The organism is Pseudomonas sp. CH235, assembly GCF_004368175.1.
Taxonomy (GTDB): Bacteria; Pseudomonadota; Gammaproteobacteria; order Pseudomonadales; family Pseudomonadaceae; genus Aquipseudomonas; species Aquipseudomonas paraglycinae.
Map to the genome: position 1 here is coordinate 56152 of NZ_RRZJ01000020.1, position 49911 is coordinate 106062.

The window sequence follows — 49911 nt, forward strand, 5'->3', positions numbered from 1 at the left end:
CGTGGCGGCGTGGCGCGCAGCCATATCGTCAGTTATGCCGAGGATGGTGCGCTGCTGACTGAACTGTTCACCCGTGACGGTGGCGGTACGCTGGTGGCCCAAGAGCAATTCGAACTGGTGCGCGAGGCGGCGATCGAAGACGTCGGCGGTTTGCTCGATCTGATCAGCCCGCTGGAAGAGCAGGGCATTCTGGTGCGTCGCTCGCGCGAAGTGCTGGAACGCGAAATCGAGCAGTTCAGCGTGGTCGAGCGTGAAGGGATGATCATCGCCTGTGCGGCGCTGTATCAGATTGCCGATTCGGATGCCGGCGAGCTGGCGTGCCTGGCGGTGAATCCCGAGTATCGCCATGGCGGTCGCGGCGACGAATTGCTCGAACGCATCGAGACCCGTGCCCGGGCGCAGGGTTTGAAGACTCTGTTCGTCCTCACCACCCGCACTGCCCACTGGTTCCGCGAGCGCGGTTTCGAACCGAGCAGCGTCGAGCGCCTGCCGGCAGCTCGGGCTTCTCTTTATAACTATCAGCGCAATTCGAAGATCTTCGAAAAGTCTCTGTGATGTGACGCCCTCATCGCGAGCAGGGCCGCTCCCACAAAGGTTCACTGAGCCTGTGAGGGAGCGAGCTTGCTCGCGATAGCGTTTATTCGGCTACAAACTTCGCACTGACATACGGCGAGTAGTCAGGCAGAACACTTTCGACCTTGCCCTGTTCCTTCAAGAATTTCGCCGTCTCACCAATCGCCCTCGCCGTGCCGCCGTCCAGCAGCGCCGTGGTCTGTTGTGCCTTGGCGTCCGGGAATGCCGAACCCGCGAGCAATTCCGGAACGTCGGCAGCATTGGCACCGGTCAGTTTGGCGATTTTCTGTACAGGTACGGAATCGGCCGTCCAGCTGTCTTTATGGGCGGCGTAATCGGCGAACGAGTCCAGAGTCACCTTGGCGAACTTGGCCACGACCTCAGGATGCTTCTCGGCAAAGTCCTTGCGCGCGACCCAGACTTCGAAGGTCGGCGCGCCCCACTGGCCGACCTGCGCGGCATCCGTCAGGGTCTTGCCGGTCTTGCGGATTTCACCCAGCGCCGGCGACCAGACAAAGGCACCGTCGATGTCGCCACGCTTCCAGGCCGCCGCGATTTCTGCGGGTTGCAGGTTCACCACTTTGACTTTCGAGGTGTCCAGGCCCCAGTGCTTGAGCGCACCGAGCAGGCTGTAGTGGGAGGTGGAAACGAACGGGGTGGCGATGGTCTTGCCGATCAGGTCTTCGGGCTTGTTGATACCGCTGCCGTTACGCACCACCAGTGCTTCGGCGGCATTGATCTGCGCCGAGACGATAAAGGCCACGATCGGCAGATTGCGCGAAGCAGCGGCCGCCAGCGGGCTGGAGCCGAGGTTGCCGATCTGCACATCGCCGGAGGCGATGGCTGTCACAACTTCCGGGCCGCTGTTGAACCGACGCCAGTCGATTTTCTCGCCGATGGCCTTCTCGTACACGCCGTCGGCCTGGGGGACTTTGCTCGGGTCAATACCGGTCTGGTAGCCGACGGTGAGGTTGGCGGCATGGGCTGAAAAAGAAATCAGCGCCGACACACAAACTGTAACAAATTGACTAGATAGTGCGCGTTTGGCCATCATGGCGTCGCCTTTTCGATAGGGTTTGACGAATCGGGGTCGCGTCAAAGCTAATCGATCTAAAAAAAGGCTAACAAATACCATTTAGTAATGAGCTTAGTCGCCGATACGCTGTATCCGGTAAGGATGGCAAATGGCTGGCCATATAGCTGAAAGGTATCAAAAAGAATTAATAAATTCTTTTTGGGTTTATCAGGAAGTCTTTACCCTGCAGGGACCAAATCACTGCGATTAGACCTTGGTCGTAGACATACAAGGTTACGATTGACTTGTCAGTCACGGTCTGGCGCTAATCGCGCATCTTAGGATCCAGGGGCATCAGACCCCGGACCAGGAACACAAGAATTAGAAACGAGAGGAGCGAAACATGAACAAGTCCACCTTGGCCCTGGCCGTGGCCGTAGGGGTTTTGGCGCAGCAGGCAGGCGCCGCCGGTTTCATCGAAGACAGCAAGGCCACCTTGGGGCTGCGTAACTTCTACATCAACACTGACAACCGTAGCGGCACTGCCGAACCAAGCCGCAACGAAGAGTGGGGCCAAGGCTTCGATCTGCGTTTCATCTCCGGCTACACCCAAGGCACCGTAGGCTTCGGTATCGACGCCATCGGCCTGCTGGGCGTACGTCTGGATTCGGGCGGCGGCACCAACGGCAACGTTGCTGCTAACGGTAATCCTGGCACCGCTTACGGCGGCACTGTTTTCCCAAGCGAATCCAATGGTCAAGCGGTTGATAACTTCTCCAGCCTGGGCCTGACTGCCAAAGCCAAGATTTCCCAGACTGAACTGAAGCTGGGTACCCTGCAGCCGAAGAACCCGGTCATCGTGACCAACGACGGTCGCTTGCTGCCACAAACCTGGCAGGGTGGCCAGATCACTTCCGGCGAAATCAAGGACCTGACCCTGGTCGGTGGTCAGATCGAGCACGCGAAGGGTCGTAACTCCAGCAACAATGAGCAGCTGTCTATCAACGGCGCGGCACCGCGTACCGTTAACAGCAACAAGTTCATTTACGCCGGTGGTGACTACAAGATCACCAAAGACCTGACTGCCCAGTACTACTACGGCAACCTGGAAGATTTCTACAAGCAACACTTCCTGGGTCTGGTCCACAACTGGGCAATCGGCCCGGGCGTATTGAAGTCTGACTTCCGTTACTTCAACAGCTCTGACGACGGCCGCAACGGCAACACGCCTGCTTACTTCAGCAGCGGTAACTACTCCGGTGTTGCCAGCGGTCGCGGTAAAGTCGACAACAACCTCTACAGCGGTCTGTTCCTGTACACCGTTGAAGGTCACACTTTCGGTGGCGGCTACCAGGTTTCCAACGGCAGCAGCGACTTCCCTTGGCTGAACCAGGGCGACGGTTCGTCTAACTACACCATCACCGACATGCAGATCCAGAAGTTCGGCCGTGCCGGCGAACGTACCTGGCAAGCTCGCTACTCGTATGACTTCGCCAAGGTTGGCGTACCGGGCCTGACCGCCGGTATGGTTTACCTGCGTGGCGATAACATCGACACCGTAACTTCCACCGGTCGTGAAAACGGCAATGGCGACACCGAGTGGGAACGCGACCTGACCATCGGTTACGTCGTGCCGGAAGGCCCGCTGAAGAACGTCGGCTTCATGTGGAAAAACGCTACCTGGCGTACCAACATCGCCGGTGTTCGCGACCAGGACGAAAACCGCCTGATCCTCAGCTACTCGATCCCGCTGCTGTAATAACGCGCTCAGGTAACTGACGAAAAAAAGCCCCGTCCGGCATCGCGCCGGACGGGGCTTTTGCGTTTTCGGGTCCGGCTCACCCCCGTAAGCCTTTCCCGATGTTTCCCTCTTTACAGCAACTCAAGGCCTTCTCGAACCTTGAGGGCGATGTTCGTCGCGATGCTGCGGGACGTCCAGTGAACAGATGTTTAATATTCAATAAAGATATAAATATCTAGTTATTTATTCTTTTTAAGAAGATCGAATCCCGAGCTACAGTTGAGGTCTCCAACCACTCATCAGGAGCCGCACCATGAGCCTCAGACTTGGCGATATCGCCCCCGATTTCGAACAGGATTCCAGCGCCGGCAAGATTCGTTTCCACGAATGGCTGGGCGATAGCTGGGGCGTGCTGTTTTCCCACCCGGCGGACTTCACCCCGGTCTGCACCACCGAGCTGGGCTTCACTGCCAAGCTCAAGGACGAGTTCAGCAAGCGCGGCGTGAAAGCCATTGCCCTGTCGGTCGACCCGGTGGACTCGCACCACAAGTGGATCGAGGACATCAACGAAACCCAGAACACCATCGTCAACTTCCCGATCCTGGCCGATGCCGATCGCAAGGTGTCCGATCTGTACGATCTGATCCACCCGAACGCCAACGACACCCTGACCGTGCGTTCGCTGTTCGTGATCGATCCGAACAAGAAGATCCGCCTGACCATCACCTACCCGGCGAGCACCGGGCGCAACTTCCACGAGATCCTGCGGGTGATCGATTCGCTGCAGCTCACCGACAACTACAAGGTGGCCACCCCGGCCAACTGGCAGGACGGTGAAGAAGTGGTGATCGTGCCGTCGCTCAAGGACGAAGACGAAATCAAGCAGCGCTTTCCGAAGGGCTATCGCGCGGTGAAACCGTACCTGCGCCTCACACCACAGCCGAACAAGTGATCTGACCGGGCGCATCTCGTTGCAGATCGTTCCCACGCTCCGCGTGGGAATGCCGCCCGTGACGCTCTGCGTCACAGTGGCCGCGGAGCGTCCATGGATTCATTCCCACGCAGACGGTTCGACGCCTCGACGTGGGAACGATCATCAGTGTCGGAGAGCGATCAGTACCAACCACGATGCAGGGTTTCAGGCCGCTTTGACGGCCTGTTTTTTTGCCGCAAGAAAATGAAATGCATATCTCCATAAAGAATAACCAAATGAATAAATATGATTTATGGATATATGAATCAACTGGTAAGGTCACTGACATCGAAGCGAGATCGCAACCCGCGAATCGCCTGTAACGCGCAAGGAATCGTCTGAATGCTGGTCGTCTCACTCGGTGGCAGTCCCAGTCAACGTTCCCGCTCCGGGGTGTTGCTGGAGCGCTCGCAACGCTGGTTGCAGCAGCAAGGGGTGGAAGTGGTGAGTTATCAGGTGCGGGACTTCCCGGCCGAAGACCTGCTCCACGCCCGCTTCGACAGCCCGAAGGTGCTCGACCTGCTGCAACAGATTGAAAACGCCGATGGCCTGCTGATCGCCACGCCGGTGTACAAGGCGTCGTTTTCCGGCGCCCTGAAGACCGTGCTGGATCTGCTGCCCGAGCGTGCGCTGAACCACAAGATCGTTTTGCCGATGGCCACCGGCGGCAGCATCGCCCACATGCTGGTGGTCGATTACGCCCTCAAGCCTGTGCTGTCGGCGTTGAAGGCCCAGGAAATGCTGCAAGGAATTTTTGCCGAGGACAGCCAGATCGCCTACGGCGAAGGCAGTGCCCAGGCGCAGTTGGCGCCGGCGCTGGAGCAGCGGTTGCATGAAGCGCTGGACCAGTTTGTCAGCGCCATGGCCCGCCGGCCGAAGCCGCTGGAGCCGGGGCTGTTGAATGAACGTTTGTTGAGTGCTCGCTGGAGCATTTGAAGCTTCACCCGCATTTGAAGTACTCACCTTACTCAGCCGCCAACGGCCAAGCAGGTGCAGCCAAAACCCAACAGCAAAAAGGAGAGCGCTATGCGCACTGTATTTTTGCGTCGTGGTCTGGTCGCTCTGTTTGCTGCGGCTGTGTTCTTCGGCGCCATCACTCAAGCTCAAGCCGAAACCCTGCGTATCGGTTATCAGAAGTACGGCACACTGGTGCTGCTCAAAGCCAAAGGCACGCTGGAAAAACGCCTCGCCGCCCAAGGCGTCGACGTGCAATGGACTGAATTCCCCGGCGGCCCGCAACTGCTCGAAGGCCTGAACGTCGGCTCGATCGACTTCGGTGTCACCGGCGAAACCCCGCCGGTCTTCGCCCAGGCGGCCGGTGCGGATCTGCTCTACGTGGCCTACGAGCCGCCAGCGCCGAACAGCGAAGCGATCCTCGTGCCGAAAGATTCGCCGATCAAATCGGTGGCGGATCTCAAGGGCAAGAAAGTCGCCCTGAACAAAGGCTCCAACGTCCACTACCTGCTGGTGCGTGCGCTGGAAGACGCCGGCCTCAAGTACACCGACATTCAAACCGTATTCCTGCCGCCGGCCGATGCCCGCGCCGCGTTCGAACGTGGCAGCGTCGACGCCTGGGTCATCTGGGACCCGTACCAGGCCGCCGCCGAAAAACAGCTGCAAGCGCACACCCTGCGTGACGGCAAAGGCATCGTCGACAACCACCAGTTCTACCTGGCGACCAAACCCTACGCACAGAAAAATCCCGAGGTGATCAAGACCCTCGTGGAAGAAGTGCGCGCCGTAGGCGAATGGTCCAAGGCCAACCCGGAAGACGTGACCCAACAGGTGTCGCCGCTGCTCGGCCTGCCGGCAGACATCACCCTGACCTCGGTGAAACGCCAGGGCTACGGCGCGCTGTTCCTGACCCCGGAAGTGGTCGCCGCACAACAGAAAATCGCCGACACCTTCTACCAGCTCAAGTTGATTCCCAAGCCGTTGAGCATCAAGGACGTGATCTGGACCCCACCGGCCGCTGTGGCCCAAAGCTCGGTCACCCAAGCCCAGTAAATCGAATCCCCAAGGAGACCACTCCATGAGCCTCAACATCTTCTGGTTCCTGCCTACCCACGGCGACGGCCATTACCTTGGCACCGCCGAAGGCGCCCGCGCCGTCGACCACGGCTATCTGCAACAGGTCGCGCAAGCGGCGGATCGACTGGGTTTTGGCGGCGTGCTGATTCCCACCGGCCGCTCCTGCGAGGACTCGTGGCTGGTGGCGGCATCGCTGATCCCGGTGACCCAGCGTCTGAAATTCCTTGTCGCCCTGCGGCCCGGGATCATTTCCCCGACGGTGGCGGCGCGTCAGGCGGCAACGCTGGATCGTCTGTCCGGCGGTCGTGCGCTGTTCAACCTAGTGACCGGTGGCGATCCGGAAGAGTTGGCCGGCGACGGTCTGTTCCTCGATCACGAAGCGCGCTATCAGGCCTCGGTGGAATTCACCCGGATCTGGCGCCGGGTGCTGGAAGGCGAAACCGTGGATTACGACGGCGAGCACATCAGCGTCAAGGGCGCCAAATTGCTCTATCCGCCGATCCAGCAACCGCGTCCGCCGCTGTATTTCGGTGGTTCGTCGGAAGCGGCGCAGGATCTGGCCGCCGAGCAAGTGGAAATGGTTCTGACCTGGGGCGAGCCGCCCGCAGCCGTTGCCGAGAAGATCGAACAGGTGCGCGCCAAAGCCGCCAAGCTCGGCCGCACCGTGCGCTTCGGCATTCGTCTGCATGTGATCGTGCGGGAAACCAACGCCGAAGCCTGGCAAGCGGCGGATCGCCTGATTTCGCATCTGGACGACGACACCATCAAACGTGCCCAGGCTTCGCTGGCGCGGTTCGATTCGGTCGGCCAGCAACGCATGGCCGCGCTGCACGGTGGCAGCCGCGACAACCTCGAAGTCAGCCCGAACCTGTGGGCCGGCGTCGGTCTGGTGCGCGGCGGTGCCGGGACGGCGTTGGTCGGCGACGGCCCGACCGTAGCTGCACGGGTGAAGGAATACGCGGATCTGGGCATCGATACCTTCATCTTCTCCGGTTATCCACACCTCGAAGAATCGTATCGGGTGGCTGAACTGCTGTTCCCGCACCTCGACGTCGAGCGTCCGGAACTGCCGAAAAGCGCCGGTTACGTCAGCCCGTTCGGCGAGATGGTGGCCAACGACATTCTTCCCAAAGCCGCGTCCCAGAGCTGAGGCGCCGCCATGAAGAAATTTATCCACAGCCTCGCGCCCTGGGCGTTGCCGGTGTTGTTGCTGGCGGTGTGGCAGTTGTCGGTGTCGGCGGGTTGGTTGTCGACGCGGATTCTGCCGGCGCCGGTGGCGGTGATCGAAGCCGGCGTGAGCCTGGTGCGCAGCGGCGAAATCTGGACGCACCTGGCGATCAGCGGCTGGCGCGCCGCGCTGGGCTTCACCATCGGTGGCAGCATCGGTCTGGTGCTGGGCTTCATCACCGGCCTGTCGAAGTGGGGCGAACGCCTGCTCGACAGCTCGGTGCAGATGATCCGCAACGTGCCGCACCTGGCGCTGATTCCGCTGGTGATCCTGTGGTTCGGCATCGATGAGTCGGCGAAGATTTTCCTGGTGGCATTGGGCACGCTGTTCCCGATCTACCTCAACACCTATCACGGCATCCGCAACGTCGACCCGGCGTTGGTTGAGATGGCGCGTAGTTATGGCCTGTCCGGTTTCAGCCTGTTCTGGCAGGTGATTCTGCCGGGTGCGTTGCCTTCGATTCTGGTCGGCGTGCGTTTCGCTCTGGGCTTCATGTGGCTGACCCTGATCGTGGCGGAAACCATCTCTGCCAGCTCCGGCATCGGTTACCTGGCGATGAACGCCCGCGAGTTCCTGCAGACCGACGTGGTGGTGCTGGCGATTCTGCTGTACGCGGTGCTCGGCAAGCTGGCCGACCTCGCGGCCCGTGGCCTTGAGCGTGTGTGGCTGCGCTGGCATCCGGCGTATCAAGTGGCGAAAGGAGGTGCGGCATGACCGCTCAACAACCTCCACGCCTGCTGCGCGGGATTCCGCTGGCGGTGCGCAACCTGCAAAAGACCTTCGGCTCGCGGCAAGTGCTGCGTGACATCGATCTGCACATTCCGGCGGGGCAATTCGTCGCTGTGGTCGGGCGCAGCGGATGCGGCAAAAGTACTTTGCTGCGCCTGCTCGCCGGTCTCGATCAACCCACCGGCGGCGATTTGCTGGCCGGGGCTGCACCGCTTAGCGATGCGCGGGATGACACCCGGTTGATGTTCCAGGAAGCACGGCTGCTGCCGTGGAAAAAGATCATCGACAACGTCGGTCTCGGCCTCAAGGGCGACTGGCGCCCGCAAGCTTTGCAGGCGCTGGATGCGGTCGGTCTGGCCGATCGCGCCAATGAATGGCCGGCGGCGCTGTCCGGCGGGCAGAAGCAGCGTGTGGCGCTGGCCCGGGCGCTGATCCATCAACCGCGTCTGTTGCTGCTCGACGAGCCGCTGGGCGCGCTGGATGCGCTGACCCGGATCGAGATGCAGCAACTGATCGAGCGTCTCTGGCAACAGCATGGTTTCACCGTGCTGCTGGTGACCCACGACGTCAGCGAAGCGGTGGCGATTGCCGACCGGGTGATTCTGATCGAGGACGGCGAAGTCGGCCTCGACCTGCAAGTGGAGCTGCCGCGCCCTCGGGTGCGTGGCTCCCATCGCCTGGCGGCGCTGGAAACCGAAGTGCTCAACCGTGTGTTGTCCCTGCCCGGCGAACCGCCGGCGCCGGAACCCGTTTCACCCTTGCCTACGCAACTGCGTTGGGCGCAATGAAGCAGCTGCGAGCTTCAAGCCTCAAGCCGCAAGCGAAAGCAGATCGCTTTTACTTGCAGCTTGTAGCTTGCCGCTTGCCGCTCATTTCGATCCTAGGAGAAATGCCATGACTATCAAAGCCATCAACGTACGCAACCAGTTCAAAGGCGCGATCAAGGAGATCGTTCTCGGCGACGTGCTGTCGGAAATCGACGTGCAGACCGCTTCCGGCATCGTCACGTCGGTGATCACCACCCGTTCGGTCAAGGAGCTGGAACTGGAGGTCGGCAGCGAAGTGATCGCCTTCGTGAAATCCACCGAGGTGTCCATCGCCAAGTTGTAAGGGCGTGGGACAAAAACAACCCCGAAGGGTGTGAGCCCTTCGGGGTTTTTTGTGCCTGTCGCGTGCTGCGCTAGAGAACCCGCTTGGGCAGATAGGGCGGCAGATACAGCCCGATATAGGCATCGAACACCCGCATGCCTTCCTCGGCCATGCGCGGGGTGATCTGTCCGTGCTGCTGCACCGAACGGGCATAGACGCGGTCGCCCAGTTCCATGGCCAGCGCGAACACGTCGACGTCATCCGGCAGTCGCGGCAGTTCGAAGTGATGGTCGAACAGCTTGTGCATCAGGTCGCCGAGTTCGAGGTCGTGCTGGCGGTCGGCCTGAGTGACTTCGGTGAGGCCGTGCTGCGCGAGGATCAGCTGGCGGGCGGCGGCATCCTCGCCGTAGATCTCCAGCATCCGCTCCTCGACCAGCCGCGACAGGTCACGCCAGTCGCGCAGGGCATCGTGATCGATCGGCGCTTGCAGGCAGGCGCGGAAGGCTGCGTGTACATCGGCCGTCAGGGCTTCGAGCAGCGCCGGGACGCTGGCGAAGAAGTGGTAGACCGAGGAGGGCGGAATCTGTGCGCGCTCGGCAACGCTGTAGATCGACAGGCTCGCCACGCCCTCGGCGGCCAGCAGCGTGCGCGCGGCGTCGAGTATCGAATCGATCCGTGCCTGACTGCGGGCACGGGGTTTGCGGACGGGGGCGGGACGCGTCATGAAAGTCTCCTGCGGGGCAGCGGGCATTGTACGAGCCGGCTCTTGCGTTGTCTTGTCGGCCGCCATCGCTGGCAAGCCAGCTCCCACAGGTATCTGTGTCGAACACAAGATTTGAGTACACAACAGAACCCTGTGGGAGCTGGCTTGCCAGCGATCCGCCGCAGGCGGCCATAAAAAAACGCTGCGGGCTGATGAAGCCGGCAGCGCTTTTTATTCCTGCAATCCGCTTAAACGGTGTGCAGGTACCAGTTGTACTCGAGGTCGGAGATGGAGTGTTCGAACTCCTCCAGCTCGCTCTCTTTGCAGGCGACGAAGATATCGATGTATTTCGGATCGATGTACTTGGCCATCACTTCGCTGTCGTCCAGCTCGCGCAGGGCATCGCGCAGGTTGTTCGGCAGGCTCTGCTCGTTCTGCTCGTAGCTGTTGCCTTCGGTCGGAGCCGGTGGCTCGATCTTGTTGGTCAGGCCGTGGTGCACGCCCGCCAGGACCGAAGCCATCAGCAGGTACGGGTTGGCGTCGGCGCCGGCAACGCGGTGTTCCAGGCGGACCGCGTCGGCGGAGCCGGTCGGTACGCGCAGGGCCACGGTGCGGTTGTCCAGGCCCCAGCTCGGCGAGTTCGGCACGTAGAACTGTGCGCCGAAACGACGGTAGGAGTTGACGTTCGGGCAGAGGAAAGCCATCTGCGCGGGCAGGGTCTCGAGCACACCGCCGATCGCGTGACGCAGCGCGGCGTTCTGCTCGGGATCCTCGCTGGCAAAAATGTTTTTGCCTTCTTTGTCGAGAACCGAAATGTGGACGTGCAGACCGTTGCCTGCCTGGCCCGGGTACGGCTTGGCCATGAAGGTGGTGTCCATTTCATGGTCGTAGGCGATGTTCTTGATCAGACGCTTGAGCAGGACCGCGTAGTCGCATGCCTTGATCGGGTCGGCGACGTGGTGCAGGTTCACTTCGAACTGCGCCGGGGCACTTTCCTTGACGATGGCGTCGGCCGGGATGCCTTGCTCTTTGGCGCCTTCCAGAATGTCCTGGAGGCAGTCGACGTATTCGTCGAGGTCGTCGATCAGGTAGACCTGGGTCGAATGCGGGCGTTTGCCGGAGATCGGCGAGCGTGGCGGCTGAGGGCGGCCGTTCACGTTTTCCTGGTCGATCAGGTAGAACTCGAGTTCGAATGCGGCGCAGATGGTCAAGCCCAGCTCGTCAAACTTTGCAACAACTTGACGGAGCACTTCGCGCGGGTCGGCGAAGAAAGGGTCACCTTCGAGTTCGTGCATGGTCATCAACAGTTGCGCGGTCGGGCGCTTCTGCCATGGCTCGTTGCACAGGGTATCGGGGATTGGATAGCAGATACGGTCGGCGTCGCCGATGTCCAGGCCCAGGCCGGTGCTTTCCACCGTGGAGCCATTGATATCCAGAGCAAATAGAGAGGCCGGCAGGTTGATGCCTTTCTCGTAAACCTTGTGGAGGCTGGTGCGTTCGATGCGCTTGCCGCGCACCACACCATTCATATCCGCAATCAGAAGGTCAACGTACAGAACCTCAGGATGTTCCTTAAGGAACGCGTTCGCTTCGTTAAGCTGAACGGCACGCGGGGGTACCGACATGATGCAACACCTTTGTTGTTAAAAATATCAATCATTGATCTTTTCTGGTTTCAGTCAACCCGAACGGCCTGCCGAAGTCAAGCGAGGCCTTTTCTGCCCTGAAAAAGCGCCACGAGGGCATTTATGGGGCACTTTGGGGCATTTTTTTATCCGTGAAGGACGCGCCACCCGCAGGCTTGAGCAGGCCGTGTTGTATTTTTTACGGGGGTGTTGTGTAAAAAAATGAACAAGGCTAAGCTCGGATCAAACCCATAACAGCAATAATACCGGGGTGCTTCATGTCTCGCCTGCCGTTAATCGGCGTCACCGACTGCTCTTTGCAGTCCGGTCTGCATGCTTATCACATCAGTGGCGACACGTCCGTCCGCAGCGCGGCCAGCAAGGCCTGCAACGTGCCAGCGATCTCCCAGCCCATGGCAGATCGAGCGCCAGCGTCCGATATTCTGGACGTGTGCGAGGGCATCCTCTTTAGCGGTTCTCCTTTCAATATAGATCTCTTTCCTGCTCCCGGCCTGCACCGCGTCCGTCGCCGTGCCCGTGATTCTGCACGCCCGGGATGTGCACAGGAAATGCAACGCCAGCGTAAAGGGCAGGTAAGCTCCTCCTTCATTGTCTATGCGCGGTGCCGGGCGTAAGCCGGCACTGCGCGCAAGCAAGGCCCTTTAACGCGACGCCTGGTGCGTCAAACATTGCCTGACATCTGTCAGGAGACTCAGCCCAGAGGCATTTATGAGTAACAACCTCGACCAGCTCACCGATTGGTTGAAAGACCACAAGATCACAGAAGTCGAATGCATGATCGGCGACTTGACCGGCATCACCCGGGGCAAGATCTCGCCGACCAACAAGTTCATCGCCGAAAAAGGCATGCGCCTGCCAGAGAGCGTTCTGTTGCAGACCGTGACCGGCGACTACGTCGAAGACGACATCTATTACGAACTGCTCGACCCGGCCGACATCGACATGATCTGCCGTCCCGACCAGAACGCCGTGTACCTGGTGCCATGGGCCATCGAGCCGACCGCCCAGGTGATCCACGACACCTACGACAAGCAAGGCAACCCGATCGAGCTGTCGCCGCGCAACGTCCTCAAGAAAGTCCTGAAACTCTATGCCGACAAGGGCTGGCAGCCGATCGTGGCGCCGGAAATGGAGTTCTACCTGACCAAGCGCAGCGACGACCCTGACTATCCGTTGCAGCCGCCGGTCGGCCGTTCCGGGCGTCCGGAGATCGGTCGCCAGTCGTTCTCCATCGAAGCGGCGAACGAATTCGATCCGCTGTTCGAAGACGTCTACGACTGGTGCGAATTGCAGGAGCTGGACCTCGACACGCTGATCCATGAGGACGGCACGGCGCAGATGGAAATCAACTTCCGTCACGGCGATGCCCTGTCCCTGGCCGACCAGATTCTGGTGTTCAAGCGCACCATGCGCGAGGCCGCCCTCAAGCACAACGTGGCCGCGACCTTCATGGCCAAGCCGATGACCGGCGAGCCGGGCAGTGCGATGCACCTGCACCAGAGCATCATCGACATCGAGACTGGCAAGAACGTGTTCTCCAATGACGACGGGACCATGAGCCAGCTGTTCCTGCACCACATCGGTGGCCTGCAGAAACTGATCCCTGAGTTGTTGCCGCTGTTCGCACCGAACGTCAACTCGTTCCGCCGCTTCCTGCCGGATACCTCGGCACCGGTGAACGTTGAGTGGGGCGAAGAAAACCGCACCGTGGGCCTGCGCGTCCCGGATGCCGGCCCGCAGAACCGTCGGGTGGAAAACCGTTTGCCGGGCGCCGACGCCAACCCGTACCTGGCGATTGCCGCGAGCCTGCTCTGCGGCTACATCGGCATGGTCGAAGGCATCAACCCGAGCGCACCGGTTGTGGGCCGTGGCTACGAGCGCCGCAACCTGCGCCTGCCGCTGACCATCGAGGACGCGCTGGAGCGCATGGAAAACAGCGCGACCATCGAGAAATACCTGGGCAAGACCTTCATCACCGGCTACGTCGCGGTGAAGCGGGCCGAGCATGAAAACTTCAAGCGCGTGATCAGTTCCTGGGAGCGTGAGTACCTGCTCTTCGCCGTCTGATACGCCGGGCGCGGTGGCCAGCCGCCGCGCCTTCACCGATAACAAGGAGAATTGGCATGACCAGCAACAACCCGCAAACCCGTGAGTGGCAAGCCCTCAGCAGCGATCACCACCTGGCCCCGTTCAGCGACTTCAAGCAGCTGAAAGAAAAGGGTCCACGGATCATCACCAACGCCAAGGGCGTGTACCTGTGGGACAGCGAGGGCAACAAGATCCTCGACGGCATGGCGGGTCTGTGGTGTGTGGCGATCGGTTATGGACGCGATGAGCTGGCGGATGCTGCCGCCAAACAGATGCGCGAACTGCCTTACTACAACCTGTTCTTCCAGACCGCGCACCCGCCGGCGCTGGAACTGGCCAAGGCCATCGCCGACGTGGCGCCGGAAGGCATGAACCACGTGTTCTTCACCGGCTCCGGTTCCGAAGGCAACGACACCATGCTGCGTATGGTTCGCCACTACTGGGCGATCAAGGGCCAGCCGAACAAGAAAGTCATCATCAGCCGCAAGAACGGCTACCACGGTTCCACCGTGGCCGGCGCGAGCCTGGGCGGCATGACCTACATGCATGAACAGGGCGACCTGCCGATTCCGGGCATCGTCCACATCGCGCAGCCGTACTGGTTCGCCGAAGGCGGCGACATGACCCCGGAAGAGTTCGGGATCTGGGCGGCCAATCAGCTGGAAGAAAAGATCCTGGAAGTCGGCGTCGACAACGTCGGTGCCTTTATTGCCGAGCCGATCCAGGGCGCCGGCGGCGTGATCATTCCGCCAGACACCTACTGGCCGCGCATCAAGGAAATCCTCGCCAAGTACGACATCCTGTTCGTGGCCGATGAAGTGATCTGCGGTTTCGGCCGTACCGGTGAATGGTTTGGCAGCGATTTCTACGACCTCAAGCCACACATGATGACGATCGCCAAAGGCCTGACGTCGGGCTACATCCCGATGGGTGGCCTGATCGTGCGCGACGAAGTGGTGGCGGTGCTCAACGAGGGTGGCGACTTCAACCACGGCTTTACCTACTCCGGTCACCCGGTAGCGGCGGCAGTAGGTCTGGAAAACATCCGGATTCTGCGCGAAGAGAAAATCATCGAACGCGCCCATGAAGAAACGGCACCGTATTTGCAGAAACGTCTGCGCGAACTGAACGATCACCCGTTGGTGGGTGAAGTGCGCGGAGTCGGTCTGCTGGGGGCCATCGAGCTGGTGCAGGACAAGGCCACTCGCAAGCGTTACGAAGGCAAGGGTGTGGGCATGATCTGCCGCCAGTTCTGCTTCGACAACGGGCTGATCATGCGCGCCGTGGGCGACACCATGATCATCGCGCCGCCGCTGGTGATCAGCAAGGCGGAGATCGACGAGCTGGTGACAAAGGCACGCAAGTGCCTGGACCTGACCCTGAGTGCGTTGCAGGGCTAAGTGCTAGGCTCTGAGCGATGGAGCTGTTGCGCTGTCGCTCGGAGCTGTCAGAAAGGCTGGTCTTTTCTTGAAAGACCGCCTCGGATCTTGCCAGACTAGCCGCGGTTCCAGTTGTCCGGGTTCGGCCGCTGAACAAAGTGGTTCAAAAAAGAAAAATTTGGAGCATTAACGCATGAAGGCATTAGGCAAAAAGCTCGCTGGCAAGACTCTGCTCGCCATGTCCCTGATGGGCGTGATGGCGGGTGCGGTTCAGGCGGACGACAAGGTGTTGCACGTTTACAACTGGTCCGACTACATCGCGCCGGACACGGTTGCCAATTTCGAAAAAGAGACGGGCATCAAGGTCGTCTATGACGTTTTCGACAGCAACGAAACCCTGGAAGCCAAGCTGCTGGCCGGCAAATCCGGTTACGACATCGTGGTGCCTTCCAACAACTTCCTGGCCAAACAGATCAAGGCCGGCGTTTATCAGGAACTGGACAAGTCCAAGCTGACGAACTGGAAGAACCTCGACGAAGACCTGCTCAAGGCCGTTGGCGACGCCAGCGACCCGGGCAACAAGCACGCGTTCCCGTACATGTGGGGTTCGATCGGCATCGGCTACAACCCGGCCAAGGTCAAGGCTGCACTGGGCATCGACAAGATCGATTCCTGGGACATCGTGTTCAAGCCTGAAAACATCGAGAAGCTGAAAAGCTGCGGTGTGAGCTTCCTCGACGCGCCGACCGAAATGATTCCCGCGGCTCTGCACTATCTGGGCAAGCCGACCAACAGCAAGGACAAGGCTGACCTGAAAGCCGCCGAAGACCTGTTCCTCAAGATCCGTCCTTCGGTGGCTTACTTCCACTCCTCGAAGTACATCTCGGACCTGGCCAACGGCAACATCTGCGTGGCGGTCGGCTACTCGGGTGACCTGGAACAATCCAAGACCCGCGCCAAGGAAGCCGGTGACAAGGTCAAACTGGCCTACACCATTCCGAAAGAAGGTGCCGGTACTTTCTACGACATGGTCGCCATTCCCAAGGATGCCGAAAACGTCGAAGCCGCCTACAAGTTCATGAACTACCTGCTCGAGCCGAAAGTGATGGCCGAAATCACCAACGCCGTGCGTTTCCCGAACGGCAACAAGGCGGCCACCGCCCTGGTGGACAAGGAAATCACCAGCGATCCGAGCATCTACCCTTCGGCTGAAGTGAAGAAGCAGCTCTATGCGATCAGCGATCTGGACGCACCTACCCTGCGCCTGATCACTCGCAGCTGGACCAAGATCAAATCCGGTAAATAAGCCGGTTTGAAGCAGTCACCGCTGGCCGTCGCCTTCATCTGGGCGGTCAGTGGTGCAATTAAATGACAGAAAGTTTTGCTGGAACGGTTTTTCGAAGGTAAGTTGCGCGCCGGTTTTGTTGCCGGGCAACCGTGACTGTCATGCAGCACGGGGCAACTTGGGCCCAACTAAATTAGAGGACCTCCACTTGCCTATTTTTTCTTCTTTGCGCAATGCCCTGCTGGCCGCTGCCGGCCTGACGTTCGCTGTCGGTGCCCAAGCCGCCGGTACTGTGCATATTTATAACTGGTCGGATTACATCGGCGAGACCACCCTGGCCGATTTCCAGAAAGACACCGGGATCAAACCGGTCTACGACGTGTTCGACTCCAACGAAACCCTGGAAGGCAAACTGCTCGCCGGGCGTACCGGTTACGACGTGGTCGTGCCGTCGAACCACTTCCTCGGCAAGCAGATCAAGGCGGGCGCGTTCCAGAAGCTCGACAAGGCGCAACTGCCGAACTATTCCAACCTCGATCCGGTGCTGCTCAAGCGCCTGGAACAGAACGATCCGGGCAACCTGTACGCCGTACCGTACCTGTGGGGCACCAACGGCATCGGCTACAACGTCGACAAAGTGAAAGCCGTGCTCGGCGTCGACAAGATCGACTCCTGGAGCGTGCTGTTCGAGCCGGAGAACATCAAGAAGCTGCACAGCTGCGGCGTGGCGTTCCTCGATTCGGCCGATGAAATGATGCCGACCGTGCTCAACTACATGGGCCTGAACGCCAACAGCACCAATCCCAAGGATTACGAGAAGGCCACGGCCAAACTGCTGGCGGTGCGTCCGTACGTAACCTACTTCCACTCCTCGAAATACATCGGCGATCTGGCCAACGGCGACATCTGCGTGGCCATCGGTTTCTCCGGCGACATCTTCCAGGCCAAGAATCGCGCCGAAGAAGCCAAGAAGGGCGTGAACATCGCCTACTCGATCCCGAAAGAGGGCGGCGCGCTGTGGTTCGACATGCTGGCGATTCCGAAGGATTCGGCCAACGTCAAAGAGGCCCACGCCTTCATCAACTATTTGCTGAAACCTGAGGTGATCGCCCAGGTCAGTGATTACGTCGGTTACGCCAACCCCAACCCGGGTTCGGACAAGCTGATGGAGCAGTCCATCCGCACCGACGAGTCGGTTTATCCACCGCAGGCCGTGCTCGACAAGACCTATGTGTCGATCGAGTTGCCGCCGAACATTCAGCGTTTGATGACCCGCAGCTGGACCAAGGTCAAGTCGGGTAAATAGCTTCAACGTACAAACTATCCTGGGTTCGTCTTGCGTGGGCGAACTGCACTCTTTTTTTCTGGGAGTTTTGTAAATGGCAGTTGCCTCCGGCGCCTATAAGAAAGCCCTCGAGGGCGACCAGACACCGAAACAGGTGCTGGTCAAAATCGACCGGGTCACGAAGAAGTTCGACGAGACGGTTGCCGTGGACGATGTGTCCCTGGAAATCAAGAAGGGCGAGATCTTCGCCCTGCTCGGCGGTTCGGGATCGGGCAAATCCACTCTGTTGCGGATGCTGGCAGGGTTTGAACGGCCCACGGAGGGGCGCATTTTCCTCGACGGCGTCGACATCACCGACATGCCGCCGTACGAGCGACCGATCAACATGATGTTCCAGTCCTACGCCCTGTTCCCGCACATGACCGTGGCGCAGAACATCGCGTTCGGCCTGCAACAGGACAAGATTCCCAAGGCCGAGATCGACGCCCGCGTGGCCGAGATGCTCAAGCTGGTGCAGATGAGCCAGTACGCCAAGCGCAAGCCGCACCAGTTGTCCGGCGGTCAGCGTCAGCGTGTGGCGCTGGCGCGTTCGCTGGCCAAGCGGCCGAAACTGCTGCTGCTCGACGAGCCGATGGGCGCACTGGACAAGAAACTGCGTTCGCAAATGCAGCTCGAGCTGGTTGAGATCATCGAGCGCGTGGGCGTGACCTGCGTGATGGTGACCCACGACCAGGAAGAGGCCATGACCATGGCCGAGCGCATCGCGATCATGCACCTGGGCTGGATCGCCCAGATCGGCAGCCCGATCGACATCTACGAAACCCCGACCAGCCGTCTGGTCTGCGAATTCATCGGTAACGTGAACATCTTCGAAGGCGAAGTGATCGACGATGCCGAAGGCCACGCGACCATCACCTGCAAGGACCTCGACCGGCAGATCTACGTCGGCCACGGCATCAGCACCTCGGTGCAGGACAAGTCCGTGACCTACGCGATCCGTCCGGAAAAACTGCTGGTCACCGCCGACCAGCCGACCTGCGAATACAACTGGTCGAGCGGCAAGGTGCATGACATCGCCTACCTCGGCGGTCACTCGGTGTTCTACGTCGAATTGCCGAGCGGCAAGCTGGTGCAGTCGTTCGTGGCCAACGCCGAACGCCGTGGCGCACGTCCGACCTGGGGCGATCAGGTTTACGTGTGGTGGGAAGACGACAGCGGCGTGGTACTTCGCTCATGAACATGCGCAAATTCAAACGCCGGCTCAATCGAATAATTCCCGGTGGCCGCCAGTTGGTCATCGGGGTTCCGTTCATCTGGCTGTTCCTGTTCTTCATGCTGCCGTTCTTCATCGTCCTGAAGATCAGCTTCGCCGAAGCGGATGTGGCCATCCCGCCGTACACCGAGATCTACACCTACGCCGAGCAGAAGCTGCAACTGCTGCTGAACCTGGGCAACTACGCGATGCTCGGCGACGACGAGCTGTACATCGCCGCCTACCTCGGCTCGCTGAAGATGGCATTTTTCAGCACGCTGCTGTGCCTGTTGATCGGTTACCCGATGGCCTACGCCATCGCCAGCGCCCGCAAAGAGCTGCAAACGGTGCTGGTGCTGCTGATCATGATGCCGACCTGGACCGCGATCCTGATCCGCGTCTATGCGTGGATGGGCATCCTCAGCAACAACGGCCTGCTCAACGGGTTCCTGATGAGCATGGGCTTGATCGACGAGCCGCTGCAGATCCTCAACACCAACCTCGCGGTGTACATCGGCGTCGTCTACTCGTACCTGCCGTTCATGATCCTGCCGCTGTACGCCAACCTGGTGAAGCACGACACCAGCCTGCTGGAGGCCGCTTCCGACCTCGGTTCGAGCACCTTCAACAGCTTCTGGAAAATCACCGTGCCGCTGTCCAAGAACGGCATCATCGCCGGCTGCATGCTGGTGTTCATCCCGGTGGTGGGCGAGTTCGTGATCCCGGAACTGCTCGGCGGTCCGGAAACCCTGATGATCGGTAAAGTGCTCTGGCAAGAGTTCTTCAACAACCGTGACTGGCCGGTGGCGTCCGCCCTGGCGGTGGTGATGCTGGCGATCCTGATCGTGCCGATCATCCTGTTCAACCGCAGTCAGGCCAAGGAAATGGAGGGTAAAGAATGAAGCGCTTCCGTTTCTCCAGCCTGATGCTGGTGCTCGGCCTGTTGTTCATCTATCTGCCGATGCTGATTCTGGTGATCTACTCGTTCAACGCCTCGAAACTGGTGACGGTGTGGGGCGGCTGGTCGGTGAAGTGGTACGTCGGCCTGCTCGACAACTCGCAACTGATGGGCTCGGTGGTGCGCTCGCTGGAAATCGCCTGCTACACCGCGATTGCCGCCGTGGCGCTGGGTACGCTGGCAGCCTTCGTGCTGACCCGCATCACCCGTTTCAAGGGCCGCACGCTGTTCGGCGGCCTGGTCACCGCGCCGCTGGTAATGCCTGAAGTGATTACCGGTCTGTCGCTGTTGCTGCTGTTCGTGGCGATGGCGCAGATGATCGGCTGGCCACAGGAGCGGGGCATCGTCACCATCTGGATCGCTCACACCACGTTCTGTGCGGCGTATGTGGCGGTGGTGGTGTCGGCGCGTCTGCGCGAGCTGGACCTGTCGATCGAAGAAGCGGCGATGGACCTCGGCGCGCGTCCGTGGAAGGTGTTCTTCCTGATCACCATCCCGATGATCGCGCCGTCGCTGGCAGCGGGCGGCATGATGTCGTTCGCGCTGTCGCTGGACGACCTGGTATTGGCGAGCTTCGTCTCCGGCCCGGGTTCGACGACCCTGCCGATGGAAGTGTTCTCGGCGGTGCGTCTGGGCGTGAAGCCTGAGATCAACGCCGTGGCCAGTCTGATTCTGCTGGCGGTGTCGCTGGTGACCTTCCTGGTCTGGTTCTTCAGCCGCCGTGCCGAAGAAGCTCGCAAGAAAGCGATTCAGCAGGCCATCGAAGAAGGCGCTGCGGATTCGTGGAAGCAACCGGACGTGCGCCGGGCGCCGACGCCGGAAGCGGCGTAAGCCTCCCGGTACAAAAAACCTCGCGACCGATAACGGTCGCGAGGTTTTTTATGCCCGTCAGGAAACCCAGGGCGACTGGCGAATCACTTCGATGAAGTTCATCGGCTTGAATCCCGGCGCTTGATCCTTCAACACATCGGTCTTCACATTGCCGAACGTAGTCTGCGGGCGATGACGCAAGCCATCGGCGAACGCGCAGATGATGCACTCCTTGAAACCTTCGCCCCGTGGATGCGCATGCACCACCGCCTCGCGCTGCACCGTGGTGAACGCCGCGTAGTCCATGCCCAGCACGTCCATCTCGACGCCTGCGGTCACCAGCGCCACGGTCGGACGCAGATGCTTCGGTATGCCCGGCGTGGTGTGCAGGGCGATCGACAGCCAGACCTGCTCGATGTCGTCGTCGCTCAGCCCATACGGTTTCAGAAACGCAGCGGCTGCGTTGGCGCCATCGACTTCGAAGCGCTCGTCATCGCTGCGGTGACCTTCGACCAGACCCAGGTCGTGGAACATCGCGCCGACGTACAGCAGCTCCGGATCGTAGGCCAGTTGCTGGCGCTCACCGCTCAACGCACCGAACAGAAACACCCGGCGCGAGTGGTGGTAAAGCAGGTCGGATTCGATGTCGCGGATGTACTCGGTGGTGGCCCGGGCGAGGGCGCTGTCGGGGATCTGGATACCGGCGATGGTCGTGGTCATGTTGAGCTTCCTCGTCGAAAACGCCGTTACGGCGCTGATGGGGAAATTCTGTTCCCGGGGGCAAAACCGGACAATCGATCCATGGCTGCGATCCTTGCCATTCCACCTGCAAATCGTGCCAGCTCGCTTCTGCGGCGAGGATTGGCTAGGGTTGGCGCTGATCCGCCATTCCCCGGGAGCCGAGATTGCCATGAACAGAACCGTCGCCATCGTGGTGTTCCCCGGCGTGCAGGCGCTGGACGTCAGCGGGCCCATGGATGTGTTCGCCGAGGCCAACCGCTTCCTGGCGCCGGAGGATCATTACCGGCTCGACGTGATCGGTGTCGAGCGCGGGTCGATGGCGTGTTCCAACGGGCTGACCCTGAGTGCTCACCAGTATTTCAGCGAAGCGCAGGAGGCTTATGACTTGCTGCTGGTGGCGGGTGGGCCGCAATTGCCGTTTCTGGATTTCGGCGAGACGTTTGATGCCTGGCTGTGTGAGGCCTGTGGGAGGGCGCGGCGATTCGGCTCGATCTGCAACGGCGCGTTCATGCTCGCCCGTGCAGGATTGCTGGACGGGCGTACGGTCACCACCCACTGGAACGACGCCGAAGCGCTGGCGCAGTTGTGCCCGTCGAGCCGGGTCGAGGCCGATCGGTTGTACGTCGAGGATGGCCAGCTCTACACCTCGGCGGGGGTGACGGCGGGGATCGATCTGTCGCTGTACCTGCTGGCGCGAGATTACGGGGCCGAGGTGGCGCTGAGCGTGGCCAAGCGGCTGGTGGTGTTCACCCAGCGCTCGGGCGGGCAGTCGCAGTTCAGCCCGTTCCTTACGTCTCATGCCGAACCGACGTCAGCGGTGGCGATGGTGCAGCTGTATGTGCTGGCCAATCTCACGGGCGACCTGACCATCGCCGATCTGGCGAACGCGGCGAACATGAGTGCGCGAAATTTCTCTCGGGTGTTTGCCCGCGAAGCGAAAGTCACCCCGGCGGAATTCGTCGAGCGGGCGCGGGTGGATGCGGCACGGGTGATGCTCGAAAGCACCAGGGCGCCGCTGAAGACGGTGGCGTATCAGTGCGGGTTTCGCGATGCGCAACATATGCGCAGCGTGTTCAACCGGCGGCTGGGGGTGACGCCGCAGCAGTTCCGGCTGAATTTTGCGGCGATGGTTTGAGCGGCGCCTATTGAGCCGCTCGCGCCGGCAACAGCTTCAGCGTACTCCGCGTATTCGCCGTCACCTCTTCCTCACTGAAATGCGCCTGCACATACATCCCGTCCACATACGCTTCCGCCTGATCGTCATAGTGACTGTCGAACGGCACGCCGCTCTGGCCGACCGGGTTGATGGTCAGGCTGTGAGCCGGGTCGGCGAAGTCCACCAACCGCCGCGTCGACGGGCCGTAGGTCACCGGCCATGGCGCCGGGCCGATCTTCGCCGAGAGGTTGTTCGGCACTTCATGTGAGCCCGGTGCGGCGAACGGACCGACGTTGAAAATGCGGTCCAGCGGTTTCTGCTGACCCAGCGGATGACCATGGGTGAGCGTGTGCGCCTTGCCCCATTGCCAGCCGGAAGCGTCGTCGCCGAGGGTCGACTTCAGGTGCGCCATGCTCGCTTGCCACGCGGCGCGCACGGTGTCGACGCGGGTCTCCTTGTTCGGCGTGCTGCGGTTGTCCCACCACGGTGAATCAGCATTCGCCGCGAGCCTAGGAAGGGCTGCATCGATCACTCGGGTCGACAGCAGGGTTTCGAAGAAATCATTGCCCAGCTCATCGCGCATTGCCGCGTCGGCGAGGTTGAACAGGAACTGGTTGAATACCGTCGTACTGACTGAATCCAGCGGATAGTCGCCTTGCCATTGGGCCAGTTGTTCGATCAGCTTCTGCTCGGCGGGATTGCCCGCCACTTCACGCAGCACCGGCAGCAACGGCGCCAGCAGGCGCGGGCCATAACCGGTGGCGGTGCCCAGTTGCAGCCTCTGGTTGGCCTCGTTGTCCCACTTCACGTTTTTGTCGGCGAGCTGGCGGTTGAGCTGTTGGCCACGGTCAGCGAGGTTGTAGTAACCGGGAATCTCCATGCCGGTCGGCGACACGGGCTGGAAGTTGGCCGAGACGATATAGCCCCGCGCCGGGTTCTCTTCCTGCGGGTTGGCGCTGAACGGGAAGTAGCCGTCCTTGTCCGCCTGATTGCTGCTGCCGTCGAGAATGAAGCCAGGCTTCACCCCGGCCGGCCGCTTGGGCAATAGCGCCGAGGCCCACCAGGCGATATCGCCCTTGGCGTTGGCGTAGACGATGTTCAGCCCCGGCGCCTGCACCTTGGCGGCTGCGGCACGAGCCTTGGCCAAGGTGTCGGCGCGGTTAAGCTGGTAGAAACCTTCGAGGATCGGGTTCGGTGTTTCGAGGAACGCCCACCACATCGCAATCGGAGTTTTCCCTGCGGCTGTACCGAGGGCGTCGTTGACGATCGGCCCGTGGGGCGACTGACGCAGGGTTATGGTCACCGGCGTCTGGCCTTTCACCGCGATCTGTTGCTCGGTCTTGACCATGTCGGTCCACTGGCCGCGATACCAGACCTGATCCGGGTTGTCCGGATTGACCTTCTCGGCGATCAGGTCCAGATCATCGTTCTGGAACATGGTCAGGCTCCAGCCGAAATCCAGGTTGTGGCCGAGAAACGCAAACGGCACCAGCGCCTGATGATGGCCGTAGAGTTCAAAACCCGGCGCCGACAGCTGCGCCTCGTACCACACCGACGGCACCGAAAAACGAATGTGCGGATCGCCCGCCAGCAACGGCTTGGTGCTCTTGCTGTGGCTGCCGGCGATCACCCAGGCGTTGCTGCCTTCGAACTGCGGCAGACCGTTGTCGATCAATGCCTGTTCGCTGACGCGGGCGAGGGTGTTCAGGTCTTTCCAGTCTTCGGCGGCGAGGGCCGGTGCGGTGCCGGCGTGGCCTTTGGCGAGCACGCCCTTGGGCTGCCAGTCGAGGTCGAAGACGTTGAGGTAATCGGCGCCCAATTGATCGCGCACGTAGGTCAGCAACGGTTCGGTGCGAAACGCGGCGGCAAAGCTGTAGGCCATGTAGCCGGCGACGCTGATGCTGTCCTCGGCGGTGAACGGCCGCTTGGGGATGCCCAGCACGTCGAACTCGACAGGGGCGGCGTGCGAGTCCTGATATTGATTGATGCCGTCCAGATAGGCTTGCAGGGCCTTCCACGCCGGTGACTGCTTGTCGAGGCCGGCCACGTAACTGGCGGCCCGCTCGCGGATGCGCAGGCTGCGGAACAGCTTGTCGGTGTCGAGCAGTTTCGGCCCGAGCACTTCGGCCAGCTCGCCCCGGGCCAGACGACGCATGGCTTCCATCTGAAAGAGGCGATCCTGGGCGTGCACATAGCCGAGGGCGCGGTAGAGGTCGGTCTCGTTTTCGGCACGGATGTGCGGCACACCGCGCTCGTCGTAACGCACGGTCACCGAGCCTTGCAGGTTGCGCAACTCCACCTGGCCCTGACGCGTCGGTTGCTTGCTGTAGACATACCACCCGCCGGCGGCGAGCAGGACAACGATGAGCAAGGCAAGAACGGTGAAGACGCGTTTCATGGTGACTCCTTGTGCATTCGGGATTGCCGCCCGTGCGGGCTGCAAACAATTAGCACACGCCTCGTGTGCTGCGCATCGCCGTCCTTGAAATGTCCGGAATGCCTTACTTCGCCTCCGCCGGCCACGGGCAGTAGCAACCGACCGCCAGCGTATGAGTCGCATTGACCGGACGATCATCACTCAACGCTTGCAGGATCGGTTCGATGAAACTGTTGCTGGAGTTGCACGTCAGGCCTTCGCTGTACGGGCCGAAGTACGCCAGTCTGCCGCTGCGGTCCCAGATCGCCACGGCCGGGCTGGCAGGAATCTGTTCGGAGCCGGGCAACACCGCGATGGTTTTGAGATTGCTGAGGGTGGCGGGCAACTGGCCGTGGCTGCCTGCCTTCTGCACCGCAAAGAACTCCACGCCCTTGGGGCCGAACTGTTCGACCATCTCGCTCAGGTGCTGTTGATTGCCGACGTTGCACGGGCAGGCGGGATCCCAAAAGTGCACCAGACGGATATTGCCGGGGCCGGCGAGGTCGTCGGGCAGGCGCAACGGGTCGCCGGAAAACACCGCGGTGTGTTCGCTGAACGCCCGCAGGTAGCGGCCCTGAAACCAGTCGTACGCGGCCCACAGCACGCCGGCACACACGATGGCGAGCAGGCTGGCAAACAGTGCGGTGCGGTAGGGCGAACGCATGGTTTTCGATCCTCAGAGGCGCGCTAGCTTGCCATGCTTGCCGCGACAGATGAATATCGCAGGCCGATAAAGTCCGTTTACCGTTCTGGAATTGCCCATGTCTGTTGCCTTCGATCCCGATCATCTGCGTGCGAGCCTCAAGCCTTTGGCCGAGTGGCAGCCGTTGTCCGAGGAGGCGAAGGCGTATCAGCGGTTCTACAATACTGACTTTCCGGAGCGCGATGTCTGGCGTGGGATGGGCCGGTTCGACATCGATGGCTATCAACTGGTCAGTCATTGCTGGTGGCCGGCAGAAACCGCCAGGGCCACGCTGTTTCTGGTGCACGGTTTTTATGATCACACCGGTCTTTACCTGCATGTGATCGAGTGGGCGCTGGATCAGGGCTTCGCGGTGATTGCCTGCGATCTGCCGGGGCATGGTCTGTCCAGCGGCGAGCGGGCGAGCATCCGCGACTTCTCCGAGTATCAGGATGCGCTGCAAGGCCTGTTCGCCGAGGCGCGCTCGATTGCCCTGCCGCAGCCGTGGCACTTGTGCGGGCAAAGCACCGGCGGGGCGATCATTGTCGATCACGTGCTCAATCATGGTGAAAACAGCCCGGCGCAGGGGCAGCTGATTCTGCTGGCGCCGCTGGTGCGTCCGCGTGCCTGGGGCTGGTCGCAGTTCAGTTATTACCTGCTCAGGCCTTTTGTCAGGGGCATCGCCCGGCGTTTCAGCGAGAACTCCAACGATCCGGATTTCCTGCCGTTCCTGCAGGCCGATCCGTTGCAGCCCAAACGCTTGCCGACTGCCTGGGTCGGGGCGTTGTCACGCTGGATCAACCGGGTCGAATACGCGAAGAAAAGTCCACGCCGGCCACTGATCGTTCAGGGCCAGGCGGACATGACCGTGGACTGGCAGCACAACCTGCAAGTGATGAAGTGGAAGTTCGACCGGCCGCAGATTCTGCTGCTGGCCGAGGCACGGCATCACCTGGCCAACGAGACGGCGGAAATGCGCGAGGAGTATTTCGAGTTCCTGAGCAAGCGGATCAAGGGCCGCAACCCCTAGATCACTGACTGAGGTTCGAGGTGCTCTGGCCGACGGCCAGCCCGGCGCGAATCGCGGCCAGCGCGGCCTGATAGTAGGCTTTGCCTTCGGTGGATTCGGCAAAGGTCGCGAACTCTTCCAGTTCTTCATCCGACAGGTCGCGATAGACGTACAGCAGCGTGTTGTTCAGGTCGGCGCCGATCTGATCCATCAGGCGCTGGCGTTGACCGTTCAACATGCCTTGGGCCTGACCGCCGCCGAGCAGGCCGGGGATCATCGAGCTCAGGCTGTCCGCCGCCACGCCGGCAATCGCCAGGCTGACTTCGGCACCGGCTTCACGGGCGGGCAGGGCCTGGGCGAGGTGGCCGATGATCAGCAGGCGACTGTCGCTGGCCGGCATCTTCGGCAGGCCCTTGGCGTTCTTTGCCAATTGATCGCGACGGGTCGCCAGCAGTTCGGCGGCGACGATCTTCTTGCCCAGCGGTGACTGAAAGAACGACAGGGCCGGTTTCGGATCGGCGAGGTTCTTGCGCAGCTGCGCTTCGGCGCGTTGATCCACGGCCTGAGGGGCGAAGCGCTGGTTGCTGTTGTTCACCAGCGCCTGAAACACCGCCGGCGGCAGGCTGTTCTGGTAACGCTGCTGCGCGGCACTCAGGGCGTCGTTGAAATGCGCGCGTTGTTCTGGCCAGCCGGCGACCTTATACAACTGGTCGTGGCCGTCCGCCCAGGCGGGCAAAACGCAGAACATCAACAGTGAAAAAAGCAAACGGCGCATAAGGACTCCTGTCGGCAGCCGACTATTCTCCGTGCGGTGCCAGTACTTGTCGAGAATTCGTATCAAGCCGCCGCGTGGCTCTGTCGGATTTCTTGCCGCAGGCATACTATGCGCGCCATGCAAATATCCTCTGATCACCCGCTGCTGTTACGTATCGTCGACGACCTGGCCGAGCGCGGCTGGTCGCAGCAGAACATTTTCCTGCCTGCGGATTTGACCCGCGCACTGGCGGCCGAGTGCCGCAAACGTGACGCCGAAGGTGAACTGGCGCCGGCGGGGGTCGGACGTGGCCCGTTTTCGGAGATCCGCGAGGGGATTCGTGGCGACCATATTCAGTGGATCGACCCCGGTCAGGCCGAGGCCAGCGACCGCTACCTGAACCTGATGGACAGCCTGCGCGAGGCGCTCAACCGGGGCCTGTTCCTGGGGCTTGAAGACTTCGAGTGCCATTTCGCCCTGTACCCGCCCGGTGCTTTCTATCGCAAGCATGTCGACCGTTTTCGCGACGATGACCGGCGCATGGTCTCGGCGGTGATCTACCTCAATGACGGCTGGCTGCCGGAGGATGGCGGGCAACTGCGCATGTACCTGGAGAATGAGCGCGTTCATGACGTACAGCCTACGGGCGGTTGTCTGGTGGTGTTTCTCTCCGGCGAAGTCCCTCATGAAGTGTTGCCGGCCAATCGCGAGCGGCTGTCGCTGACAGGCTGGTTCCGCCGCCGTGGCAACGAGCCGTTCTGATATGCACAGGATTCTGGTCAGTCGTTGCCTGCTGGGCCACCGCGTGCGTTATGACGGTGGAGCCAGCGGGCCGTTCGATCTGCTGGAGCAGTGGACGAACGAAGGCCGGGTAGTGCCGCTGTGCCCGGAAGTCGCCGGTGGTTTGCCGACGCCACGGGCAGCGGCAGAGATTCCGGGCGGGCAGGGCAGCGAAGTGCTGGACGGACTCTCCTCGGTGATCACTACCGAGGGCGAAGACGTCAGTGCGCAGTTTCTGGATGGTGCGCGGCAGGCGCTGGCGCTGGTGCAGAAGCACGGGATTCGGGTGGCGGTGCTCAAGGCCAACAGCCCTTCGTGCGGGAATCTGTTGACCTATGACGGCACGTTCAGTGGGGTGAAGGTGAGTGGCGAGGGCGTTACCGCCGCGTTGCTGAAGCGCCATGGGGTGCAGGTCTTCAGCGAACTCGAACTGCCGCAAGCCGCACAGGCCCTCAGCTTGCTCGACTAGTCACGTTCACTTCAGTTTTCCGTAGCCTGCACACTCAACCACTTCTTCGACAACGCCTCCAGCCGCCCATCCGCCCTGATCCGCTGCAAGGCATTTTCCAGACTCGCGTGAAACGCCGGGTTGCCCTTCTGAAACGGAATCGCCAGATCCACCGGCGGCCCGACCTTCGGTTTCTCCTCGGTCAGCGTCTGCACCAGCACCATCGGCCGAGGTTGCTCGTCCTTTTTCGCCAGCAACTGCGCATTGACCTGCGTGTAAGGCTCGCTCACGTCGAAACGATCCTTGAGCTCGGGTGTCAGTGCTATGTGGTTGAGCGCGACGTCGTACTTGCCGCTTTCAACGCCCTGGAGCAGATCGGCTTCGTCAGTGACGATGAAGTCGGCGCGCACATCCAGTTCGTTGGCCAGCAGTTGCCCAAGCTCGACCTCGAACCCCGTGAGCGTGTCGCCGTCCTTGAAATTGAAGGGCGGTGTATTAGCCTCAAGGGCTATGCGCAACTCGCCACGGTCGTAGACGTCATCAATCAGTTCGGCGTGAGCCAGAGGGCTCAGGAGGGGAAGCAGGCAGATCAGGCCAGGCAGAAAACGCATGGTCACTCCTTTGAAATCGATATCGGCCTGTTTTCCAGGCTCGCTTTGCTATGGTTGTCGAGTGCCTTCGACAACGAATGGTCATGAAGTTGTCATGACCGTGCGGATTTTACGGAAAAACTGGAGAAGAAAATGAAAAGCTTTATGTCACGTGCAGCGTTGGCCGGTGTGCTGATGGGTGTTTCGGTACTGGCCAGTGCGGCCACACCGGCACCGAAGGGCGCCGAAGTGTTCATCGTTTCTCCCGAGGACGGAGCCACGGTTTCGCAGACCTTCACGGTCAAGTTCGGTGTAAAGGACATCGCGCTGGCACCGGCCGGTGATGTCACCAAGAACACCGGTCATCACCATCTGCTGATCGATGCCAAGGAAATCGTTCCGGCCGGCTCCGTCGTGCCGACCGACGCCAACCACATGCACTTCGGCAAGGCGCAGACCCAGGCCGACATCAAGCTCGCGCCGGGCAAGCACACCCTGCAGCTGGAGCTGGGTGACAGCGGCCACATGGCGTTCGATCCACCGATCGTGTCGAAGAAGATCACCGTCAACGTCGAATGACGTTTTCGCGTGCATGAAAAAGGGAGCCCGAAGGCTCCCTTTTTTGTCGCTCAGCGTCGGATCAGAACAACACGCGGCTACGGATGGTGCCGTTGACGTGTTGCAGCTTCTCTTGCGCCAGCTCCGAGTACTCGGCGTCGACGTCGATCACCACGTAGCCGACCTTCTCGTTGGTCTGCAGGAACTGACCGGAGATGTTGATGCCGTTTTCGGCGAAGACCTTGTTGATCTCGCTCATCACACCCGGGATGTTCTCGTGGATGTGCAGCAGGCGGTGCTTGCCAGGGTGAGCCGGCAGGGCCACTTCCGGGAAGTTCACCGACGATACCGAAGTACCGTTGTCGCTGTACTTGACCAGTTTTTCTGCCACTTCCAGACCGATGTTGGCCTGCGCTTCAGCGGTGGAACCGCCGATGTGCGGGGTCAGGATCACGTTATCCAGGCCACGCAGCGGGCTTTCGAACTCCTCGTCGTTGGAGCGCGGCTCGACCGGGAACACGTCGATGGCGGCGCCGATCAGGTGCTTGTCCTTGATCGCAGCAGCCAGGTGATCCAGCTCGACCACGGTGCCGCGTGCAGCGTTGATCAGGATGCCGCCCTTCTTGATGGCGCGGATTTCCTTCTCGCCGATCATCCACTGGGTCGCAGCGGTTTCCGGAACGTGCAGGGTGACGATGTCGGACATGCCCAGCAGCTCGTGCAGGTTGCCGACTTGGGTGGCATTACCCAGTGGCAGCTTGGTCACGGTGTCGTAGAAGAACACCTGCATGCCCAGACCTTCAGCCAGGACCGACAGCTGAGTACCGATGGAGCCGTAGCCGACGATGCCCAGTTTCTTGCCACGGATCTCGAAAGAGTTGGCTGCGGACTTGATCCAGCCGCCACGGTGGCAGGAAGCGTTTTTCTCAGGGATGCCGCGCAGCAGCAGGATCGCTTCGGCCAGCACCAGCTCGGCCACGGAGCGGGTATTGGAGTACGGCGCGTTGAACACGGCGATGCCGCGCTCGCGGGCCGCTTCCAGGTCAACCTGGTTGGTGCCGATGCAGAAACAGCCGACCGCGACCAGCTTCTTCGCGTGATCGAAGATCTCTTCGGTCAGCTGGGTGCGCGAACGAATGCCGATGAAGTGAGCGTCAGCGATCTTTTCCTTGAGCTGGGCTTCCGGCAGGGAGCCTGTCAGGTATTCGATGCTGGTGTAGCCCGCCGCCTTGAGGACGTCGACAGCCGATTGGTGGACGCCTTCGAGAAGAAGGAACTTGATCTTGCTCTTATCGAGAGAAGTCTTGCTCATCTGCGTAAACCTGTATCCCGGAGAAAAATGGCAGGAAATGGTCAACAGACATTGACCTGGACGACAAGAAAGCCGTCACCGCAGAACCGGCCTTGGGCACTGGCCTGCGGGGTCGGTATGCTAGCATAGCCACCCCGCTAAACACTCATTCCTGCGACGTGAAGCGTTCTCAGGATGACCATGAATTGTTCGAGAGTTCCGTCGATGACCAATCCTGCCCTGATTGATGAACTGAAGACCCTGGTCGAGCCTGGCAAAGTCCTGACCGATGCCGACTCCCTGAACGCTTACGGCAAGGACTGGACCAAGCACTTCGCCCCGGCGCCCAGCGCCATCGTGTTCCCCAAGACCATCGAGCAGGTGCAGGCCGTCGTCCGCTGGGCCAACGAACATAAAGTGGCGCTGGTGCCGTCGGGCGGGCGCACCGGGCTTTCCGCCGCGGCCGTGGCCGCCAATGGCGAAGTGGTTGTGTCGTTCGACTACATGAATCAGATTCTCGACATCAACCTGACCGACCGCACCGCCGTCTGTCAGCCGGGCGTGGTCACCGAACAATTGCAGAACGCCGCCGAAGAACATGACTTGTACTACCCGGTGGACTTCGCTTCGGCAGGTTCCAGTCAGATTGGCGGCAACATCGGCACCAATGCCGGCGGGATCAAGGTCATTCGCTACGGCATGACCCGCAACTGGGTGGCGGGCATGAAAGTGGTGACCGGCAAGGGCGACGTGCTGGAACTGAACAAGGACCTGATCAAGAACGCCACCGGTTATGACCTGCGCCAGCTGTTCATCGGCGCCGAAGGCACCCTGGGTTTTGTGGTCGAGGCCACCATGCGCCTGGATCGCTCGCCGAAAAACCTGACCGCGATGGTCCTCGGCACCGCCGATTTCGATTCGATCATGCCGGTGCTGCACGCCTTTCAGGGCCGGCTCGACCTGACCGCGTTCGAGTTTTTCTCCGACAAGGCCCTGGCCAAGGTCATGGGCCGTGGCGATGTGCCGGCGCCGTTCGACACCGACTGCCCGTTCTATGCCTTGCTGGAATTCGAGGCGACCACCGAAGAAGTGGCCAACACCGCCCTGGAAACCTTCGAGCACTGCGTGGAGCAGGGTTGGGTACTGGACGGTGTCATGAGCCAGAGCGAAACCCAGTTGCAGAACCTGTGGAAGCTGCGCGAGTACATCTCCGAAACCATCTCCCACTGGACGCCGTACAAGAACGACATCTCGGTCACCGTCTCGAAAGTCCCGGCTTTCCTGCAGGAAATCGACGCGATCGTCGGCGAACACTATCCGGATTTCGAAATCGTCTGGTTCGGCCATATCGGCGACGGCAACTTGCACCTGAACATCCTCAAGCCGGACAACCTGAGCAAGGACGAGTTTTTCGCCAAGTGCGCCACCGTCAACAAGTGGGTGTTCGAAACCGTCGAGAAGTACAACGGCTCGATTTCCGCCGAACACGGCGTGGGCATGACCAAGCGCGACTACTTGACCTACAGCCGCTCACCGGTGGAAATCGAATACATGAAAGCGGTCAAGGCGGTGTTCGACCCGAACGGCATCATGAACCCGGGCAAGATCTTCGCGGTTTGATTGGCAATCCCTGATGAATCAATGAAGGCAGGAGTCGGTAATGAGCTATCAGCACCAGTATGTCGACGGTACGCGGATTCATTTTCCGCTGGGGAAAGTGGTGTGCATCGGGCGTAACTACGCCGAACACGCCAAGGAACTGGACAACCCGGTGCCTACCGAGCCGTTGCTGTTCATCAAGCCGGGCAGTTGCGTGGTGCCGCTGGAAGGCGGTTTCAGCATTCCGACCGAGCGTGGCTCCGTGCATTACGAGGCGGAAATCGCCGTGTTGATCGGCAAGCCGCTGTCGACCAAGCCGAGCCGTGAAGAAGTGCTGGACGCGATCTCCGGTTTCGCCCCGGCGCTGGACCTGACCCTGCGCGACAAGCAGGCCGAGCTCAAGTCCAAGGGCCTGCCGTGGGAAATCGCCAAGTCGTTCGACGGCGCGGCGGTGATTGCGCCGTTCGTGGTCGGCAGCACTTTCGCCGACCTGACCGACATCGGCATCCGCCTGACCATCAACGGCGAAGTGCGCCAGGACGGCAACAGCAGCGCGATGCTCAATCCGATCGTGCCGATGATCCAGCACATGGCCGGCTGCTTTTCGCTGCAGGCCGGTGACGTGATCCTGACCGGCACGCCGGTGGGCGTCGGCCCGCTGAACGTTGGCGATGAGATCGTGCTGGAGCTGCCGGGCGCCAGTCGCTTCACCAGCAGCGTTCGCTGATCCGTACATCGCGTTCCCGAGCGGGAGATTGCAGATTTGAGCTCAGCCCTCAAGTCTGCAATCTCCCGTTTTCGTTTTGTGATGCGACCTGCAAAGACGCAGGGCATTCCGGCCATTTGCCGTTTTTTTCACATTCTGTCCGGATAATTCCGGTCATTCTGGCGTCTGAGCCGGCCTCTTTGTGCTATTACCCGTAGCCTGAATTTTCGGAACGCGTCCTTTGATGTCATCTCAAACTCAGCTCAAACCCGCCCGCCGTTCGCGCTTCGCCCTGCGCTGGTCTTCCTGGATTGTGTTGGCAGCCGTCGCTGCGTACGGGCTGGCGTTTGCCATGCATTGGGATGACCGTGGCCTGTTGTGGGTGCTGGAGCGTTTTGAAAGCCCGGCCGAGAAACAGGAAAGCGTCTGGCTTCCGGACTACCGCGTGGTGATCGACGCCAAGCTGCTGCCGGGGATGGAAAAGGACGAAGCTTCGGACCTGTCCTATAACCCGCAGACCAAAACCCTGTTTTCGGTGATGGGCAAGAATCCGTTCCTGGTCGAGCTGACCCTGCAGGGTGACGTGCTGCGCAAGATGCCGCTGGTGGGCTGGAGCAATCCCGAAGGCCTGACGGTGATGGAAAACGGCTTGATGGCGATTGTCGATGAGCGCGAGCACCTGCTCTCCATCGTCAAGGTCGATGCCGAGACCCGCGAACTGAAGCGCGACGATTTCCCGAAATACGACTTGGGGCCGTCGAAAGACCAGAACAAGGCTTTTGAAGCCATCACCTGGGACGCCCGCAACCAGCAACTGCTACTGGGCGAAGAGCGTCCGCCTGCGCTGTTCACCTGGAAAAGCGACGGCAGCCAGACGCTCAAGGGCGACAAGCAGAAACTCGACAGCGACGAACTGGACCTGCGCAACCTTTCGGCTCTGTCGATCGACCCGCGCACCGGCCACACCCTGGTCCTGTCCGCCGATTCGCATTTGCTGCTGGAGCTGGACGAGAAGGGCGAGCAGGTCAGCTTCATGACCCTGCTCGGCGGTTTCAACGGCTTGAAGAAAACCATTCCCCGCGCCGAAGGCGTGACCATGGACGAGGCGGGCACGCTGTACATGGTCAGCGAGCCGAACCTGTTCTACCGCTTCGAAAAGCAGAAGTAACGACTCCTACAGCAATTGCAGATCTGTGCAGTTGTGGCCTGAGGCAAGTGGCCATTAAGCTTCAGTTCAGACAGGCGTGATATTTCATCCGCCTGTTTTGACTCCGAGCCTGCCCGAATGCGTCGACTTGCCCGTCCCAAGCCTCTGTTCATCATCCTGTCGGTGATTGCCCTGATCGCGTTGATTGCGATCGGCCAATACATGCGCCTGTTCGAGCGTGCCTGGTTCAACCTGCATACGCTATGGCAGCCGATGAGCAGCGAGGCGATCGGGCTGGATCAATACCGGGTGGAGATTGAAGCGAAGGTCATCGACGGGCTGAACGACGATGTCTCGGCGCTGACCTACGATCCGGTGCGCAAGAGCCTGTTCACCGTGACCAACAAGAATGCCGAACTGGTCGAGCTGTCGCTGGACGGCACGATCCTGCGCCGTGTCGCCTTGATCGGCTTCGGTGATCCGGAGGCGGTGGAGTTCATCAGCGCCGACACCTACGTGATCACCGATGAACGCCAGCAACGCCTGATCAAGATCCATCTGGAACACGGCACCACGTTCCTCGATGCAGCGGACGCCGAGCAAATGACCCTCGGTGTGCACATGAGCGGCAACAAGGGCTTTGAAGGCCTGGCTTACGACTCGGTGGGCAAGCGCCTGTTCGTGGCCAAGGAACGGGATCCGATGCTGATCTATGAAGTGCACGGTTTCCCGCACTTCAATCCGGAAAAATCCTACGCGGTACACGTGATCAACAATCCCAAGCGCGATGCCGGGATGTTCGTGCGCGATCTGTCGAGCCTGCAATACGACGAGCGCAGCGGCCATTTACTGGCGCTGTCCGACGAGTCACGGCTGATTCTGGAACTGGATGTGGACGGGCGCCCGTTGAGCACCATGTCGTTGAGCGGTGGCCGGCAGGGCCTGAAGAAAACCGTGCCGCAGGCGGAAGGTATCGCGATGGATGACGACGGGACGTTGTATCTGGTGAGCGAGCCGAATCTGTTTTATGTCTTCAGGAAGCCTGCGCAGAATTAACCAACACCACAAAACACTGTGGGAGCGAGCTTGCTCGCGATGAGGGAGGGTCAGTCGCCAAACATGTCGACTGACACACCGCTATCGCTAGCAAGCTAGCTCCCACAGGTTTTTCATCTGCCCACAAATATGTGGGCAGCCTGGTTTATTCGGCTTTGAGGGTCTTCACACCTTCACTCGTACCCAGCAACAGCAGATCCGCCGGACGCGCCGCGAACAAACCGTTGGTGACCACGCCGACGATCGCGTTGATCTGCGCTTCCAGCTCCACCGGATTGGTGATCTGCAGGTTGTGCACGTCGAGGATGATGTTGCCGTTGTCGGTCAGCACGCCTTCGCGGTAGACCGGGTCGCCGCCCAGCTTCACCAGCTGGCGGGCGACGTGGCTGCGAGCCATCGGAATCACTTCCACCGGCAGCGGGAACGCGCCCAGCACCGGCACCAGTTTGCTGGCGTCGGCGATGCAGATGAATGTCTGGGCCACAGCCGCGACGATCTTCTCGCGGGTCAGGGCTGCGCCGCCGCCCTTGATCAGGTTCAGGTGCTCGTCGCTTTCATCGGCGCCGTCGACGTAGAACTCCAGGTTGCTCACGGTGTTCAGCTCATACACCGGAATCCCGTGGCCCTTGAGGCGCGCAGCGGTGGCTTCGGAGCTCGCGACCGCGCCATCGAACGCGCCCTTGTGCTGGGCGAGGGCGTCGATGAAGCAGTTGGCGGTGGAGCCGGTGCCGACGCCGACGATGCTCTTGTCGTCGAGTTTCGGAAGGATGAAGTCGACGGCGGCCTGGGCAACGGCCTGTTTGAGTTGATCCTGGGTCATGCGGGCTCCGGAAGCGGGCAAGGTAAGAACGGAAAGGCCGGCATTATAGCCTCAAGCCGGGCTAAAACCTCTGGATTCGTGTGGTCGTGCGCCCAAAAGGCGGGTTAGACTCGCTGGTCCCGCCCAACCGCCAGTGATGCTTTCCGATGCTCGAACAGTACGTCAAGAAGATCCTCACCTCGCGCGTTTATGACGTTGCCGTAGAAACCCCGCTGCAGAACGCCCGCCAGCTCTCCGAGCGGCTGGGCAACGACATCTGGCTCAAGCGCGAAGACTTGCAGCCGGTGTTCTCGTTCAAAATTCGCGGCGCCTACAACAAGCTGACCCAGTTGAGCGACGAAGAGCGCGCTCGCGGCGTGGTCACCGCGTCGGCGGGCAACCATGCGCAAGGCCTGGCCCTGGCGGCGAAAGTGCTGGGCGTGAAAGCGACCATCGTGATGCCCAAGACCACCCCGGAGATCAAGGTCGAAGGCGTGCGCTCCCGTGGCGGCAAGGTGGTGCTGCACGGCGATTCCTTCCCGGAAGCCCTGGCCTACTCGCTGAAACTGGTCGATGAAAAAGGCTACGTCTACATCCACCCGTACGACGATCCGCACACCATTGCCGGGCAGGGCACCGTGGCGATGGAAATCCTGCGCCAGCATCCGCAGCCGCTGGATGCGATTTTCGTTCCGGTGGGCGGCGGCGGTCTGATCGCCGGTATCGCGGCGTACGTGAAATACCTGCGGCCGGACATCAAGGTCATCGGCGTCGAGCCCGATGACTCCAACTGCCTGCAAGCGGCGATGGCGGCGGGCGAACGCGTGGTGCTGCCGACTGTAGGCATCTTCGCCGACGGCGTGGCGGTGGCGCAGATCGGCCAGCACACCTTCGACATCTGCAAGGATTACGTCGATGAAGTGATCACCGTCAGCACCGACGAAATCTGCGCGGCGATCAAGGACATCTACGACGATACCCGCTCGATCACCGAACCGGCCGGCGCGCTGGGCGTGGCCGGGATCAAGAAGTACGTCGAGCAGCGCGGCGTCAGCGGCCAGACCTTCGTGGCCATCGACTCCGGGGCCAACGTCAACTTCGACCGCTTGCGCCACGTCGCCGAGCGCGCCGAGCTGGGTGAAGGCCGCGAAGCGATCATCGCCGTGACCATCCCCGAGAAGGCCGGCAGCTTCAAGGCCTTCTGCGAGGCCATCGGCAAGCGCCAGATCACTGAATTCAACTACCGCTACAACAATGGCAGCGAAGCGCACATCTTTGTCGGCGTGCAGACCCACCCGGACAACGACCCGCGTAGCGCACTGCTGGCGAGCCTGACCGAACAGGGGTTCCCGGTGCTCGACCTGACCGACAACGAACTGGCCAAGCTGCACATCCGTCACATGGTCGGCGGTCGCGCGGCGCACGTGGTCGATGAAGTGGTGCTGCGCTTCGAGTTCCCGGAGCGTCCGGGCGCGCTGTTCAACTTTCTCAACAAGCTCGGCGGTCGCTGGAACATTTCGATGTTCCACTACCGCAACCACGGCGCAGCGGACGGCCGCGTAGTGGCGGGCCTGCAAGTGCCCCACGACGAACGTCATCTGGTGCCCGCAGCCCTTGAGGAAATCGGCTACCCGTACTGGGACGAAAGCGACAACCCGGCCTATCAGCTGTTTCTTGGCTGAACGGCTACGCTGATGGGTATGGCCCAAGGAAAGAGAAATTCATGGAAACCCTGACCACCCTGAAAGTCCTTCACGTCGCGGCGACCGTGGTGATACTGGCGAGCGGGCTGGGGCTCGCCGCTGTTTCCTGGCGTAATCGCAGCGAGGGGCCGGCCAGCACGATGCAGCGACCCTGGTTGTTCGTCTGGTGTCTGATGCTGATCGGCGTGCTCAGCATGCCTTTCACCGGCTGGTGGTTGGTGCACCTGATTGGCTGGCCGTTGGGACAGTTCTGGATTCTGGGGTCCAGCGTGATCTATGCCGTGGCCACATTCAGCGCGGTCTGGCTGCTTGTTCGGCTTAATCGGCTATGGACCAGCGGGGTCGGCAACCGGAAATTCAATCTGGCGCTGGCCATTGTCAGCGGCGTCGGATTTCTGGCCATTGCGGCGTTGATGGGGGCGAAGCCGGTTTAAGGCTTGGGACCGCTTCGACCCCGTTCGCGAGCAGGCTCGCTCCCACATTGATCTGACGCGTTCACAAATTCTTTGTGGGAGCTGGCCTTGCCAGCGATGGCGGTATCAGCCGCGAAGGCTTATGACGGGCCAGCCACGTTTCTCGGCTTCGGCCCGCAGGTTCGGATCCGGGTCGACCGCCACCGGATTCGCCACCTGTTCCAGCAGCGGCAGGTCATTCATCGAGTCGCTGTAGAAATAGCTGCCTTCCAGCGAATGCCCGGTTTCTTCCAGCCAGCGGTTCAGGCGCGTCACCTTGCCTTCGCGGAAGCACGGCACATCGGTGCTGCGCCCGGTGTAGCGACCGTCCTGCATCTCGCACTCGGTAGCGATCAGGGTTTCGACGCCCAGGCGCACGGCGATCGGTGCGGTGACGAAGCGGTTGGTGGCGGTGATGATCACCAGTTTGTCGCCGGCGTCGCGGTGCTTTTTCAGCAACTCAAGCGCTTTCGGCAGCATGATCGGCTCGATGCAGTCGCGCATGTAATCGTTGTGCCACTGCTCAAGCACGGCCATCTCGGTGCGGCCGAGGATTTCCAGGCAGAAGTTCAGGTAGGCAGCGTTATCCAGTTTGCCGGCCAGGTAATCCTGATAGAACTCGTCGTTGCGCGCTTTGTACGCGATCGGGTCGAGGAAGCCGCGTTCGCACAGATAATCGCCCCAGGCGTGATCGCTGTCGCCGCCCAGAAGGGTGTTGTCCAAATCGAATAAAGCCAGGCGCATTGCAGTTACCCGCTGAAAAGTCAGTAAAAAGGCCACAAGAATACGGTCTTTTCACAAGAGTGCACATAAGCTCGGAACCCTCGTTGCCGCCTTCACAACCTTTGTGGAACAATGCGGCGACATGCGTTTGCGAGGTTGTTGCCGTGATCGACCCCGATGGTTTCCGCCCTAATGTCGGGATCATTCTGACGAATGACGCCGGCCAGGTGCTATGGGCTCGCCGTATCAATCAAGATGCCTGGCAGTTTCCACAAGGGGGAATCAATCCCGAGGAGACGCCGGAAGACGCCTTGTACCGCGAGCTGAACGAAGAAGTTGGCCTGGAACGCGAAGATGTTGAAATACTGGCCTGCACCCGGGGCTGGTTGCGCTATCGTTTGCCGCAACGTCTGGTGCGAACCCACAGCCAACCGCTGTGCATCGGCCAGAAACAGAAATGGTTTCTCCTGCGCCTGATCTCCAACGAGCAGCGGGTGCGGATGGATTTGACCGGTAAACCGGAGTTCGATGGCTGGCGCTGGGTCAGTTATTGGTATCCGTTGGGCCAGGTGGTGACATTCAAGCGCGAAGTGTATCGCCGCGCTCTCAAAGAGCTTGCCCCGCGCCTTTTAGCGCGCGACTGACGACGGAGTTCGACCCCGAGCCATGCTCAATACGCTGCGCAAGATCGTCCAGGAAGTTAACTCCGCCAAGGATCTCAAGGCGGCGTTGGGGATTATTGTGTTGCGCGTCAAAGAGGCCATGGGCAGCCAGGTCTGCTCGGTCTACCTGCTTGATCCGGAGACCAACCGCTTCGTGCTGATGGCCACCGAGGGCTTGAACAAGCGCTCGATCGGCAAGGTCAGCATGGCACCCAACGAAGGTCTGGTCGGCCTGGTCGGCACGCGTGAAGAACCCCTGAACCTCGAAAACGCCGCGGATCACCCGCGCTACCGCTACTTTGCCGAAACCGGCGAGGAGCGCTACGCCTCGTTCCTCGGGGCGCCGATCATTCACCACCGCCGCGTCGTCGGCGTGTTGGTCATCCAGCAGAAAGAACGCCGCCAGTTCGATGAAGGTGAAGAAGCCTTCCTCGTGACCATGAGCGCGCAGCTCGCGGGCGTAATCGCCCACGCCGAGGCCACAGGTTCCATCCGTGGCCTCGGCCGTCAGGGCAAGGGCATCCAGGAAGCCAAGTTCGTCGGCGTACCGGGTTCGCCGGGCGCGGCGGTCGGTACCGCGGTGGTCATGCTGCCACCGGCGGATCTGGACGTGGTGCCGGACAAGACCATCACCGACATCGACGCGGAACTGGCGCTGTTCAAGACCGCCATCGAAGGCGTGCGCGCCGACATGCGTGCGTTGTCGGCCAAACTGGCGACCCAGCTGCGCCCGGAAGAGCGTGCGCTGTTCGACGTCTACCTGATGATGCTCGACGATGCCTCGCTGGGCAGCGAAATCACCAACGTGATCAAGACCGGCCAGTGGGCCCAGGGCGCGTTGCGTCAGGTCGTGACCGATCACGTCAACCGTTTCGATTTGATGGACGACGAGTACCTGCGTGAGCGGGCGTCGGACGTCAAGGACCTGGGCCGACGCCTGCTCGCCTACTTGCAGGAAGAGCGTCAGCAGAACCTGGTTTACCCGGAAAAAACCATTCTGGTCAGCGAAGAACTGACGCCGGCGATGCTCGGCGAGGTGCCGGAAGGCACGCTGGTCGGTCTGGTGTCGGTACTCGGTTCGGGCAACTCCCACGTCGCGATCCTGGCCCGGGCCATGGGTATCCCGACTGTAATGGGTCTGGTCGATCTGCCGTACGCCAAGGTCGACGGCATCGAAATGATCGTCGACGGCACACGTGGCGAGGTTTACACCAACCCCAGCGAAGTGCTGCGCAAGCAGTTCACCGAGGTGGTGGAGGAAGAGAAGCAACTGGCGCTGGGGCTCGATACCCTGCGCGACCTGCCGTGTGTGACCCTGGACGGCCACCGCATGCCACTGTGGGTCAACACCGGCCTGCTGGCGGACGTGGCGCGAGCGCAGAAGCGCGGCGCCGAAGGTGTCGGTCTGTACCGCACCGAAGTGCCGTTCATGATCAACCAGCGCTTCCCGAGTGAGAAGGAACAACTGGCGATCTACCGCGAGCAGCTCGCCGCGTTCCATCCGCAACCGGTGACCATGCGCAGCCTGGACATCGGCGGCGACAAGTCGCTGTCGTACTTCCCGATCAAGGAAGACAACCCGTTCCTCGGCTGGCGCGGGATCCGCGTCACTCTCGACCACCCGGAAATCTTCCTGGTGCAGACCCGTGCGATGCTCAAGGCCAGCGAAGGCCTGAACAACCTGCGGATCCTGCTGCCGATGATCTCCGGCATCCACGAGCTCGAAGAGGCGCTGCACCTGATTCACCGGGCCTGGGGCGAAGTGCGCGACGAAGGCACCGACGTGCCGATGCCGCCGGTGGGCGTGATGATCGAAATTCCTGCGGCGGTCTACCAGACCAAAGAGCTGGCGCGGATGGTGGACTTCCTCTCGGTCGGCTCCAACGACCTGACTCAGTATCTGCTGGCGGTGGACCGCAACAACCCACGGGTGGCAGATCTTTACGACTACCTGCACCCCGCGGTGCTGCAAGCCCTGCAAACCGTAGTGCGCGACGCCCATGCCGAAGGCAAGCCGGTGAGTATCTGCGGCGAGATGGCCGGTGACCCGGCGGCAGCGGTGCTGTTGATGGCGATGGGTTTCGACAGCCTGTCGATGAACGCCACCAACCTGCCGAAGGTGAAATGGATGCTGCGTCAGATCAACCTGAGCAAGGCCAAGGATCTGCTGGCGGAACTGATGACCATCGACAACCCGCAGGTCATCCACAGCTCGCTGCAACTGGCGCTGAAGAACCTCGGTTTGGCGAAGATGGTCAATCCGGCGGTGGTCAAACCGCTCTAGAAAGACAAGATCGCAGCCTTCGGGCTGCGATCTTTATATGTTGATCTCCACTTCCCCCAAGTGCCCGCCATACGGCCCGAAACTGCGCTCGACCATCCGCCGCGTACCGTCCGCCTGCACGATCAACGCCGTACTTGCGCGTGTCCCGTAGCTCTGGCTGGCAATAAACACACTCGACAACAACGACTCGGTCGCCAATCCCACACCGGTATCCGGTAGATCAGCAAACGGTGCCGTTTGCGCATCACTCAATAAAGCCAACAACCGCTCGGGCTGCGGATCATCCAGCACCGCACTCAATGCCGCCTTGGCCTTGAGCAGTTTCGGCCACGGCGTATCCAGCCCGGCGTTGGAGAGGCCATAGACCCCGGGCTGCAACATCACCTGTTCCGAAGACCGCGCATTGAAGTGCCACAGCTCGTTGGCATTGCCCAGCAGCAGATTGAACCCGGCATATTCCGGCGAACGGGCGACAACGTCAGACAAATAGTCATCGATCGACAGGTTTCCGGTCAGAAAACCCGCCACCAGTTCACCCCGGGAGCGCCGGGCCGGCGGCTGATGCGGATCGCGAATGTTGGTCAGCGCCGCAAAACGACCGTTGGCGCCCAGACCGAGCCAGGTTCCCCCGGCCTCAAGATCGCGACCGGCATGAACATGCGGCGACTCGGGCCACTGGGCCAGCGGCAGGCTGGGCCGGGCGTAGAACTCGTCACGGTTGGCCGCGACGATCAGCGGCTGGGCATGCCCCGGCCGCCAGGCGAAAACAATCAGGCACATAAGGTGGTCCTTGTGTGTTTTTTGCCCACTCTACGCAGACATCGTCCGTGCATCCATCGCCAGTGGAGCCGAAGGGTATCCATCCGTTACCATGCCGCTCCGGTTTTGGGGACGCGCCTTGGGAGGCAGTCATGGAATTTCTGCTCTATCTGGCGCTGGGCGCCTGTGCGGGCGTACTGGCCGGGCTGTTCGGGGTGGGCGGCGGGATCATCATCGTCCCGGTGCTGGTGTTCAGTTTCACCTTGCAGGGCTTCGATCCGTCGATCCTGACCCATCTGGCGGTCGGCACGTCCCTGGCGACGATCATATTCACGTCGGTCAATGCCGTGCGCGAACACCATCGACGCGGCGCCGTGCGCTGGCCGATCTTCAAGTGGATGACCGTCGGCATCCTGCTCGGCGCCGGTTTCGGAGCGCTGACCGCCGAAGCGATCTCCGGGCCCAACCTGCAAAAGATCATCGGTGTGTTCGCCCTGGTGATCGCGGCGCAGCTGGCGCTGGACGTCAAACCCAAGGCCAGCCGAACGGTGCCGGGTAAACTCGGTCTGACCGTGGCCGGCAGTGTGATCGGCTGGGCATCGGCGATTTTCGGGATTGGCGGCGGCTCGCTGACCGTGCCGTTCCTGACCTGGCGCAGCGTGCCGATGCAGCAGGCGGTGGCGACCTCGTCGGCCTGCGGTCTGCCGATTGCTGTGGCCAGTGCAATAAGTTTCATGATTCTGGGCTGGCATGATCCGTTGCTGCCGGCCCATAGTCTCGGTTTTGTGTATTTGCCGGCGCTGCTTGGCATTGCGCTGACCAGCATGGTGTTCGCCCGTCTCGGCGCGCGGCTGGCGCACAAGTTGTCGCCGAAGTTGCTGAAACGGCTGTTCGCGGCTTTGCTGTTTTGCGTGGGCCTGAGCTTTCTGTTCTGAGCCGTGTGTTTTGGCAGGTCGCAATCCTGGCTTAATCCTGAGGTGACAGCGTCGCCCGGGAATTTTTGAAGATTTGAATGCTAACGAGGAGTCGCAATGCTGCCTTACCCGCAGATCGATCCGGTGGCCCTGGCCATCGGTCCGCTGAAAATCCACTGGTACGGCCTGATGTACCTGGTCGGCATCGGCGGCGCGTGGCTGCTGGCATCGCGCCGGCTCAACCGTTTCGACCCGACCTGGACCAAGGAAAAACTCTCCGACCTGGTGTTCTGGCTGTCGATGGGTGTGATTGTCGGCGGGCGTCTGGGCTATGTGCTGTTCTACGACCTGAGCGCCTACATCGCCAACCCGACGCTGATTTTCGAAGTGTGGAAGGGCGGCATGTCGTTCCACGGCGGTTTCATCGGCGTGATGCTGGCCGCGTTGTGGTTCGGCAAGCGTAACGGCAAGTCGTTCTTCCAGCTGATGGACTTCGTGGCGCCGATGGTGCCGATCGGTCTGGGCGCCGGACGCATCGGCAACTTCATCAACGCCGAGCTGTGGGGCAAGGCCACCGACGTGCCGTGGGCCATGGTGTTCCCGCCGTTCAGCGACCCGGCGCAACTGCCGCGTCACCCGTCGCAGCTGTATCAGTTCGCACTGGAAGGCGTGGCGCTGTTCCTGATCCTCTGGCTGTTCTCGCGCAAGCCACGGCCAACCATGGCGGTCTCCGGCATGTTCGCGCTGTTTTATGGCATCTTCCGTTTCATCGTCGAATTCGTCCGCGTGCCGGACGCGCAACTGGGCTACCTGGCCTGGAACTGGCTGACCATGGGTCAGGTACTCTGCGTACCGATGATCATCGGCGGGCTGTTCCTGATCTGGCTGGCCTACCACCGCGCCCCGGCGGCGCCGGTTGCACCGACAGCTTAAATATTCGAACCCCGGCGACGTTTGCCGGGGCTCAAGGACACAGGTAACTCATGAAGCAATATCTCGATCTGGTGTCGCACGTCATCAACAACGGCACCAAACAGGCCAACCGTACCGGCGTGAACACCATCAGCTTTCCGGGCGCCATGCTGCGCTTCGATCTGCAGGAAGGATTCCCGGCGATCACCACCCGCAAGATGGCCTTCAAATCGGCCATCGGCGAGATGTGCGGCTTTCTGCGTGGTGTGAACAACGCTGCGGAATTCCGTGCGCTGGGCTGCAAGGTCTGGGATCAGAACGCCAACGAAAACGCCCAGTGGCTGGCCAATCCGTTCCGTCAGGGCGAAGACGACCTCGGCGAAATCTACGGCGTGCAATGGCGCAAATGGCCGGCGTACAAGCAGATCCCGTTGAGCAACACCGCCGCCATCGAACAAACCCTGAGCAACGGCTACAAGCAGATTGCACAGGGCGAAGAAGACGGCCAGGCCTATGTGGTCTTGTACAAAGCCATCGATCAGGTGCGCCAGTGCGTCGACACGATCATCAAGGACCCGGGCAGCCGCCGCATCCTGTTCCACGGCTGGAACTGCGCCCAGCTCGATGAAATGGCCCTGCCGCCGTGCCATCTGCTGTACCAGTTCCACCCGAATGTCGAGACCAAGGAAATTTCCCTGACCCTCTACATCCGCTCCACCGACCTGGGTCTGGGCACACCGTTCAACCTCACCGAAGGCGCCGCGCTGCTGAGCCTGATCGGTCGCCTGACCGGCTACACGCCGCGCTGGTTCACCTATTTCATCGGTGACGCCCACGTCTACGAAAACCACCTGGACATGCTCAACGAACAGCTCAAGCGCGAGCCGTTCGCCATGCCGAAGCTGAAGATTTCGGACCGCGTGCCGGAGTTTGCCAAGACCGGTGTTTATCAGCCGGAGTGGCTGGAGCTGGTGGAGCCGAGCGACTTCTCGCTGGAAGGCTACGAGCACCATGCGCCGATGACCGCGCCGATGGCGGTCTAGTCGGCAGGATCGTTCCCACGCTCTGCGTGGGAATGAATCCCGTGACGCTCCGCGTCACTTTGGACGCGGAGCGTCCATGGCGGCATTCCCACGCGGAGCATGGGAACGAGCGTCAATCGTTAGTGGCCGTGGCTTCTGCCCACATGGGAATGTTCGACTTCGGTTGCCACAACCCCGCCACTGACTTCCAGCCTCTGCAAAATCCCGCACTGATCCGCCTCCGGCCCTTCGCCACAGCGCTGGCGCAGGTCGAGCAGTTGCGTCTGCAACGCCAACAACCCATCGATTCGCGCCTTGACGTGCTGGATGTGCTCGTCGATCAGCGCATTCACGCTTTCGCATTGATCCTGCGGGCTGTCGCGCAAGGCGAGCAGGCTGCGGATTTCTTCGAGGGTCATGTCGAGGGTGCGGCAGTTGCGGATGAAGGTCAGGCGCTCGGCGTGGGCCTGAGTGTAGACGCGGTAGTTGCCGTCGCTGCGGGCCGGTTCCGGCAGCAGGTTTTCGCGTTCGTAGTAGCGGATGGTTTCCACGGCGCAATCGGTCTGTTTCGCCAGTTCTCCGATCTTCATGACGGCAATCTCCAAAAGGGTGCTTGACCCTATAGTGGCTACAGGGTCTTTACTTGGCAACAGGCACCTTCATGGACGCGACCAATGAGCGATTCCCTGCACACCCACAAGCCCGGCGACGGGCACGATCACAGTCACAAACTGCAGCCTGTGCAGAAACATGCCCACGGCGGCGATTCCTGCTGCGAGTTGAAAACCTTTGCGCCTGCGCCGGTTCATTCGAGTGAAGACTCGTGCTGCTCGTCTAAAGCCGCCGCGCCTTCACTGGTTCAACTGAGCGAGGCAAAAAGCGCCGACGCCCGGCTGAGCAGCTTTCGCATCGAGGCGATGGACTGCCCGACCGAACAGACGCTGATCCAGAACAAGCTCGGCAAACTGGCCGGGATCCAGCAACTGGAATTCAACCTGATCAACCGCGTGCTCGGCGTGACCCACAATCTGGCTGACACCGCGCCGATCATCGACGCGATCAAATCCCTCGGCATGCAGGCCGAGCCGCTGGAGGCGGGCGTCGAAGCGCCAACGCCGGCGCCGGTGAAAAAATATTGGTGGCCACTGGCACTGTCCGGCGTCGGTGCGCTCGCTGCCGAAGTGATCCACTTCACCAGCGCCGCGCCGACCTGGGTGGTGGCGATCATCGCGCTTATCTCGATCCTCAGCGGTGGCCTCACCACCTACAAAAAGGGCTGGATCGCCCTGAAGAACCGCAACCTCAACATCAACGCCCTGATGAGCATCGCCGTGACCGGCGCCGTATTGATCGGCCAATGGCCGGAAGCGGCGATGGTGATGTTCCTGTTCACCGTGGCCGAGCTGATCGAAGCGCGCTCGCTGGACCGCGCACGCAACGCCATCAGCGGCCTGATGCAGATGACGCCGGAGCAGGCGACGGTGTTGCAGGCGGACGGTAACTGGGTCGAACTGGACGTCAAAAGCATCGATCTCGGCGCCCGCGTGCGGGTTAAACCCGGTGAGCGCATTGCGCTGGACGGTGAAGTCGTCAGTGGCAGTTCGACTATCGATCAAGCGCCGATTACCGGTGAGAGCCTGCCGGTGGAGAAAACCGTCGGCGACAAGGTCTTTGCGGGCACCATCAACCAGGCCGGTTCGCTGGAATACGCGGTAACGGCAGCGGCGAACAATTCGACTCTGGCGCGGATCATCCACGCCGTGGAACAGGCGCAAGGCGCGCGTGCGCCGACCCAGCGCTTCGTCGATCAGTTCTCGAAAATCTACACCCCGGTGGTCTTCGTCCTGGCGCTGGCCGTGGCGATCATCCCGCCGCTGTTCATGGGCGCCGCGTGGTTCGACTGGATCTACCGCGCCTTGGTGCTGCTAGTGGTCGCGTGCCCTTGCGCACTGGTGATTTCCACCCCGGTGACCATCGTCAGCGGCCTCGCGGCTGCGGCGCGCAAAGGCATTCTGGTCAAGGGCGGCGTGTACCTGGAGGGCGGTTTCAAGCTCGACTATCTGGCCCTCGACAAGACCGGCACCATCACCCACGGCAAACCGGTACAGACCGATTACCTGTCCCTCGACCCGACCGCCGACGCCACGGCCCCGGCGATTGCCGCCGCGCTGGCCGGTCGCTCCGATCACCCCGTATCGCTGGCCATCGCCAATGCGGCTGTGGATAAAGGGTTCGCGGCTCTGCTTGTGGATAACTTCGAAGCGCTGGCCGGCCGTGGGGTAAAGGGCGAGGTCAACGGTCAGGTCTACCACTTGGGCAACCACCGTCTGGTGGAAGAACTGGGCCTGTGCTCGCCGCAACTGGAAGAAAAACTGTTCGCGCTGGAGAAACAGGGCAAGTCCGTGGTGTTGCTGCTCGACCGTTCCGGCCCGCTGGCATTGTTCGCCGTGGCCGACACGGTCAAGGAAACCAGCCGCGAAGCGATCCGCCAACTGCACGAACTGGGCGTGAAAACCCTGATGCTCACCGGCGACAACGTCCACACCGCGCAGGCGATTGCGGCGCAGGTCGGGATCGATCAGGCCAAGGGCGACTTGCTGCCGACCGACAAACTGCAAGCCATCGAAGACCTGTATGCGCAGGGCCGTCGAGTTGGCATGGTCGGCGACGGCATCAACGATGCGCCGGCACTGGCTCGGGCCGAGATCGGGTTTGCGATGGCGGCGGCCGGCACCGACACCGCGATCGAAACCGCCGATGTCGCCCTGATGGACGACGATCTGCGCAAGATTCCGGCCTTCATCAGCCTGTCGCGCCATACCGCCACTATCCTCAAGCAGAACATCGCGCTGGCGCTGGTGATCAAAGCGATCTTTCTTGGGGTAACCTTCGCCGGGCTCGCCACCATGTGGATGGCGGTGTTTGCCGACATGGGCGTGAGCCTGCTGGTGGTGTTCAACGGTTTGCGCCTGTTGCGCAAATAGAGGAAGAGGGACGGTTGTGCTGAGTGCCGAGCTGAAAGCGTTTTACATGGTGGCCCGCCTGGGCAGCATCACGCTGGCGGCGAAAAAGCTCGGCCTCAGCCAACCGACCGTGACCACTCAGATCCGCAATCTGGAAAGCCAGTATTCGGTGGAGTTGTTCTACCGTGGCGGCCGGCGCTTGAGTGTCAGCGACGAAGGTGCGCGACTGTTGCCGATGGTCAAAGCCTTGTTGCAGCAGGAAGCCGATATCGAGTTCTTCCTGCGCAACAGCGGCCAGGTGCAGGGCACGCTGCGCATTGCCGCCACCGCGCCGTATTACATCCTTGATCTGGTTAAGACGTTCCGCGAGCGTTTGCCACAGGTAGAAGTGTCGGTGGAAATCGGCAACTCGCAGCAGGTGCTCGAAGCGCTGGAGGATTATCGGGTGGATGTCGCGGCCTCGTCGCAGTTGCTCGACGATGCACGGCTGATCCGTCGGGTGTTGGGCAGCGACCCGCTGGTGCTGGCGGTGCATCGCAATCATCCACTGGCGGCGCACGACCATGTGACGCTGAGTGCGCTGGCCGGGCATACCTTGTTGATGCGTGAATCCGGCTCAACTACCCGTCGCCTCACCGAAGAATTGCTGGCCAGCGCCGGCGTCAGTTTCGGCCCGTTGCTGGAGATCGGCAGCCGCGAATCGATTCGCGAGGCGGTGCTGCGCAACATCGGCATCAGCATCATCGCCCGCCAGGAAGTGCCGCACGATCCGCAGTTGCGGGTGCTGACCCTCGAAAATGCGCCGCAGATTCCCGAATACCTCTACTGCCTCAAGGAACGCAAGAACGCCCGCTTGCCGGCAGCGTTTCTCGGACTGGCGCAGGAAATGTCCCCGGCTTAGTGATCGTTCCCACGCTCTGCGTGGGAATGCAGCCCGGGACGCTCCGCGTCCCTTCCAGAGCCGAACGCGGAGCGTCCGTTGAGGCATTCCCACGCAGAG

Annotated in this window: 48 protein-coding genes (1 of these 48 only partly in view); 35 read left to right on the forward strand and 13 right to left on the reverse strand. The window is 61.2% G+C overall.

The genetic code is table 11. From position 1 onward, the window contains the following. Positions 1-555: the final stretch of an amino-acid N-acetyltransferase gene (gene argA, locus EIY71_RS19685; RefSeq protein ID WP_007951778.1), read on the forward strand. 744 nt of this gene lie to the left of the window's left edge; 555 of the gene's 1299 nt are visible here — the last part of the coding sequence; its start codon lies off the left edge, out of view; it ends in the stop codon at positions 553-555. Positions 556-637: 82 nt separating this feature from the next. Here argA and tauA read toward each other — a convergent pair whose 3' ends face one another. Then, positions 638-1627: a taurine ABC transporter substrate-binding protein gene (tauA, locus tag EIY71_RS19690; protein ID WP_129972267.1), complete on the reverse strand. Its 990-nt coding sequence runs from the start codon at positions 1625-1627 to the stop codon at positions 638-640. Between the two features lie 364 nt (positions 1628-1991). Between tauA and EIY71_RS19695 the strand changes: the two genes are divergently transcribed. The 8 genes from EIY71_RS19695 (at position 1992) to EIY71_RS19730 (ending at position 9400) form a co-directional block, all read left to right on the forward strand. Then, positions 1992-3347, forward strand: a complete 1356-nt coding sequence (locus EIY71_RS19695; protein WP_085746735.1) for an OprD family porin — start codon at positions 1992-1994, stop codon at positions 3345-3347. A gap of 295 nt (positions 3348-3642) precedes the next feature. Continuing rightward, the gene (locus tag EIY71_RS19700; RefSeq protein ID WP_016772650.1) at positions 3643-4281 is read left to right on the forward strand and encodes a peroxiredoxin; all 639 of its coding nucleotides are present in this window, start codon (positions 3643-3645) and stop codon (positions 4279-4281) included. A 363-nt stretch (positions 4282-4644) separates the two neighbouring features. Then, positions 4645-5238, forward strand: a complete 594-nt coding sequence (gene ssuE, locus EIY71_RS19705; protein WP_011336454.1) for an NADPH-dependent FMN reductase — start codon at positions 4645-4647, stop codon at positions 5236-5238. A 90-nt stretch (positions 5239-5328) separates the two neighbouring features. Beyond that, positions 5329-6309: a sulfonate ABC transporter substrate-binding protein gene (locus EIY71_RS19710; protein WP_134022799.1), complete on the forward strand. Its 981-nt coding sequence runs from the start codon at positions 5329-5331 to the stop codon at positions 6307-6309. A gap of 25 nt (positions 6310-6334) precedes the next feature. Continuing rightward, positions 6335-7483, forward strand: a complete 1149-nt coding sequence (gene ssuD, locus EIY71_RS19715; RefSeq protein WP_011336452.1) for an FMNH2-dependent alkanesulfonate monooxygenase — start codon at positions 6335-6337, stop codon at positions 7481-7483. 9 nt (positions 7484-7492) lie between these two features. Further along, a complete protein-coding gene (gene ssuC, locus EIY71_RS19720) occupies positions 7493-8275 on the forward strand; it encodes an aliphatic sulfonate ABC transporter permease SsuC (protein WP_011336451.1) in 783 nt (260 codons plus the stop codon). Beyond that, a complete protein-coding gene (gene ssuB / locus EIY71_RS19725) occupies positions 8272-9078 on the forward strand; it encodes an aliphatic sulfonates ABC transporter ATP-binding protein (protein WP_102685820.1) in 807 nt (268 codons plus the stop codon). The genes ssuC and ssuB overlap by 4 nt, the downstream gene beginning before the upstream one ends. 106 nt (positions 9079-9184) lie before the next feature. Then, positions 9185-9400: a molybdopterin-binding protein gene (locus EIY71_RS19730; protein ID WP_007953520.1), complete on the forward strand. Its 216-nt coding sequence runs from the start codon at positions 9185-9187 to the stop codon at positions 9398-9400. 70 nt (positions 9401-9470) lie between these two features. On the opposite strand, the gene EIY71_RS19735 is transcribed toward EIY71_RS19730, so the two are convergent. Both EIY71_RS19735 and EIY71_RS19740 read right to left on the reverse strand, forming a co-directional pair. Then, entirely contained in the window at positions 9471-10103 is a 633-nt protein-coding gene (locus tag EIY71_RS19735; RefSeq protein WP_085746732.1) for a TetR/AcrR family transcriptional regulator, read from the reverse strand. A gap of 227 nt (positions 10104-10330) precedes the next feature. Continuing rightward, a complete protein-coding gene (locus EIY71_RS19740) occupies positions 10331-11707 on the reverse strand; it encodes a glutamine synthetase family protein (RefSeq protein WP_011336449.1) in 1377 nt (458 codons plus the stop codon). A 278-nt stretch (positions 11708-11985) separates the two neighbouring features. Between EIY71_RS19740 and EIY71_RS19745 the strand changes: the two genes are divergently transcribed. The 8 genes from EIY71_RS19745 (at position 11986) to EIY71_RS19780 (ending at position 20806) form a co-directional block, all read left to right on the forward strand. After that, the gene (locus EIY71_RS19745; protein WP_129972266.1) at positions 11986-12342 is read left to right on the forward strand and encodes a gamma-glutamyl-gamma-aminobutyrate hydrolase family protein; all 357 of its coding nucleotides are present in this window, start codon (positions 11986-11988) and stop codon (positions 12340-12342) included. Between the two features lie 94 nt (positions 12343-12436). Further along, complete coding sequence (locus EIY71_RS19750) at positions 12437-13795, forward strand: glutamine synthetase family protein (RefSeq protein ID WP_011336448.1); 1359 nt, start codon at positions 12437-12439, stop codon at positions 13793-13795. Positions 13796-13851: 56 nt separating this feature from the next. Next, positions 13852-15216: an aspartate aminotransferase family protein gene (locus EIY71_RS19755; protein ID WP_039765388.1), complete on the forward strand. Its 1365-nt coding sequence runs from the start codon at positions 13852-13854 to the stop codon at positions 15214-15216. 172 nt (positions 15217-15388) lie between these two features. Continuing rightward, positions 15389-16501, forward strand: a complete 1113-nt coding sequence (locus EIY71_RS19760; protein WP_085746731.1) for a polyamine ABC transporter substrate-binding protein — start codon at positions 15389-15391, stop codon at positions 16499-16501. 187 nt (positions 16502-16688) lie between these two features. Next, positions 16689-17786 carry a polyamine ABC transporter substrate-binding protein gene (locus tag EIY71_RS19765; protein ID WP_102685818.1) on the forward strand — a complete coding sequence of 366 codons (1098 nt, stop codon included), beginning with the start codon at positions 16689-16691 and terminating at the stop codon, positions 17784-17786. Between the two features lie 73 nt (positions 17787-17859). Then, positions 17860-19002, forward strand: coding sequence for an ABC transporter ATP-binding protein (locus EIY71_RS19770; RefSeq protein WP_007953506.1), 1143 nt, complete (start codon positions 17860-17862; stop codon positions 19000-19002). Between the two features lie 35 nt (positions 19003-19037). After that, positions 19038-19919, forward strand: coding sequence for an ABC transporter permease subunit (locus tag EIY71_RS19775; RefSeq protein WP_170844921.1), 882 nt, complete (start codon positions 19038-19040; stop codon positions 19917-19919). Further along, on the forward strand, positions 19916-20806 hold the full coding sequence (locus EIY71_RS19780; RefSeq protein WP_007953503.1) for an ABC transporter permease subunit: 891 nt from the start codon (positions 19916-19918) through the stop codon (positions 20804-20806). The genes EIY71_RS19775 and EIY71_RS19780 overlap by 4 nt, the downstream gene beginning before the upstream one ends. A gap of 57 nt (positions 20807-20863) precedes the next feature. On the opposite strand, the gene EIY71_RS19785 is transcribed toward EIY71_RS19780, so the two are convergent. Continuing rightward, positions 20864-21505 (reverse strand): HD domain-containing protein, encoded by a 642-nt coding sequence (locus EIY71_RS19785; RefSeq protein WP_134022801.1) that lies wholly within the window; start codon positions 21503-21505, stop codon positions 20864-20866. A gap of 190 nt (positions 21506-21695) precedes the next feature. On the opposite strand from EIY71_RS19785, the gene EIY71_RS19790 reads away from it, so the two are divergent. Beyond that, the gene (locus EIY71_RS19790) at positions 21696-22661 is read left to right on the forward strand and encodes a GlxA family transcriptional regulator (protein ID WP_134022803.1); all 966 of its coding nucleotides are present in this window, start codon (positions 21696-21698) and stop codon (positions 22659-22661) included. A gap of 7 nt (positions 22662-22668) precedes the next feature. Here EIY71_RS19790 and EIY71_RS19795 read toward each other — a convergent pair whose 3' ends face one another. Beyond that, positions 22669-25080, reverse strand: a complete 2412-nt coding sequence (locus tag EIY71_RS19795) for a penicillin acylase family protein (protein ID WP_134022805.1) — start codon at positions 25078-25080, stop codon at positions 22669-22671. Between the two features lie 103 nt (positions 25081-25183). Continuing rightward, positions 25184-25762 carry a DUF6436 domain-containing protein gene (locus EIY71_RS19800; RefSeq protein WP_134022807.1) on the reverse strand — a complete coding sequence of 193 codons (579 nt, stop codon included), beginning with the start codon at positions 25760-25762 and terminating at the stop codon, positions 25184-25186. A gap of 97 nt (positions 25763-25859) precedes the next feature. Here EIY71_RS19800 and EIY71_RS19805 point away from each other — a divergent pair, with 97 nt between their 5' ends. Then, entirely contained in the window at positions 25860-26810 is a 951-nt protein-coding gene (locus EIY71_RS19805) for an alpha/beta hydrolase (RefSeq protein WP_134022809.1), read from the forward strand. 1 nt (position 26811) lies between these two features. On the opposite strand, the gene EIY71_RS19810 is transcribed toward EIY71_RS19805, so the two are convergent. Beyond that, positions 26812-27564: a DUF2059 domain-containing protein gene (locus EIY71_RS19810; protein ID WP_039765403.1), complete on the reverse strand. Its 753-nt coding sequence runs from the start codon at positions 27562-27564 to the stop codon at positions 26812-26814. A 108-nt stretch (positions 27565-27672) separates the two neighbouring features. Here EIY71_RS19810 and EIY71_RS19815 point away from each other — a divergent pair, with 108 nt between their 5' ends. Then, entirely contained in the window at positions 27673-28305 is a 633-nt protein-coding gene (locus EIY71_RS19815) for a 2OG-Fe(II) oxygenase (RefSeq protein ID WP_085746727.1), read from the forward strand. 1 nt (position 28306) lies between these two features. Continuing rightward, positions 28307-28792: a DUF523 domain-containing protein gene (locus EIY71_RS19820; RefSeq protein ID WP_134022811.1), complete on the forward strand. Its 486-nt coding sequence runs from the start codon at positions 28307-28309 to the stop codon at positions 28790-28792. Positions 28793-28803: 11 nt separating this feature from the next. On the opposite strand, the gene EIY71_RS19825 is transcribed toward EIY71_RS19820, so the two are convergent. Beyond that, entirely contained in the window at positions 28804-29382 is a 579-nt protein-coding gene (locus EIY71_RS19825) for a transporter substrate-binding domain-containing protein (RefSeq protein WP_085647003.1), read from the reverse strand. A gap of 132 nt (positions 29383-29514) precedes the next feature. Between EIY71_RS19825 and EIY71_RS19830 the strand changes: the two genes are divergently transcribed. Continuing rightward, positions 29515-29940, forward strand: a complete 426-nt coding sequence (locus EIY71_RS19830) for a DUF4399 domain-containing protein (protein WP_085647002.1) — start codon at positions 29515-29517, stop codon at positions 29938-29940. Positions 29941-30001: 61 nt separating this feature from the next. Here the strand turns inward: EIY71_RS19830 and serA are convergent, their stop codons facing one another. After that, on the reverse strand, positions 30002-31231 hold the full coding sequence (gene serA, locus EIY71_RS19835) for a phosphoglycerate dehydrogenase (protein ID WP_007953487.1): 1230 nt from the start codon (positions 31229-31231) through the stop codon (positions 30002-30004). Positions 31232-31435: 204 nt separating this feature from the next. Here serA and EIY71_RS19840 point away from each other — a divergent pair, with 204 nt between their 5' ends. The 4 genes from EIY71_RS19840 to EIY71_RS19855 all read left to right on the forward strand — a co-directional run bounded on the left by EIY71_RS19840 (position 31436) and on the right by EIY71_RS19855 (position 35718). Beyond that, positions 31436-32830, forward strand: a complete 1395-nt coding sequence (locus EIY71_RS19840) for an FAD-binding oxidoreductase (protein ID WP_134022813.1) — start codon at positions 31436-31438, stop codon at positions 32828-32830. Between the two features lie 40 nt (positions 32831-32870). Next, positions 32871-33536: a fumarylacetoacetate hydrolase family protein gene (locus EIY71_RS19845; RefSeq protein ID WP_007953483.1), complete on the forward strand. Its 666-nt coding sequence runs from the start codon at positions 32871-32873 to the stop codon at positions 33534-33536. 223 nt (positions 33537-33759) lie between these two features. Further along, positions 33760-34683, forward strand: a complete 924-nt coding sequence (locus tag EIY71_RS19850; RefSeq protein WP_102685810.1) for an SdiA-regulated domain-containing protein — start codon at positions 33760-33762, stop codon at positions 34681-34683. Between the two features lie 117 nt (positions 34684-34800). After that, positions 34801-35718, forward strand: a complete 918-nt coding sequence (locus EIY71_RS19855; protein ID WP_085746722.1) for an SdiA-regulated domain-containing protein — start codon at positions 34801-34803, stop codon at positions 35716-35718. Between the two features lie 145 nt (positions 35719-35863). Here EIY71_RS19855 and rpiA read toward each other — a convergent pair whose 3' ends face one another. Continuing rightward, positions 35864-36538 (reverse strand): ribose-5-phosphate isomerase RpiA, encoded by a 675-nt coding sequence (gene rpiA, locus EIY71_RS19860; protein WP_007953476.1) that lies wholly within the window; start codon positions 36536-36538, stop codon positions 35864-35866. 146 nt (positions 36539-36684) lie between these two features. Between rpiA and ilvA the strand changes: the two genes are divergently transcribed. Then, positions 36685-38199, forward strand: a complete 1515-nt coding sequence (gene ilvA / locus EIY71_RS19865; RefSeq protein WP_011336426.1) for a threonine ammonia-lyase, biosynthetic — start codon at positions 36685-36687, stop codon at positions 38197-38199. Between the two features lie 41 nt (positions 38200-38240). Continuing rightward, the gene (locus EIY71_RS19870) at positions 38241-38654 is read left to right on the forward strand and encodes a DUF2269 family protein (protein WP_011336425.1); all 414 of its coding nucleotides are present in this window, start codon (positions 38241-38243) and stop codon (positions 38652-38654) included. Between the two features lie 105 nt (positions 38655-38759). Here the strand turns inward: EIY71_RS19870 and EIY71_RS19875 are convergent, their stop codons facing one another. Next, positions 38760-39416: an HAD family phosphatase gene (locus EIY71_RS19875; protein ID WP_011336424.1), complete on the reverse strand. Its 657-nt coding sequence runs from the start codon at positions 39414-39416 to the stop codon at positions 38760-38762. Positions 39417-39559: 143 nt separating this feature from the next. Between EIY71_RS19875 and EIY71_RS19880 the strand changes: the two genes are divergently transcribed. Continuing rightward, positions 39560-40039: an RNA pyrophosphohydrolase gene (locus tag EIY71_RS19880; protein WP_003229203.1), complete on the forward strand. Its 480-nt coding sequence runs from the start codon at positions 39560-39562 to the stop codon at positions 40037-40039. A 22-nt stretch (positions 40040-40061) separates the two neighbouring features. Further along, complete coding sequence (gene ptsP / locus EIY71_RS19885) at positions 40062-42341, forward strand: phosphoenolpyruvate--protein phosphotransferase (protein ID WP_134022815.1); 2280 nt, start codon at positions 40062-40064, stop codon at positions 42339-42341. Between the two features lie 33 nt (positions 42342-42374). Here the strand turns inward: ptsP and EIY71_RS19890 are convergent, their stop codons facing one another. Then, complete coding sequence (locus EIY71_RS19890; protein ID WP_134022817.1) at positions 42375-43121, reverse strand: NRDE family protein; 747 nt, start codon at positions 43119-43121, stop codon at positions 42375-42377. Between the two features lie 131 nt (positions 43122-43252). Here EIY71_RS19890 and EIY71_RS19895 point away from each other — a divergent pair, with 131 nt between their 5' ends. The 3 genes from EIY71_RS19895 to EIY71_RS19905 all read left to right on the forward strand — a co-directional run bounded on the left by EIY71_RS19895 (position 43253) and on the right by EIY71_RS19905 (position 45969). Further along, positions 43253-44035: a sulfite exporter TauE/SafE family protein gene (locus EIY71_RS19895; protein WP_085746720.1), complete on the forward strand. Its 783-nt coding sequence runs from the start codon at positions 43253-43255 to the stop codon at positions 44033-44035. A 96-nt stretch (positions 44036-44131) separates the two neighbouring features. Continuing rightward, on the forward strand, positions 44132-44947 hold the full coding sequence (gene lgt / locus EIY71_RS19900; protein WP_007953463.1) for a prolipoprotein diacylglyceryl transferase: 816 nt from the start codon (positions 44132-44134) through the stop codon (positions 44945-44947). Between the two features lie 50 nt (positions 44948-44997). Then, complete coding sequence (locus EIY71_RS19905) at positions 44998-45969, forward strand: thymidylate synthase (RefSeq protein WP_134022819.1); 972 nt, start codon at positions 44998-45000, stop codon at positions 45967-45969. A gap of 119 nt (positions 45970-46088) precedes the next feature. Here EIY71_RS19905 and cadR read toward each other — a convergent pair whose 3' ends face one another. After that, a complete protein-coding gene (gene cadR, locus EIY71_RS19910; RefSeq protein WP_064600182.1) occupies positions 46089-46538 on the reverse strand; it encodes a Cd(II)/Pb(II)-responsive transcriptional regulator in 450 nt (149 codons plus the stop codon). An 84-nt stretch (positions 46539-46622) separates the two neighbouring features. Between cadR and EIY71_RS19915 the strand changes: the two genes are divergently transcribed. Both EIY71_RS19915 and EIY71_RS19920 read left to right on the forward strand, forming a co-directional pair. After that, on the forward strand, positions 46623-48932 hold the full coding sequence (locus EIY71_RS19915) for a heavy metal translocating P-type ATPase (protein WP_134022821.1): 2310 nt from the start codon (positions 46623-46625) through the stop codon (positions 48930-48932). A 16-nt stretch (positions 48933-48948) separates the two neighbouring features. Further along, a complete protein-coding gene (locus tag EIY71_RS19920; RefSeq protein ID WP_007953452.1) occupies positions 48949-49812 on the forward strand; it encodes a LysR family transcriptional regulator in 864 nt (287 codons plus the stop codon). The last annotated feature ends 99 nt before the right edge of the window (positions 49813-49911 follow it).

Excerpts from the sequence above, each read along its gene's own strand:
- tauA (WP_129972267.1), bottom strand. The coding sequence starts at position 1,627 with ATGATGGCCAAACGCGCACTATCTAGTCAATTTGTTACAGTTTGTGTG.
- EIY71_RS19695 (WP_085746735.1), top strand. The coding sequence starts at position 1,992 with ATGAACAAGTCCACCTTGGCCCTGGCCGTGGCCGTAGGGGTTTTGGCG.
- EIY71_RS19700 (WP_016772650.1), top strand. The coding sequence starts at position 3,643 with ATGAGCCTCAGACTTGGCGATATCGCCCCCGATTTCGAACAGGATTCC.
- ssuE (WP_011336454.1), top strand. The coding sequence starts at position 4,645 with ATGCTGGTCGTCTCACTCGGTGGCAGTCCCAGTCAACGTTCCCGCTCC.
- EIY71_RS19710 (WP_134022799.1), top strand. The coding sequence starts at position 5,329 with ATGCGCACTGTATTTTTGCGTCGTGGTCTGGTCGCTCTGTTTGCTGCG.
- ssuD (WP_011336452.1), top strand. The coding sequence starts at position 6,335 with ATGAGCCTCAACATCTTCTGGTTCCTGCCTACCCACGGCGACGGCCAT.
- ssuC (WP_011336451.1), top strand. The coding sequence starts at position 7,493 with ATGAAGAAATTTATCCACAGCCTCGCGCCCTGGGCGTTGCCGGTGTTG.
- ssuB (WP_102685820.1), top strand. The coding sequence starts at position 8,272 with ATGACCGCTCAACAACCTCCACGCCTGCTGCGCGGGATTCCGCTGGCG.
- EIY71_RS19730 (WP_007953520.1), top strand. The coding sequence starts at position 9,185 with ATGACTATCAAAGCCATCAACGTACGCAACCAGTTCAAAGGCGCGATC.
- EIY71_RS19735 (WP_085746732.1), bottom strand. The coding sequence starts at position 10,103 with ATGACGCGTCCCGCCCCCGTCCGCAAACCCCGTGCCCGCAGTCAGGCA.
- EIY71_RS19740 (WP_011336449.1), bottom strand. The coding sequence starts at position 11,707 with ATGTCGGTACCCCCGCGTGCCGTTCAGCTTAACGAAGCGAACGCGTTC.
- EIY71_RS19745 (WP_129972266.1), top strand. The coding sequence starts at position 11,986 with ATGTCTCGCCTGCCGTTAATCGGCGTCACCGACTGCTCTTTGCAGTCC.
- EIY71_RS19750 (WP_011336448.1), top strand. The coding sequence starts at position 12,437 with ATGAGTAACAACCTCGACCAGCTCACCGATTGGTTGAAAGACCACAAG.
- EIY71_RS19755 (WP_039765388.1), top strand. The coding sequence starts at position 13,852 with ATGACCAGCAACAACCCGCAAACCCGTGAGTGGCAAGCCCTCAGCAGC.
- EIY71_RS19760 (WP_085746731.1), top strand. The coding sequence starts at position 15,389 with ATGAAGGCATTAGGCAAAAAGCTCGCTGGCAAGACTCTGCTCGCCATG.
- EIY71_RS19770 (WP_007953506.1), top strand. The coding sequence starts at position 17,860 with ATGGCAGTTGCCTCCGGCGCCTATAAGAAAGCCCTCGAGGGCGACCAG.
- EIY71_RS19780 (WP_007953503.1), top strand. The coding sequence starts at position 19,916 with ATGAAGCGCTTCCGTTTCTCCAGCCTGATGCTGGTGCTCGGCCTGTTG.
- EIY71_RS19785 (WP_134022801.1), bottom strand. The coding sequence starts at position 21,505 with ATGACCACGACCATCGCCGGTATCCAGATCCCCGACAGCGCCCTCGCC.
- EIY71_RS19790 (WP_134022803.1), top strand. The coding sequence starts at position 21,696 with ATGAACAGAACCGTCGCCATCGTGGTGTTCCCCGGCGTGCAGGCGCTG.
- EIY71_RS19795 (WP_134022805.1), bottom strand. The coding sequence starts at position 25,080 with ATGAAACGCGTCTTCACCGTTCTTGCCTTGCTCATCGTTGTCCTGCTC.
- EIY71_RS19800 (WP_134022807.1), bottom strand. The coding sequence starts at position 25,762 with ATGCGTTCGCCCTACCGCACCGCACTGTTTGCCAGCCTGCTCGCCATC.
- EIY71_RS19805 (WP_134022809.1), top strand. The coding sequence starts at position 25,860 with ATGTCTGTTGCCTTCGATCCCGATCATCTGCGTGCGAGCCTCAAGCCT.
- EIY71_RS19810 (WP_039765403.1), bottom strand. The coding sequence starts at position 27,564 with ATGCGCCGTTTGCTTTTTTCACTGTTGATGTTCTGCGTTTTGCCCGCC.
- EIY71_RS19815 (WP_085746727.1), top strand. The coding sequence starts at position 27,673 with ATGCGCGCCATGCAAATATCCTCTGATCACCCGCTGCTGTTACGTATC.
- EIY71_RS19820 (WP_134022811.1), top strand. The coding sequence starts at position 28,307 with ATGCACAGGATTCTGGTCAGTCGTTGCCTGCTGGGCCACCGCGTGCGT.
- EIY71_RS19825 (WP_085647003.1), bottom strand. The coding sequence starts at position 29,382 with ATGCGTTTTCTGCCTGGCCTGATCTGCCTGCTTCCCCTCCTGAGCCCT.
- EIY71_RS19830 (WP_085647002.1), top strand. The coding sequence starts at position 29,515 with ATGAAAAGCTTTATGTCACGTGCAGCGTTGGCCGGTGTGCTGATGGGT.
- serA (WP_007953487.1), bottom strand. The coding sequence starts at position 31,231 with ATGAGCAAGACTTCTCTCGATAAGAGCAAGATCAAGTTCCTTCTTCTC.
- EIY71_RS19840 (WP_134022813.1), top strand. The coding sequence starts at position 31,436 with ATGACCAATCCTGCCCTGATTGATGAACTGAAGACCCTGGTCGAGCCT.
- EIY71_RS19845 (WP_007953483.1), top strand. The coding sequence starts at position 32,871 with ATGAGCTATCAGCACCAGTATGTCGACGGTACGCGGATTCATTTTCCG.
- EIY71_RS19850 (WP_102685810.1), top strand. The coding sequence starts at position 33,760 with ATGTCATCTCAAACTCAGCTCAAACCCGCCCGCCGTTCGCGCTTCGCC.
- EIY71_RS19855 (WP_085746722.1), top strand. The coding sequence starts at position 34,801 with ATGCGTCGACTTGCCCGTCCCAAGCCTCTGTTCATCATCCTGTCGGTG.
- rpiA (WP_007953476.1), bottom strand. The coding sequence starts at position 36,538 with ATGACCCAGGATCAACTCAAACAGGCCGTTGCCCAGGCCGCCGTCGAC.
- ilvA (WP_011336426.1), top strand. The coding sequence starts at position 36,685 with ATGCTCGAACAGTACGTCAAGAAGATCCTCACCTCGCGCGTTTATGAC.
- EIY71_RS19870 (WP_011336425.1), top strand. The coding sequence starts at position 38,241 with ATGGAAACCCTGACCACCCTGAAAGTCCTTCACGTCGCGGCGACCGTG.
- EIY71_RS19875 (WP_011336424.1), bottom strand. The coding sequence starts at position 39,416 with ATGCGCCTGGCTTTATTCGATTTGGACAACACCCTTCTGGGCGGCGAC.
- ptsP (WP_134022815.1), top strand. The coding sequence starts at position 40,062 with ATGCTCAATACGCTGCGCAAGATCGTCCAGGAAGTTAACTCCGCCAAG.
- EIY71_RS19890 (WP_134022817.1), bottom strand. The coding sequence starts at position 43,121 with ATGTGCCTGATTGTTTTCGCCTGGCGGCCGGGGCATGCCCAGCCGCTG.
- EIY71_RS19895 (WP_085746720.1), top strand. The coding sequence starts at position 43,253 with ATGGAATTTCTGCTCTATCTGGCGCTGGGCGCCTGTGCGGGCGTACTG.
- lgt (WP_007953463.1), top strand. The coding sequence starts at position 44,132 with ATGCTGCCTTACCCGCAGATCGATCCGGTGGCCCTGGCCATCGGTCCG.
- EIY71_RS19905 (WP_134022819.1), top strand. The coding sequence starts at position 44,998 with ATGAAGCAATATCTCGATCTGGTGTCGCACGTCATCAACAACGGCACC.
- cadR (WP_064600182.1), bottom strand. The coding sequence starts at position 46,538 with ATGAAGATCGGAGAACTGGCGAAACAGACCGATTGCGCCGTGGAAACC.
- EIY71_RS19915 (WP_134022821.1), top strand. The coding sequence starts at position 46,623 with ATGAGCGATTCCCTGCACACCCACAAGCCCGGCGACGGGCACGATCAC.